General features: G+C 60.4%; 50 protein-coding genes (1 of these 50 running past the window's edge). 29 read left to right on the plus strand and 21 right to left on the minus strand.

What is annotated here, in order from left to right; translation table 11 throughout:
- Positions 1–19 precede the first annotated feature (19 nt).
- A complete protein-coding gene (locus tag CXF97_RS08135; RefSeq protein WP_007949952.1) occupies positions 20–535 on the minus strand; it encodes an Hcp family type VI secretion system effector in 516 nt (171 codons plus the stop codon).
- 442 nt (positions 536–977) lie between these two features.
- On the opposite strand from CXF97_RS08135, the gene CXF97_RS08140 reads away from it, so the two are divergent.
- From CXF97_RS08140 to CXF97_RS08205, 13 genes are all read left to right on the plus strand, one after another.
- On the plus strand, positions 978–2600 hold the full coding sequence (locus CXF97_RS08140; RefSeq protein ID WP_101157779.1) for a methyl-accepting chemotaxis protein: 1623 nt from the start codon (positions 978–980) through the stop codon (positions 2598–2600).
- Positions 2600–3136, plus strand: a complete 537-nt coding sequence (locus CXF97_RS08145; protein WP_101157781.1) for a chemotaxis protein CheW — start codon at positions 2600–2602, stop codon at positions 3134–3136. The genes CXF97_RS08140 and CXF97_RS08145 overlap by 1 nt, the downstream gene beginning before the upstream one ends.
- Positions 3133–4404: a protein-glutamate O-methyltransferase CheR gene (locus tag CXF97_RS08150; protein ID WP_101157783.1), complete on the plus strand. Its 1272-nt coding sequence runs from the start codon at positions 3133–3135 to the stop codon at positions 4402–4404. The genes CXF97_RS08145 and CXF97_RS08150 overlap by 4 nt, the downstream gene beginning before the upstream one ends.
- A complete protein-coding gene (locus CXF97_RS08155; protein ID WP_101157785.1) occupies positions 4401–5084 on the plus strand; it encodes a chemotaxis protein CheW in 684 nt (227 codons plus the stop codon). The genes CXF97_RS08150 and CXF97_RS08155 overlap by 4 nt, the downstream gene beginning before the upstream one ends.
- Complete coding sequence (locus tag CXF97_RS08160) at positions 5081–7351, plus strand: hybrid sensor histidine kinase/response regulator (RefSeq protein ID WP_101157787.1); 2271 nt, start codon at positions 5081–5083, stop codon at positions 7349–7351. Before CXF97_RS08155 ends, CXF97_RS08160 begins: the two co-directional genes overlap by 4 nt.
- Positions 7348–8358 (plus strand): chemotaxis response regulator protein-glutamate methylesterase, encoded by a 1011-nt coding sequence (locus tag CXF97_RS08165; protein WP_101157789.1) that lies wholly within the window; start codon positions 7348–7350, stop codon positions 8356–8358. Before CXF97_RS08160 ends, CXF97_RS08165 begins: the two co-directional genes overlap by 4 nt.
- A gap of 48 nt (positions 8359–8406) precedes the next feature.
- Positions 8407–9408: a PleD family two-component system response regulator gene (locus tag CXF97_RS08170; protein ID WP_101157791.1), complete on the plus strand. Its 1002-nt coding sequence runs from the start codon at positions 8407–8409 to the stop codon at positions 9406–9408.
- Positions 9409–9610: 202 nt separating this feature from the next.
- Positions 9611–10706 (plus strand): peptide chain release factor 2 gene (gene prfB, locus CXF97_RS08175; RefSeq protein ID WP_101157793.1). Its coding sequence is split into 2 segments (ribosomal slippage): positions 9611–9682 and positions 9684–10706, totalling 1095 coding nucleotides; the frame shifts between segments, so codons are not numbered across the junction.
- Positions 10707–10785: 79 nt separating this feature from the next.
- On the plus strand, positions 10786–12288 hold the full coding sequence (gene lysS / locus CXF97_RS08180; protein WP_101157795.1) for a lysine--tRNA ligase: 1503 nt from the start codon (positions 10786–10788) through the stop codon (positions 12286–12288).
- Between the two features lie 105 nt (positions 12289–12393).
- The gene (locus CXF97_RS08185) at positions 12394–13107 is read left to right on the plus strand and encodes a TetR/AcrR family transcriptional regulator (RefSeq protein WP_056783159.1); all 714 of its coding nucleotides are present in this window, start codon (positions 12394–12396) and stop codon (positions 13105–13107) included.
- Between the two features lie 195 nt (positions 13108–13302).
- A complete protein-coding gene (locus CXF97_RS08190; RefSeq protein WP_178081166.1) occupies positions 13303–14553 on the plus strand; it encodes a flavohemoglobin expression-modulating QEGLA motif protein in 1251 nt (416 codons plus the stop codon).
- 153 nt (positions 14554–14706) lie between these two features.
- Positions 14707–15612 carry an alpha/beta hydrolase gene (locus CXF97_RS08200; RefSeq protein WP_101157799.1) on the plus strand — a complete coding sequence of 302 codons (906 nt, stop codon included), beginning with the start codon at positions 14707–14709 and terminating at the stop codon, positions 15610–15612.
- On the plus strand, positions 15609–15938 hold the full coding sequence (locus CXF97_RS08205; protein ID WP_101157801.1) for a hypothetical protein: 330 nt from the start codon (positions 15609–15611) through the stop codon (positions 15936–15938). Before CXF97_RS08200 ends, CXF97_RS08205 begins: the two co-directional genes overlap by 4 nt.
- 138 nt (positions 15939–16076) lie before the next feature.
- On the opposite strand, the gene CXF97_RS08210 is transcribed toward CXF97_RS08205, so the two are convergent.
- From CXF97_RS08210 to CXF97_RS08225, 3 genes are all read right to left on the minus strand, one after another.
- Positions 16077–16865, minus strand: coding sequence for an OmpA family protein (locus CXF97_RS08210; protein ID WP_024011746.1), 789 nt, complete (start codon positions 16863–16865; stop codon positions 16077–16079).
- A gap of 54 nt (positions 16866–16919) precedes the next feature.
- Entirely contained in the window at positions 16920–17324 is a 405-nt protein-coding gene (locus CXF97_RS08215) for a DUF4398 domain-containing protein (protein ID WP_024011747.1), read from the minus strand.
- Positions 17325–17680: 356 nt separating this feature from the next.
- Complete coding sequence (locus CXF97_RS08225; protein ID WP_065615306.1) at positions 17681–18025, minus strand: pilin assembly protein; 345 nt, start codon at positions 18023–18025, stop codon at positions 17681–17683.
- A gap of 212 nt (positions 18026–18237) precedes the next feature.
- On the opposite strand from CXF97_RS08225, the gene ppc reads away from it, so the two are divergent.
- The 7 genes from ppc (at position 18238) to CXF97_RS08260 (ending at position 25542) form a co-directional block, all read left to right on the plus strand.
- Positions 18238–20868, plus strand: coding sequence for a phosphoenolpyruvate carboxylase (gene ppc / locus CXF97_RS08230; RefSeq protein ID WP_101157805.1), 2631 nt, complete (start codon positions 18238–18240; stop codon positions 20866–20868).
- Between the two features lie 300 nt (positions 20869–21168).
- Complete coding sequence (adk, locus tag CXF97_RS08235; protein ID WP_039762420.1) at positions 21169–21819, plus strand: adenylate kinase; 651 nt, start codon at positions 21169–21171, stop codon at positions 21817–21819.
- A 94-nt stretch (positions 21820–21913) separates the two neighbouring features.
- Positions 21914–22588: a tRNA (adenosine(37)-N6)-threonylcarbamoyltransferase complex dimerization subunit type 1 TsaB gene (tsaB, locus tag CXF97_RS08240; protein WP_101157807.1), complete on the plus strand. Its 675-nt coding sequence runs from the start codon at positions 21914–21916 to the stop codon at positions 22586–22588.
- A gap of 223 nt (positions 22589–22811) precedes the next feature.
- Entirely contained in the window at positions 22812–23120 is a 309-nt protein-coding gene (locus CXF97_RS08245) for a hypothetical protein (RefSeq protein WP_101157809.1), read from the plus strand.
- The gene (locus CXF97_RS08250) at positions 23120–23980 is read left to right on the plus strand and encodes a DUF72 domain-containing protein (protein WP_101157811.1); all 861 of its coding nucleotides are present in this window, start codon (positions 23120–23122) and stop codon (positions 23978–23980) included. Before CXF97_RS08245 ends, CXF97_RS08250 begins: the two co-directional genes overlap by 1 nt.
- Positions 23981–24010: 30 nt before the next feature.
- Positions 24011–24847: an oxaloacetate decarboxylase gene (locus CXF97_RS08255; protein WP_101157813.1), complete on the plus strand. Its 837-nt coding sequence runs from the start codon at positions 24011–24013 to the stop codon at positions 24845–24847.
- 2 nt (positions 24848–24849) lie between these two features.
- Complete coding sequence (locus CXF97_RS08260; protein ID WP_101157814.1) at positions 24850–25542, plus strand: extensin family protein; 693 nt, start codon at positions 24850–24852, stop codon at positions 25540–25542.
- Positions 25543–25545: 3 nt separating this feature from the next.
- Here the strand turns inward: CXF97_RS08260 and CXF97_RS08265 are convergent, their stop codons facing one another.
- The gene (locus CXF97_RS08265; RefSeq protein WP_101157816.1) at positions 25546–26166 is read right to left on the minus strand and encodes an energy transducer TonB; all 621 of its coding nucleotides are present in this window, start codon (positions 26164–26166) and stop codon (positions 25546–25548) included.
- 92 nt (positions 26167–26258) lie between these two features.
- Here CXF97_RS08265 and CXF97_RS08270 point away from each other — a divergent pair, with 92 nt between their 5' ends.
- On the plus strand, positions 26259–27041 hold the full coding sequence (locus tag CXF97_RS08270) for a class I SAM-dependent methyltransferase (RefSeq protein ID WP_101157987.1): 783 nt from the start codon (positions 26259–26261) through the stop codon (positions 27039–27041).
- A 186-nt stretch (positions 27042–27227) separates the two neighbouring features.
- Here the strand turns inward: CXF97_RS08270 and CXF97_RS08275 are convergent, their stop codons facing one another.
- The gene (locus tag CXF97_RS08275) at positions 27228–27863 is read right to left on the minus strand and encodes a TetR/AcrR family transcriptional regulator (protein ID WP_101157818.1); all 636 of its coding nucleotides are present in this window, start codon (positions 27861–27863) and stop codon (positions 27228–27230) included.
- A gap of 94 nt (positions 27864–27957) precedes the next feature.
- Between CXF97_RS08275 and CXF97_RS08280 the strand changes: the two genes are divergently transcribed.
- Entirely contained in the window at positions 27958–29058 is a 1101-nt protein-coding gene (locus tag CXF97_RS08280; RefSeq protein WP_101157830.1) for an efflux RND transporter periplasmic adaptor subunit, read from the plus strand.
- Between the two features lie 6 nt (positions 29059–29064).
- Entirely contained in the window at positions 29065–32133 is a 3069-nt protein-coding gene (locus CXF97_RS08285; RefSeq protein ID WP_101157832.1) for an efflux RND transporter permease subunit, read from the plus strand.
- Positions 32134–32935: 802 nt separating this feature from the next.
- Here the strand turns inward: CXF97_RS08285 and CXF97_RS08290 are convergent.
- From CXF97_RS08290 to plsB, 3 genes are all read right to left on the minus strand, one after another.
- A complete protein-coding gene (locus tag CXF97_RS08290; RefSeq protein ID WP_101157834.1) occupies positions 32936–33625 on the minus strand; it encodes a DUF4197 domain-containing protein in 690 nt (229 codons plus the stop codon).
- A gap of 27 nt (positions 33626–33652) precedes the next feature.
- Positions 33653–34051: a YbaY family lipoprotein gene (locus CXF97_RS08295; protein ID WP_101157836.1), complete on the minus strand. Its 399-nt coding sequence runs from the start codon at positions 34049–34051 to the stop codon at positions 33653–33655.
- A gap of 119 nt (positions 34052–34170) precedes the next feature.
- Entirely contained in the window at positions 34171–36672 is a 2502-nt protein-coding gene (gene plsB / locus CXF97_RS08300; RefSeq protein WP_101157838.1) for a glycerol-3-phosphate 1-O-acyltransferase PlsB, read from the minus strand.
- A 238-nt stretch (positions 36673–36910) separates the two neighbouring features.
- Here plsB and CXF97_RS08305 point away from each other — a divergent pair, with 238 nt between their 5' ends.
- Complete coding sequence (locus CXF97_RS08305; RefSeq protein ID WP_101157840.1) at positions 36911–37120, plus strand: cold shock domain-containing protein; 210 nt, start codon at positions 36911–36913, stop codon at positions 37118–37120.
- Between the two features lie 133 nt (positions 37121–37253).
- Here the strand turns inward: CXF97_RS08305 and CXF97_RS08310 are convergent, their stop codons facing one another.
- From CXF97_RS08310 to CXF97_RS08325, 4 genes are all read right to left on the minus strand, one after another.
- Positions 37254–37631 carry a hypothetical protein gene (locus CXF97_RS08310; protein WP_101157842.1) on the minus strand — a complete coding sequence of 126 codons (378 nt, stop codon included), beginning with the start codon at positions 37629–37631 and terminating at the stop codon, positions 37254–37256.
- Positions 37632–37706: 75 nt separating this feature from the next.
- Positions 37707–38516 (minus strand): putative RNA methyltransferase, encoded by an 810-nt coding sequence (locus CXF97_RS08315; protein WP_101157844.1) that lies wholly within the window; start codon positions 38514–38516, stop codon positions 37707–37709.
- Positions 38516–39667, minus strand: a complete 1152-nt coding sequence (gene dapE / locus CXF97_RS08320; protein WP_101157846.1) for a succinyl-diaminopimelate desuccinylase — start codon at positions 39665–39667, stop codon at positions 38516–38518. Before dapE ends, CXF97_RS08315 begins: the two co-directional genes overlap by 1 nt.
- Positions 39668–39871: 204 nt before the next feature.
- The gene (locus CXF97_RS08325) at positions 39872–42460 is read right to left on the minus strand and encodes a glycosyltransferase (protein ID WP_101157848.1); all 2589 of its coding nucleotides are present in this window, start codon (positions 42458–42460) and stop codon (positions 39872–39874) included.
- Between the two features lie 214 nt (positions 42461–42674).
- Here CXF97_RS08325 and tcdA point away from each other — a divergent pair, with 214 nt between their 5' ends.
- Positions 42675–43493 carry a tRNA cyclic N6-threonylcarbamoyladenosine(37) synthase TcdA gene (tcdA, locus tag CXF97_RS08330; RefSeq protein ID WP_071174533.1) on the plus strand — a complete coding sequence of 273 codons (819 nt, stop codon included), beginning with the start codon at positions 42675–42677 and terminating at the stop codon, positions 43491–43493.
- A gap of 99 nt (positions 43494–43592) precedes the next feature.
- Here tcdA and CXF97_RS08335 read toward each other — a convergent pair whose 3' ends face one another.
- From CXF97_RS08335 to CXF97_RS08350, 4 genes are all read right to left on the minus strand, one after another.
- Positions 43593–43997 (minus strand): SufE family protein, encoded by a 405-nt coding sequence (locus CXF97_RS08335; protein ID WP_101157850.1) that lies wholly within the window; start codon positions 43995–43997, stop codon positions 43593–43595.
- Positions 43994–45199, minus strand: a complete 1206-nt coding sequence (locus CXF97_RS08340; RefSeq protein WP_101157852.1) for an aminotransferase class V-fold PLP-dependent enzyme — start codon at positions 45197–45199, stop codon at positions 43994–43996. Before CXF97_RS08340 ends, CXF97_RS08335 begins: the two co-directional genes overlap by 4 nt.
- 141 nt (positions 45200–45340) lie before the next feature.
- Positions 45341–46375: a 2,3,4,5-tetrahydropyridine-2,6-dicarboxylate N-succinyltransferase gene (gene dapD / locus CXF97_RS08345; RefSeq protein WP_101157854.1), complete on the minus strand. Its 1035-nt coding sequence runs from the start codon at positions 46373–46375 to the stop codon at positions 45341–45343.
- A 31-nt stretch (positions 46376–46406) separates the two neighbouring features.
- Positions 46407–46769 carry an ArsC family reductase gene (locus CXF97_RS08350; RefSeq protein ID WP_093104271.1) on the minus strand — a complete coding sequence of 121 codons (363 nt, stop codon included), beginning with the start codon at positions 46767–46769 and terminating at the stop codon, positions 46407–46409.
- Positions 46770–47061: 292 nt separating this feature from the next.
- Between CXF97_RS08350 and CXF97_RS08355 the strand changes: the two genes are divergently transcribed.
- Complete coding sequence (locus tag CXF97_RS08355) at positions 47062–48693, plus strand: Na+/H+ antiporter (protein ID WP_101157856.1); 1632 nt, start codon at positions 47062–47064, stop codon at positions 48691–48693.
- An 8-nt stretch (positions 48694–48701) separates the two neighbouring features.
- Here CXF97_RS08355 and CXF97_RS08360 read toward each other — a convergent pair whose 3' ends face one another.
- The 4 genes from CXF97_RS08360 to map form a co-directional block, all read right to left on the minus strand.
- Positions 48702–49436: a M12 family metallopeptidase gene (locus CXF97_RS08360; protein WP_101157858.1), complete on the minus strand. Its 735-nt coding sequence runs from the start codon at positions 49434–49436 to the stop codon at positions 48702–48704.
- 149 nt (positions 49437–49585) lie between these two features.
- The gene (gene dapC, locus CXF97_RS08365) at positions 49586–50785 is read right to left on the minus strand and encodes a succinyldiaminopimelate transaminase (RefSeq protein WP_101157860.1); all 1200 of its coding nucleotides are present in this window, start codon (positions 50783–50785) and stop codon (positions 49586–49588) included.
- Between the two features lie 43 nt (positions 50786–50828).
- The gene (locus tag CXF97_RS08370) at positions 50829–53531 is read right to left on the minus strand and encodes a [protein-PII] uridylyltransferase (RefSeq protein WP_101157862.1); all 2703 of its coding nucleotides are present in this window, start codon (positions 53529–53531) and stop codon (positions 50829–50831) included.
- A 40-nt stretch (positions 53532–53571) separates the two neighbouring features.
- Positions 53572–54354: a type I methionyl aminopeptidase gene (gene map / locus CXF97_RS08375; protein ID WP_101157864.1), complete on the minus strand. Its 783-nt coding sequence runs from the start codon at positions 54352–54354 to the stop codon at positions 53572–53574.
- 373 nt (positions 54355–54727) lie between these two features.
- Here map and rpsB point away from each other — a divergent pair, with 373 nt between their 5' ends.
- The 3 genes from rpsB to pyrH form a co-directional block, all read left to right on the plus strand.
- On the plus strand, positions 54728–55465 hold the full coding sequence (gene rpsB, locus CXF97_RS08380; protein WP_003222119.1) for a 30S ribosomal protein S2: 738 nt from the start codon (positions 54728–54730) through the stop codon (positions 55463–55465).
- Between the two features lie 191 nt (positions 55466–55656).
- Positions 55657–56520, plus strand: a complete 864-nt coding sequence (tsf, locus tag CXF97_RS08385; RefSeq protein WP_016771476.1) for a translation elongation factor Ts — start codon at positions 55657–55659, stop codon at positions 56518–56520.
- A gap of 210 nt (positions 56521–56730) precedes the next feature.
- On the plus strand, positions 56731–57242 hold the 5' portion of the coding sequence (pyrH, locus tag CXF97_RS08390; protein WP_003222124.1) for a UMP kinase. It continues 232 nt past the right edge of the window; only the first 512 of its 744 coding nucleotides appear in the window; the start codon lies at positions 56731–56733; its stop codon lies off the right edge, out of view.

Raw genomic sequence — 57242 nt, forward strand, 5'->3', positions numbered from 1 at the left:
TTGTAACGGTCAGCCGTAATTAAACGACTGGAGCACGCCAGTCATCGGAACCCGAAGTACCGGATACTTCGTGGGTCCAGGTGATTTTGCGGTAGGTGAACTGCACTTCTTCCAGGTGGGTGAAGTGCGCGTTGCCTGGATCCTGGCAGTTGTGCATTTTGTTGTTGATGGCGACGATGATCGCGTCTTCCAGTTTGGTGGTGTAGTAGTGCTCTTGGGTGCCTTGGGCCGAAGTGCGGTACCACTGGATAACGATTTCGCTCATGCGCTCGCCGGAAGTCAGTGCTGCTTGCAGCAGTGGCGAAGCCTTGTCGTAGACCTTGGTGATCACAACTGGCTTGTGAACGCGCTGACCGGTTGGCTGACCGGATTGCGGGTCACGCGGGATGATCACGTCGTGGGTGAAAGCCTGAACCATGACCTGGTCTTCGTGGCCTTCCTGGTAGGTGTTGCCAACGGAGTCGGCGGTGAAGGCGCCGGCAGTGATCAGGCCTTGTTTTTCGCCGGTAACCGACATGTACGCTGGTGTTGCCATGGGGTGCTCTCCTTGCGGATAAAGTTAGGGTGCCCGGAGGCGAAATCGCCCGGTGGGTGGCTGAGGGATATCAAGGAGCGTGCCAGGTTTTGCGCGGTGCCCGGATGGCGGGGGCTTGAGGGCGGCGGATTCAGAAACGGCCGATTTTTTACCGCGATAACCGGAAGAAAGTGCGCAAGAAGTTGCGCAGTACTGCGCAACTTCTTGCGCACTTGGCTGCAGGGCTTGAGCGGTGTGGGCTGCAGAGGATTTACCCGCTGAAATATTACAACCAACTGCGCAACTTCTTGCGCAGTTGGGCATTTGCCAGCGCCGAGGTGTCTGCTTCGCGAGCAGGCTCCTTCCTGCAGAGGCGCAAAACACGGGTTGGAAAGCGTCTTATAAATGAAACACCGCGCTCGGCTATACTCCCCGCATTTCGATCAGGCACCGAGGAATCACTGTGAAGAACTGGACGTTGCGCCAACGAATTTTGGCGAGCTTTGCGGTGATTATCGCGATCATGCTGTTGATGGTGGTGCTGTCCTACTCACGGCTGCTGAAGATCGAGGCCAGTGAGAACAGCGTGCGTGACGATGCCATTCCAGGCGTCTATTACAGCTCGATGATTCGTGGCGCATGGGTCGACAGTTATTTGCAGACCCAGGAGCTGCTCGGCCTCAAGGAAGGCCAGGGCATTTCCAATGAAGATGCGGCGGACTACAAGGCGTTCGAAGCGCGTCTGCAGGAACAGATGGCCAACTATCGCAAGACCATGGCCACCGATGAGGACCGATCCGAATTCGCCTTGTTCGAGAAGTATCACGACACCTACATCCAGATTCAGGATGCTGTCCTGGACTTGCACTCGCGCAATCTGGAAGCCGATGCAATCAAGCTCTTTAACGAAAAGCTGACCCCAGCCTGGTACACCGGGCGCATGAAACTCAACGACATCATTGGCGAGAACAAAGTCGTCGCCGATAACGCAATGGCCAACATCGACGACGCGGTGGCAACGGCCAAAGTCAGCATGGTCATTTCCCTGCTGGTTGCGGTGCTGGCCGCCGGCCTCTGCGGTCTGCTGTTGATGCGCGCGATCATGGCGCCGATGAACCGCATCGTGACCATCCTCGACATCATGCGCACCGGTGATCTGAGCTCGCGCCTGAACCTCGATCGCAAGGACGAATTCGGCGCGGTCGAAACCGGCTTCAACGATATGATGACCGAACTGACGTCGCTGGTGTCCCAGGCCCAGCGCTCTTCGGTGCAGGTGACCACTTCGGTCACCGAGATCGCCGCCACCTCCAAGCAGCAACAGGCCACCGCCACCGAAACCGCAGCGACCACCACCGAAATTGGCGCCACCTCCCGCGAGATCGCGGCGACCTCGCGGGATCTGGTGCGCACCATGACCGAAGTCTCCACCGCTGCCGATCAGGCTTCGGTGCTCGCCGGCTCCGGCCAGCAAGGCCTGGCGCGCATGGAAGACACCATGCATTCGGTCATGGGCGCGGCGGATCTGGTCAACGCCAAACTGGCGATCCTCAACGAGAAGGCCGGCAACATCAATCAGGTGGTGGTGACCATCGTCAAGGTCGCCGACCAGACCAACCTGCTGTCGCTCAACGCGGCGATCGAAGCCGAGAAGGCGGGCGAGTACGGTCGCGGTTTTGCGGTGGTCGCCACCGAAGTCCGACGTCTGGCCGATCAGACTGCCGTGGCCACGTACGACATCGAGCAAATGGTTCGCGAGATCCAGTCGGCGGTGTCGGCCGGGGTGATGGGCATGGACAAGTTTTCCGAAGAAGTACGTCGGGGCATGTCCGAAGTGCAGCAGGTCGGCGAGCAGCTGTCGCAGATCATCCATCAGGTGCAGGCATTGGCGCCGCGCGTGTTGATGGTCAACGAAGGCATGCAGGCCCAGGCCACCGGCGCCGAGCAGATCAACCATGCGCTGGTGCAGTTGGGCGATGCCAGCAGCCAGACCGTCGAATCGCTGCGTCAGGCCAGTTTCGCCATTGATGAGCTGAGCCAGGTGGCCGTCGGCCTGCGCAGCGGCGTTTCGCGATTCAAAGTCTGATGAGCGAAATCGTCGCCAAGCGTAGCGCCGCGCCAGTTGCGAAGCAGGCGCTGTTCCTGCTGTTTCGCATCGGCAGCGAACGCTACGCCCTGCGCGCCACTGAAGTGGCGGAAGTGCTGCCGCGCCTGCCGCTGAAGCCGATTGCCCGGGCGCCGCAGTGGGTGGCCGGGGTGTTCGCCTATCGCGGTGCGGTGGTGCCGGTGATTGATCTCAGCGCGCTGACTTTTGGCCAGCCCGCGAAGGAGCGCACCAGCACGCGGCTGGTGTTGGTCAATTATCAGCCGGAGCAATCGCAACCAGCGCAATGGCTCGGGCTGATACTCGAGCAGGCCACCGACACGCTGCGCTGTCATCCGGACGATTTCCAGCCCTACGGCCTCGACAACCGCGAGGCGCCGTACCTCGGCCCGGTGCGCGAAGATGCGCAGGGATTGCTGCAATGGGTGCGGGTCAAAGACTTGCTCGATGATGCCGTGCGCAGTTTGTTGTTCCCCGATCCGCCGCGTGATCCGGCGCAGTCAGAGGCGCAGCCATGAGTGGTGATCAGCGCTTTTTCGATTTCCTCAAAGAACGCATCGGCCTCGATGTCGCTTCGGTGGGCGCGGCGATCATCGAGCGTGCCGTGCGCCAGCGCACCACGCTGTCCCAGGCCGCCCACGCCGACGAATATTGGCAGCTGTTGCAAGGCTCGCGGGACGAACAGCAAGCACTGATCGAAGCGGTGATCGTTCCGGAAACGTGGTTTTTCCGTTACCCGGAATCCTTTGCCACCTTGGGCAAACTGGCCCGTCAGCGTCTCGCCGAGCTCAACAACATGCGCGCGTTGCGCATCCTCAGCCTGCCGTGCTCGACCGGTGAAGAACCCTATTCGATCGCCATGGCCCTGCTTGATGCCGGGATCAAGCCGCATCAGTTCAAGGTCGATGGCATGGACATCAGCCCGCTATCGGTGGACAAGGCGCGCCGTGCTGTTTACGGCAAGAACTCGTTTCGCGGGCAGGATCTGCAATTTCGCGATCGGCATTTCATGCCTGAGCAGGACGGCCACCGGGTCAACGAATACGTTCGCGAACAGGTGCGCTGGCAGGTCGGCAATGTCCTCGATCCGACACTGTTGGCGAGCGAGCCAGCCTTCGATTTCGTGTTCTGCCGCAACCTGCTGATCTACTTCGACCAGCCGACGCAGAAGCAGGTGTTCGAAGTGCTCAAGCGTCTGACCCATGTCGACGGCGTGCTGTTTATCGGCCCGGCGGAGGGCAGTCTGCTCGGGCGCTTGGGCATGCGCTCGATCGGCATCGCGCAGTCGTTCGCTTTCAGCCGTCACAGCGAGCCGCACCCCGAACCGCTGCCGACGCCCAAACCGGTTGCCGTGCCAGTCAGCCAGTCGCCCCGCAGCACGCCGCCCGCGCCAGTGCGCAACCGGCCGTTCGCTGCCGTGACGCCTTTGCCGGTGACGAAAAAAGCCTCCGACCCGGACGCCGCAACACTGCTGGCCAACATCGCCGCGTTGGCCAACGAAGGCAAAAGCGCCGAGGCTCGTGCCGCGTGCGAACATTATCTGCGCCGGCATGAACCTGTGGCGCAGGTGTTCTACTGGCTCGGCCTGCTCAGCGATGTCGCCGGCCTGAGCCTCGAAGCCCAGGGTTTCTATCGCAAGGCCTTGTACCTTGAGCCGCAACACCCCGAAGCGCTGATGCACCTGGCCGCGTTGCTGCAGGCCCAGGGCGACACGGCGGGTGCCCGACGATTGCAGGAGCGCGCCGCCCGCAGCGGGCGCACCGCCGACAGTGAGCGTAAACGATGAGCGCGTCCGACACTTTGAACGTTACCCACGAAGACGCCCGAGCCATCGATGATTGCTGGAACCGTATCGGCATTCATGGCGACAAGACCTGCCCGCTGCTGGACGAGCACATCCATTGCCGCAACTGTTCGGTGTATTCCGCCGCCGCCACGCGGCTGCTCGACCGCTATTCGCTGCAGCAGGACCAGCGCGAAGCGGTGGTCGGCAAGGTCGAAATCGATGTCAAAACCCGCTCGCTGTTGATGTTTCGCCTCGGCGAGGAATGGCTCGGACTGGCGACGCGCAGTCTCGTCGAAGTGGCGCCACTGCAGGCGATTCACTCGTTGCCGCATCAGCGCTCGCGCGCCCTGCTCGGGGTAGCCAATGTCCGTGGTGCGCTGGTCGCGTGTCTGTCGCTGGTGGAGTTGCTCGACCTCGACGGCAGCGCTGCGCCGGTCAGCGGCGGCCGAGTCATGCCGCGCATGCTGATCATCGGCGCCCACGGCGGGCCAGTGGTGGTGCCGGTGGATGAGGTCGACGGCATTCATGCCATCGACGAACGCATCCTCGACGCGGCGTCGCAGTCCGGTGTGCAGGCCAGTGCCAAGTACACTCGAGGCGTTCTGCAATATCGCGGTCGCAGCCTGCGCTGGCTGGATGAAGAACAGCTGTTGTCCGCCGTGACCCGGAGCCTGACATGACCCCCGAGCAAATGCGCGACGCCTCACTGCTCGAACTGTTCAGCCTCGAAGCCGAAGCCCAGACTCAAGTCCTCAGCGCCGGGCTGCTGGCGCTGGAGCGCAATCCGACCCAGGCCGATCAACTGGAGTCGTGCATGCGCGCGGCGCATTCGCTCAAAGGCGCGGCGCGCATCGTTGGTATCGACAGTGGCGTCAGCGTCGCCCACGTTATGGAAGATTGCCTGGTCAGCGCGCAGGAAGGGCGTTTGTTGCTGCGCCCCGAGCACATCGACGCGTTGCTGCAGGGCACCGACCTGCTGATGCGCATCGCCACGCCGACCAATGCGCCGCAACCTGCGGACATTGACGCCTACGTGACGCTGATGGGGCGTTTGCTCGATCCCTCGACCCCAGCCGCTGTGGTTGCCGCGCCGCCGATGGCCGAATTGCAGATCGAGCCAGCGCCAGTAGCGTCAATACCGATCATGGACGAGCCCGCCGAGCCGCCCCCGCGCAAAAACAAACGCACCACCGAAGGCGGCGAACGCGTCTTGCGCGTCACCGCCGAACGCCTGAACAGCCTGCTCGATCTGTCGAGCAAATCGCTGGTGGAAACCCAGCGTCTCAAGCCGCATCTGGCGACCATGCAGCGCCTCAAACGCATGCAGAACAACGGTCTGCGCGCGCTGGAAAACCTCAATGTGCACCTGAAGGAACATGCTCTGAGTCTGGAAGCACTCGAGTCGCTGGAGGATGCGCGGCGCTTGCTCGCCGAGTCGCAGCAACTGCTCAGCGAGAAAAACGCTGAACTCGACGAATTCGCCTGGCAGGCCAGCCAGCGCGCACAAGTGCTTTACGACACTGCGCTGGCCTGCCGCATGCGCCCGTTCGCCGATGTGTTGAGCGGGCAGGCGCGCATGGTTCGCGACCTCGGCCGCAGCCTCGGCAAACAAGTGCGCCTGGAGATCGAAGGCGAGAAAACCCAGGTCGATCGCGACGTGCTGGAGAAGCTCGAAGCGCCGCTGACTCACCTGCTGCGCAACGCCGTTGATCACGGCATCGAAACCCCGGAACAACGCCTGCTCAAGGGTAAGTCCGAAGAAGGCCTGATCCGCCTGCGCGCCTCCCATCAGGCCGGTCTGCTGGTGCTGGAGTTGAGCGATGACGGCAATGGCGTCGATCTGGAAAAAGTCCGCCGCAGCATCGTCGAACGCCAGTTATCCCCAGCCGAAACCGCAGCGCAATTGAGCGAAGAGGAGTTGCTGACGTTCCTGTTTCTGCCGGGATTCAGCCTGCGCGACAAAGTCACCGAAGTGTCCGGCCGTGGCGTCGGCCTCGATGCGGTTCAGCACATGGTTCGCCAACTACGCGGGGCCGTGGTGCTCGAACAGGCGGCGGGCGAGGGCAGTCGTTTTCATCTGGAAGTGCCGCTGACCTTGTCGGTGGTGCGCAGTCTGGTGGTGGAAGTCGGCGAGGAGGCTTACGCATTCCCGTTAGCGCATATCGAACGTATGTGCGATCTGGCCCCCGAAGACATCGTGCAGATCGAAGGGCGTCAGCATTTCTGGCACGAAGGCCAGCATGTTGGCCTGGTGGCGGCCAGTCAGTTGCTCAACCGCCCGGCCAGTCAGAACGATGGCGCTACCCTCAAAGTCGTGGTGATCCGCGAGCGCGAAGCAATTTATGGGGTGGCGGTCGAGCGCTTCGTCGGCGAGCGCACGCTGGTGGTGTTGCCGCTGGATGAGCGTCTGGGCAAGGTTCAGGACATTTCCGCCGGGGCCTTGCTCGATGATGGCTCGGTGGTGCTGATCGTCGATGTCGAAGACATGCTGCGTTCGGTGGACAAGTTGCTCAATACCGGGCGTCTGGAACGCATTGCCCGCCACGGTAACCAGGCCGCCGAAGCAGCGCGCAAACGGGTGTTGGTGGTCGACGATTCGCTGACGGTGCGCGAGCTGCAGCGCAAATTGCTACTCAATCGCGGCTACGACGTCGCGGTAGCGGTGGACGGCATGGACGGGTGGAACGCGCTGCGTTCGGAGAACTTCGACCTGCTGATCACGGACATCGACATGCCGCGCATGGACGGCATCGAGCTGGTCACCCTGTTGCGCCGCGACAACCGTCTGCAATCGCTGCCGGTGATGGTGGTGTCGTACAAGGATCGCGAAGAAGACCGCCGCCGTGGACTGGACGCCGGCGCCGACTATTATCTAGCCAAAGCCAGTTTTCATGACGACGCCCTGCTCGATGCAGTGGTCGAGCTCATTGGGGGAGCGCGGGCATGAGGATCGCAATCGTCAACGACATGCCCCTGGCGGTGGAGGCGCTGCGCCGAGCGCTGGCCTTCGAGCCGGCGCATCAGGTGATCTGGGTCGCCAGCAACGGCGCCGAGGCGGTGCAACGCTGCGCCGAATACACTCCGGACCTGATTCTGATGGATCTGATCATGCCGATCATGGACGGCGTCGAAGCCACGCGGCGGATCATGGCCGAGACGCCGTGCGCCATTGTCATCGTCACCGTCGACCGTCAGCAGAACGTGCATCGTGTGTTCGAGGCCATGGGCCACGGCGCGCTGGATGTGGTCGACACCCCGGCGATCGGCGCTGGCAATGCTCAGGAAGCCGCCGCGCCGTTGCTGCGCAAGATCCTCAACATCGGCTGGCTGATCGGCGACAAGGCGCCGCGTGCGCGCCCGACGCCGAGTTCGCCGCGCAGTTCTCCGTCACGGCAGCGGCTGGTGGCGATCGGTTCGTCCGCCGGCGGGCCGGCGGCGCTGGAAATGTTGCTCAAAGGCCTGCCGAGGGATTTTTCTGCGGCGATCGTGCTGGTGCAGCATGTCGACCAGGTATTCGCCGCAGGCATGGCCGAATGGCTGGCCAGCGCCAGCGGTCTCGATGTGCGTCTGGCCCGCGAAGGCGAGCCGCCGCAGAGCGGCGCGGTATTGCTGGCCGGCACCAATCACCATATTCGCCTGCTCAAGAACGGCACGCTGGCCTACACCGCCGAACCGGTCAACGAGATCTATCGCCCCTCGATCGACGTTTTTTTCGAGAGCGTTGCCAGTTACTGGAACGGTGACGCGGCCGGGGTTTTATTGACCGGGATGGGGCGCGATGGCGCGCAAGGGCTTAAGCTCATGCGCCAACAGGGTTATTTGACCATCGCCCAGGATCAGCACAGCAGTGCGGTGTACGGCATGCCCAAGGCTGCCGCGGCGATCGATGCTGCGGTGGAAATCCGCCCGCTGGAAAAGATAGCGCCACGATTGCTGGAGATTTTCCCCAAATGAACAGGTTGATCCGCAATCCAGGCCCCCGCAGTACTCAGGTGACCGCCCATGAATGATTTACAGATCGACGACATTAAAACCGACGAGAACGCCGCCATGGTGTTGTTGGTGGATGATCAGGCGATGATCGGCGAAGCGGTGCGCCGTGGGCTGTCGAATCAGGAAAACATCGACTTCCACTTCTGCTCTGACCCGCAGCAGGCCATCGCCCAGGCGGTGCGGATCAAGCCGACGGTAATCCTTCAGGATCTGGTGATGCCCGGCCTCGATGGCCTGAGCCTGGTGCGCGAATACCGCAATCATCCGGCGACCAGGGACATCCCGATCATCGTTCTGTCGACCAAGGAAGACCCGCTGATCAAGAGCGCGGCGTTCTCAGCTGGCGCCAACGATTATCTGGTGAAGCTGCCGGACACCATCGAACTGGTCGCGCGCATCCGTTATCACTCGCGCTCCTACATGACCTTGCTGCAGCGCGACGCGGCGTACCGGGCGTTGCGGGTCAGCCAGCAGCAATTGCTCGACACCAATCTGGTGCTGCAACGGTTGATGAACTCCGATGGCCTGACCGGGCTGTCCAACCGCCGCCACTTCGACGAGTACCTGGAACTGGAGTGGCGCCGTTCGCTGCGCGATCAGACGCAGCTGTCGTTGCTCATGATCGACGTGGATTACTTCAAATCGTACAACGACAGTTTCGGCCACGTCGAAGGCGACGAAGCCTTGCGCAAGGTTGCCGCAGCCATCCGTGATGCCAGTGCACGACCGTCGGATCTGCCGGCGCGTTACGGCGGCGAGGAGTTTGTGCTCGTCCTGCCGAACACCTCGCCGGGCGGTGCGCGGCTGTTGGCCGAGAAGCTGCGCCAGACCGTCGCGGCGCTGAAGATCCCACATAACACGCCGACCGAAGGCTCCAGTCTGACCATCAGCATTGGTCTGGCGACCATGGTGCCGCAGTCCGGAAGCGATTGCCGGCTGCTGATTTCGGCGGCGGATCGCGGGTTGTATCTGGCCAAGAACAACGGGCGTAATCAGGTCGGGATTGAATAGGCCCGCGATCCTGGTAGGAGCTGCCGAAGGCTGCGATCTTTTGATCTTGAAAGCAAAATCAAAAGATCGCAGCCTTCGGCAGCTCCTACAGTGAGAATGCGTCAAGTGAATCACCCCCACACCCGCCAGACGGGCTGCCGCAGCAGCCTGTTTACGTTATACTCGCCGGCTTTCAAAAGTTCGCCAACGAGTGCTGCCCGTCATGGAAATCAACCCGATCCTGAACACCATCAAGGACCTGTCCGAGCGCTCCGAAACTATTCGGGGGTATCTTTGACTACGATCAAAAGCATGAGCGTCTGACCGAGGTCAATCGCGAGCTTGAAGATCCGAGTGTCTGGAACAAACCTGAATACGCCCAGGAGCTGGGCCGCGAGCGTGCCGCGCTGGCGCAGATCGTCGACACCCTCGACGAACTGAACGGCGGTCTGGCCGATTGCCGCGACCTGCTGGAAATGGCCGTCGAAGAGAACGACGAAGGCGCAGTGGGCGATGTCGTCGCCGAGCTGGCCCGTCTCGAGGAAAATCTGGCCAAGCTGGAATTCCGCCGCATGTTCAGCCATGAAATGGACCCGAACAACGCCTACCTGGACATCCAGGCCGGTTCCGGCGGTACCGAAGCGCAGGACTGGGCCAACATCCTGCTGCGCATGTACCTGCGCTGGGCCGACAAACGCGGTTTCGAAGCGACCATCATGGAACTGTCCGCCGGTGAAGTCGCCGGTATCAAGGGCGCGACCGTGCATATCAAGGGCGAATACGCCTTTGGCTGGCTGCGTACCGAGATCGGCGTGCACCGTCTGGTGCGCAAGAGCCCGTTCGACTCCGGCAACCGCCGCCACACGTCGTTCTCCGCCGTTTTCGTCTCGCCAGAGATCGATGACAAGGTGGAAATCGAAATCAACCCGGCAGACCTGCGGATCGACACCTATCGCTCCTCCGGTGCCGGTGGTCAGCACGTAAACACCACCGACTCGGCGGTACGTATCACTCACGTACCGACCAACACCGTGGTCAGCTGCCAGAACGAACGTTCCCAGCACGCCAACAAGGACACCGCCATGAAAATGCTGCGGGCCAAGTTGTACGAGCAGGAAATGCAGAAGCGCAACGCCGCCTCGCAAGCGCTGGAAGACACCAAGTCGGACATCGGCTGGGGTCACCAGATCCGCTCTTACGTGCTCGATGCGTCGCGGATCAAGGATCTGCGCACCAATATCGAACGCAGCGATTGCGACAAGGTGCTCGACGGCGACATCGACGAATACCTGGAAGCCAGCCTGAAATCCGGCCTGTAACACCCTCTGTGGGAGCGGGCTCGCCCGCGATCCCCAGCCGAAGGCTGGGGGCAACGAACCTGATGGAATACTTAAAGACATGAGCGACCTACAACTCGACCCGCAAGCCCTGCAACAGGAAGAAAACTCCCTGATCGCCCTGCGCAAGGAAAAGCTTGCTGCCGAGCGCGCCAAGGGCAATGCCTTCCCCAACGACTTCCGCCGCGAAAACTACTGCGATGCCTTGCAGAAACAGTACGCGGACAAGACCAAGGAAGAGCTGGCAGAGGCTGCAATCCCGGTCAAGGTCGCCGGTCGCATCATGCTCAACCGTGGCTCGTTCATGGTGATCCAGGACATGACCGGGCGCATTCAGGTCTACGTCAATCGCAAGACCTTGCCTGAAGAAACCCTGGCCGCGGTGAAAACCTGGGACATGGGCGACATCATTGCTGCCGAAGGCACCCTGGCGCGTTCCGGCAAGGGTGACCTCTACGTAGAAATGACCAATGTCCGGCTGCTGACCAAGTCGCTGCGCCCGCTGCCGGACAAGCACCACGGCCTGACCGACACCGAGCAGCGCTATCGTCAGCGTTACGTTGACCTGATCGTCAACGAAGACGTGCGCCAGACGTTCCGCGTACGTTCGCAAGTGATCGCGCACATCCGCAGCTTCCTGATGAAGCGCGACTTCCTCGAAGTCGAAACGCCGATGCTGCAGACCATTCCCGGCGGCGCTGCGGCCAAGCCGTTCGAAACCCACCACAATGCGCTGGACCTGCCAATGTTCCTGCGTATTGCCCCTGAGCTTTATCTGAAGCGTCTGGTGGTTGGCGGTTTCGAGAAGGTCTTCGAGATCAACCGCAACTTCCGTAACGAAGGCGTTTCGACCCGCCACAACCCTGAATTCACCATGTTGGAGTTCTATCAGGCGTACGCCGATTACGAAGACAACATGGACCTCACCGAAGAACTGTTCCGCGAACTGGCGCAGCTGGTTCTGGGCAGCACCGACGTCCCGTATGGCGACAAGGTGTTCCACTTCGGTGAGCCGTTCGTGCGTCTGTCGGTGTTCGACTCGATTCTCAAGTACAACCCTGAGCTGACCGCCGATGATCTGAATGACATCGACAAGGCTCGCGCCATCGCCAAGAAGGCCGGCGCCAAGGTGCTTGGCTTCGAAGGTCTGGGCAAGCTGCAAGTGATGATTTTCGAAGAGCTGGTGGAGCACAAGCTGGAGCAGCCGCACTTCATCACGCAGTACCCGTTCGAAGTGTCGCCGCTGGCCCGTCGCAACGATGAGAACCCGAACGTCACCGACCGTTTCGAGCTGTTCATCGGTGGTCGTGAAATCGCCAACGCCTATTCCGAGTTGAACGACGCGGAAGACCAGGCCGAACGCTTCATGGCGCAGGTGGCCGACAAGGACGCCGGTGACGACGAAGCCATGCACTATGACGCCGACTTCGTTCGGGCGCTGGAGTACGGCATGCCGCCAACGGCCGGTGAAGGCATCGGCATTGATCGTCTGGTGATGTTGCTGACCAACTCGCCATCGATCCGCGATGTGATCCTGTTCCCGCACATGCGACCGCAAGCGTAAACGTTTCAGTTAAAAAGCCGCCTAAAACAGGCGGCTTTTTATTGCCTGTCTGGTACAAATGTATCAGTTGGTTACTTTGGAATTAGTAGAGGAAGTGCTGTCGTGATGGGTGCAATAGCTCAAGAAGGCGCAGCGGGTATCGCCACTGCGGTCGCTGAAAGTGTTCAGTACCAGGGCCGCAAGGCCAGCCGACAGGGCAGTGAGCAGCGTCGCCAGGACATTCTCGACGCGGCGATGCGCATTGTCGTGCGCGACGGCGTGCGTGCCGTGCGCCATCGTGCGGTGGCGGCCGAGGCCGGTGTGCCGTTGTCGGCGACCACGTATTACTTCAAGGACATCGACGACCTGCTCACCGATACCTTCGCCCAGTACGTGGAACGCAGCGCGGCGTACATGGCCAAGTTGTGGATCAACAACGAAGGCCTGCTGCGCGAAATGGTGGTCAGTGCCGACGGTAGTCCGGAGTCGCGTTCGCAACTGGCCGACGACATTGCGCGGTTGATGGCCGATTACGTGCATCGGCAACTGATCAATCGCCGTGAGCATCTGATGGCCGAACAGGCGTTCCGCCAGGAAGCGCTGCTCAACCCGCGTCTGGCCATTCTGGTGCGCTCGCATCAGCAGATTCTGTTGCAGGGCACTTGCCAGTTGTTCCAGGTGCTGGGCTCGCGTGAACCGCAGCAGGATGCCAAGGTGTTGACGGCGATTATCGGACGGATGGAATATCAGGGCCTGCTCAACGACGCCGAGCCCTTGGCTGAAGAGGACATGCTCGGGATCCTGACGCGCTATATGCACCTTGTATTGGCGTCGGTGTAACACAATGCCGTCCGTCTGACGCCGATCCCCCTGTGGGAGCTGCCGAAGGCTGCGATCTTTTGATCTGCTTTTAGAAGGCCAGGGTCAAAAGATCGCAGCCTTCGGCAGCTCCTACAGGGGGCCCGCGCCCAGTCATTCAAAGCGTCACGTTTTCTACAGGAGTTTCGGGTGGACGATTACCAGCAGACGATACGCATGTTGTCCGATCGCATTGTGCTGGCGCAGACGCCGATCCGCGTGCTCGATGCGGTCAAGTGGGACGACAACGTGCGCAAGGGCTTCCTCAAGGCCAAAGGCAAGGAAATGCCGGCGGTGGATCGCGACTACTACCTCAACCGCCCGCTGTCGTTTGATTCAAGCCAGGTCAAACTGGAATTCCAGAACATCGAACGCGACATCACCCGCCAGCTCGGCCAGTTCAATCCGGTCGGGCAGATCATGCGCCGCATGTGCAAGGAATACCGCATGGTGGTGCGCATGCTGGAGGCGCGCGGCACCGAGGACTTCGGCCTGATTTCGCAGGAGCTTTACGGCGCAGCGTCCGATGCCTTCCACGCCGGCGACCCGACGTTGGCCGACCTCGGCCTGATGATGTCCGATTACCTGAATAACATCGATGGGCGCGGCGACCTCAAGGACGAACCGAAAATTCTTACCGCCAAGGACGCGGTGCACCTGCTGCAAACCCGCTTGAACAAGGTGTTTGGCGAGGCCGAAGAAACCATTCGCGTGTTCGAGTCCGATGGCATTGTTGCCGACGCCGCAGCGGGCGCCGACTACATCAAGATCCGCACCGACGCGCTGTTCAACGACCGCGACGTGCGTGCGCTGGAAGTTCACGAAGGCCTGGTGCATGTCGGCACCACGCTCAACGGTTTGAACCAGCCGATCTGTACCTTCCTGTCGAAAGGCCCGCCCTCGTCGACGGTGACCCAGGAAGGGCTGGCGATCCTGATGGAGATCATTACTTTCGCCTCCTACCCGAGTCGCTTGCGCAAACTGACCAACCGCACCCGTGCGATTCATATGGTCGAGGAGGGCGCGGACTTCTTGCAGATCTACGAATTCTTCCGCGAGCAGGGTTTCGAAATGGCCGAAAGCTACGGTAACGCCAGCCGGGTCTTCCGTGGCTCGACACCGACCGGTCTGCCATTCACCAAAGACTTGTCCTACCTCAAGGGCTTCATCATGATTTACAACTACATTCAGTTGGCCGTGCGCAAGGGCAAGCTTGAGCAGATTCCGCTGTTGTTCTGTGGCAAGACTACGCTGGAAGACATGCGGACTTTGCGTCAGCTGGTGGATGAAGGGCTGGTGGTGCCACCCAAATATCTGCCGGATCAGTTCCGTGACATGAATGCGTTGTCGGCGTGGATGTGTTTCTCCAACTTCCTCAACCATTTGAGCCTGGACCGGATTGAGGCGGACTATTCCAATATCCTCTAACCCCAACCCGTCTATCCCCTGTGGGAGCGGGCTTGCTCGCGAAAGCGGTCTGATATTCAAAAAAGGTGTCGACTGACACACCGCCTTCGCGAGCAAGCCCGCTCCCACCGGTTTGATTTGTGTTCAGCTCTTTTCTCTGCGAGGTTTCACCGGATGAGAATCCTCGGCATTCTTTGCCTGCTCTTGACCCTCGGCGGTTGCAGTTCGCTGCTGTTCTACCCGGAGCCGGGTCAGGTCTTCACCCCGGACAAAGCCAAACTCGAATACCGCACCGTCACTCTGGTCACCGCTGATGGCTTGAAGCTCAACGCCTGGTGGCTGCCGGCCAAATCCGGCGTCGAGGTCAAAGGCACGGTCCTGCATTTGCACGGCAACGGCGGCAATCTGCCGATGCACCTGGGCGGCAGTTGGTGGTTGCCGAAGCATGGCTATCAGGTGCTGCTGGTCGACTATCGTGGCTACGGTTTGTCCGAGGGCAAACCGAGCCTGCCGGCGATTTATCAGGACATCGACGCGGCGTTCGCCTGGCTCGACAACGCGCCCGAGGTCAAGGGCAAACCGCTGGTGCTGCTCGGGCAGAGCCTCGGTGGCGCCATGGCTGTGCATTGGCTGGTGCAACATCCTGAGCGTCAAAAACAGCTCAAGGCGCTGGTGCTGGATGGCGTGCCGGCCAGTTATCGCAGCGTCGGCCAGTTTGCCCTCAGCACTTCCTGGCTGACCTGGCCGTTGCAGGTGCCGCTGTCGTGGCTGGTGCCCGACGGCGACAGCGCAATCAACTCGATGGCGCAGCTGACGGGCGTGCCCAAGCTGATCTTCCACAGCATCGACGATCCGCTGGTGCCGATGGCCAACGGCATTCGCCTGTATCAGGCAGCGCCCCCGCCGCGCGTGTTGCAGCTGACCCGTGGCGGTCATGTGCAAACCTTTGGCGACCCGGTGTGGCGCCAGGTCATGCTGCGCTATCTCGACGATCCCGAACACTTCGACGGCCTGCGCCGCCTCGGCGAAATCCCCAACTATCCGCCGCCCCCGAATTCCGAAGATGAGACCCCGCAATGACTGAAGAACGTAATGCCATCCCGCTGATCATCACCGGTATCTGCAGCATCCTCGGCACCGTCGGGGCGCTGTGGTACTACGGCTACCTGCATTTTGCCAAGCCGGAGGATGCGTTGCTGCTCAGCGAATTCACCATGCTCAAGACCGTGCCGGGCGAAGACTACAAAGTTTCTGTGACCCCCGCGCCACAAGTGGCGCAGTGCATTGATGGCGTGCTGGTGCTGTTTGATACCGAGCAGAAAGGCCTGACCGGGGTGTTGGTCAATGCGCAGAAGAAAGCGGTGCGTTGCATGGGTGAAGAGACCCCACAAAAACTACAGCCTTAAAAGCAAAGATCGCAGCCTTCGGCAGCGCCTACAGGAGATGGATTCCCATGTAGAAGCTGCCGAAGGCTGCGATCTTTTAATCTTCAAAAACCCCCGCCTGATCACTGAGGCGGGGGTTTTTGCGTTACGACGTAAAGCTTAGTTCGAGCTCACCGAAGAACGCGGTGCAACCGGTTGGTTGTCGTTGGAAATGGTCACTTCCACACGACGGTTCATCGCACGGCCCGAGACGCTGCCGTTATCCGCTACCGGGTATTCCTTGCCATAACCCTGAGCGACGATGCGCGAAGGATCGACGCCCATTTTGATCAGGGCCATCTGCACGGAAGTCGCGCGACGCTCGGACAGCGACTGGTTGTAGCTCGCGGTGCCGGTGCTGTCGGTGTAACCCTCGACGATCACTTTGCGATCCGGGTTTTCCTGAAGGAATTGCGCCAGTTTGTTGATGTTCACCAGACCGCTGGATTTCAGATCAGCCTTGTTGGTGGCGAACAGCACGTCACCGAACGTCACCAGCGTACCGCGATCGGTCTGCTTGGCGTTGAGGCTGTCCTGCAGTTGTTTGATCTGCTGGTCACGGGCATCCAGACGGGCCTGGGCGCGTTGGGCAGCGGCGTTCTTCAGGTTGTTTTCAGCGGTGCGCAGGGCGATGGTCTGCTTGGCCACTTCCACGCGCTGGTTGGTCAGATAAGCCAGTTGGTCAACCTTGGCCGCGTCTTCCTTGTCCAGATAAGCCTTGTCGGCCTTGTCCAGATAATCGCTGGCGTCTTTGGTTTCCAGTGCCGCGACTTTGCTCGCCTGTGGGTTGGCCTGCAGGCCGGCGTAGTTGGTGCGCGCCTGTTCCAGGTTCGGGTTAGGCGGGGTGGAGCAGGCAGCCAGTGCAACGCTTGCGGCCAGAAGAGCGGGAATCATCAGTTGCTTACGCATAATTTGTCGTCCTTTCTATCGATAAGAGTTTCAGCTTTGCGGTCGGATGCGCGCTTACTGCACAGTGCGCTGGCTTTCCTGACGCAGTTCCTGAACACCTTTCTGGGAATCCTTCACAGCCTGTTCGGCCTTGGCGGCCTGAGCCTTGCGTTCGGCGACGCGAGCGTCCCATTCAGCCTGTTCGGACAGGCGACGAGCCTCGTCATACTTCTTGTCATGCATGGCGATTTCAGCTTGTTTCAGTTTGTCCTGAGCCTGCTTCATTTCCACTGCAGCGAACTCGGTACCGCCAGCGCTGACGGCGCTGTTGACGGCCGACTGGGTCACGGCGTACTGCTCGGTCGGTGGGTTACCCGCGCAACCCGCGAGCACGAAGCTGGTGCCGATGGCCAGAGCGGCCAGTTTCAGACCGCGCAGGTGGGAAAACGAGGTTTGGGTTTTCATGGTCTTCAACTCCATTAGGCATCTCCTGAAAATACAACTGAATCCATCCTGGCAGAGGAGCCGAAAGCATCGCTTGTTGACGCGAATTGAAACGCTCGTTCCAGGCGTGGTTACCTGTTCCGACCGGCGGCATTTTTGAAAAGTTCAGAAAAGATGGCCTATCGCCAAAAATTAAATTGACCGTTTGGACAAGGCTCTGGGACGGGAACTTTGGCGGTTTGAAGCGGTACGCGCGGGGCGTTAAACAAGCGTAAAAAGATCAAATGTGGGAGCGAGCCTGCTCGCGAATACGGTTTATCAGGCACTGCAGATGTTGGCTTACAAACCGCATTCGCGAGCAAGCTCGCTCCCACAGGTTGAGGTGTTCCAGGTCAGTGCTTCTGCTTGTTCTCAGTCGAGGACAGATCATGCAAATGCCGCCGCGACAACGCCAGAAAACGCGGGGTCGGACCGACATCCTCATACAACGGATCACCTTCCTCATCCGTCGCCACCACCGTCGAGCCCTTCACATACGGCAGGCTTGCTTCGAATTCCTCAAGCGCGGCACCGATCAGCTCGCCGAGCAGCTCCTCGGGATGACGTTTGGGATACATCTCGGCTATTGCCGCCAGGCGCGCGGCGGATTCCACATCCAGATGAATCGTGTAGCCGGTGTCGGTCAGGCGACCTTTGGCGTTTTCTTCCCAATGCTGGGCGAGTTCACGAATTTTCATGATGACCTCATTTCGCGCCTGCGCAGAGCAGGCTTGGGTGAGTGTCCGGCAGCGCCGGCGGCGAGCCGTCGTACGGCTTACTGTTGAGACTGGCTTTGGCGTGCAAGGTTTAAGTCGGTTCGTCGCCTGCTTGTAAGAAGCGGCGCAGAGCGGCACTCTCTGGCAAAGCATTCGTTTCTGCGCTGTCCCCGATTACCGCTGGAGAACTGCTGATGACCGATATTGATGCACGCTTGCGCGAAGATGTTCACCTGCTCGGAGAGCTGTTGGGCAACACCATTCGAGACCAGTACGGCGAGCAATTCCTCGCCAAGATCGAGCAGATCCGCAAGGGCGCCAAGGCCGACCGGCGCGGCTCGATGGATGCCGAACTGAGCGCCAGCCTCAATCAATTGAGCGAAGACGAATTGCTCCCGGTCGCGCGGGCGTTCAACCAGTTTCTCAACCTGGCCAATATTGCCGAGCAATATCAGTTGATCCATCGCCGCGAGGAGTCGCAACCGGCGCCGTTCGAGTCGCGGGTATTGCCGGAACTGCTCGCGCGCCTGCGCAACGAAGGTCACAGCGGCGAATCCCTGGCCCGGCAACTGGCACGGCTGGAAATCGAACTGGTGCTGACCGCTCACCCGACCGAAGTGGCCCGGCGCACGTTGATCCAGAAGTACGACGCGATTGCTGCGCAACTCGCTGCGCAGGACCATCGCGACCTCACCAGCGCCGAGCGCGAGCAGATCCAGACCAAACTGCAGCGGCTCATCGCCGAAGCCTGGCACACCGAAGAAATCCGCCGAACCCGCCCGACGCCGGTCGATGAAGCCAAATGGGGCTTTGCGGTGATCGAGCATTCGTTGTGGCAGGCGATCCCCAATCACATGCGCAAGGCCGATCAGGCGCTGTTCGCCGCGACGGGCCTGCGCTTGCCGCTGGAAGCCGCGCCGATTCGCTTTGCCTCGTGGATGGGCGGCGACCGTGACGGCAACCCCAATGTCACCGCAGCAGTGACCCGCGAAGTTTTACTCCTGGCGCGCTGGATGGCCGCTGACTTGTACCTGCGCGACGTCGATCATCTCGCTGGCGAACTGTCGATGCAGCAGGCCAGCGCCGCGCTGAAAGCCAAGGCCGGCGACAGCGCCGAACCGTATCGTGCGGTGCTCAAGCAATTGCGCGAGCGTCTGCGCGCTACACGCAACTGGGCGCACGCTGCATTGACCGCGCCGACCCCGGCAACCGCCGATGTACTGCACGATAATCGCGACCTGCTGGAGCCTCTGCAGCTGTGCTTTGACTCGCTGCACGAGTGCGGCATGGGTGTGATCGCCGACGGGCCGTTGCTCGATTGCCTGCGCCGCGCGGTGACGTTCGGCCTGTTCCTGGTGCGCCTCGATGTGCGTCAGGACTCGACGCGGCACAGCTCGGCAATGACGGAAATCACCGATTACCTCGGCCTCGGCCGCTATGAGGACTGGGACGAAGAACAGCGCATCAACTTCCTCACCGAGGAGCTGAGCAACCGTCGACCGTTGCTGCCCGCGCATTTCAAACCATCGGCCGACACCGCCGAAGTGCTCAACACCTGCAAGGAAATCGCCGCCGCGCCCGCCGCTTCGCTGGGCTCCTACGTGATCTCCATGGCCGGCGCGGCTTCCGACGTGCTCGCGGTGCAACTGCTGCTCAAGGAATCCGGCGTGCTGCGGCCGATGCGCGTGGTGCCGCTGTTCGAAACCCTCGCCGACCTCGACAACGCCGGGCCGGTGATGGAGCGTCTGCTGCTGTTGCCAGGCTATCGCGCGCGCCTGCACGGCCCGCAGGAAGTGATGATCGGTTATTCCGACTCGGCCAAGGACGCCGGCACCACTGCTGCGGCGTGGGCGCAATACCGCGCGCAGGAACGATTGGTTGAAATCTGCCGCGAACAGCAAGTCGAACTGCTGCTGTTCCATGGTCGCGGCGGCACCGTAGGCCGTGGCGGCGGCCCGGCGCACGCAGCGATTCTGTCGCAACCACCTGGGTCAGTGGCCGGGCGTTTCCGTACTACCGAACAGGGCGAAATGATTCGTTTCAAATTTGGCCTGCCGGACATCGCCGAGCAAAACCTCAATCTGTACCTGGCCGCCGTGCTCGAAGCGACCTTGCTGCCACCGCCACCGCCGACCGCTGAATGGCGGCATCTGATGGACGAATTGGCGGCGGACGGTGTCAGCGCTTACCGTCAGGTCGTGCGGGAAAATCCGCAATTCGTCGAATACTTCCGCCAGTCCACGCCGGAGCAGGAGTTGGGTCGCTTGCCGCTCGGCAGTCGTCCGGCCAAGCGTCGCGCCGGCGGTATCGAAAGCTTGCGGGCGATTCCGTGGATCTTCGGCTGGACCCAAACGCGGCTGATGCTCCCGGCCTGGCTGGGCTGGGAGACCGCGCTGAGCAAGGCGCTGGAGCGCGGCGAGGGCGAGTTGCTCGGGCAGATGCGCGAACAGTGGCCGTTCTTCCGCACTCGTATCGACATGCTGGAAATGGTCTTGGCCAAGGCCGACGCGGATATCGCGCAGTCCTATGACGAACGTTTGGTCGAAGCCGATCTGCTGCCGCTGGGTGCGCAGTTACGCGACCTATTGTCGCAGGCGTGCTCGGTGGTGCTCGGTCTGACCGGGCAGTCGCAGCTGCTGGCGCACAGCCCGGACACCCTCGAATTCATCCGCCTGCGCAACACCTACCTCGACCCGCTGCATCTATTGCAGGCCGAACTGTTGGCGCGTTCGCGGCGGCAGGATGCGGAGCAGGGCAGCCCGGTGGAACAGGCGCTGCTGGTGTCTGTGGCGGGGATCGCCGCCGGATTGCGCAACACCGGCTAAGGTTGCTGACCACGCCGGGCGGCATTCGCGATGAGGGTCGGATGCCGCTACTCCAGCTGCAGGAAAGTGCCGCGAGGCGACAGTTAATGTTGGGGTTGCGACTTGGGTTACCGCGTCGCAAGGTCGCGGCGGGCGTCGGTTTCTCCGACTTTTGGCGTCTTGTGTGGGCGCAGCCTGCTGTGTATCTTGATCAGCCTTTGGCCGTTTGTGCGGCCACGACCCGTATTTTCAGGATCCGCCGGTTACGAGCGAATCCTTTGTTTTGTAAAGCTTTTATATAAAAAATTGAGGAGCACATCGATGCGCGTCATTCTGCTGGGAGCTCCCGGGGCCGGTAAAGGTACTCAGGCAAAGTTCATCACCGAGAAATTCGGCATTCCGCAAATCTCCACCGGCGACATGCTGCGTGCTGCGGTCAAGGCTGGCACGCCACTGGGCGTACAAGCCAAGAGCATCATGGATGCCGGCGGCCTGGTGTCGGATGACCTGATCATCGCGCTGGTCAAGGACCGCATCGCTCAACCTGATTGCGCCAACGGTTTCCTGTTCGATGGCTTCCCGCGCACCATTCCGCAGGCTGAAGCACTGGTCACTGCCGGGGTCGAGCTGGATGCTGTTGTCGAGATCGCTGTAGAAGACGAAGAAATCGTTCAGCGCATCGCCGGTCGCCGTGTTCACGAAGCCAGCGGCCGCGTGTACCACATCGTCTACAACCCGCCGAAACTGGCAGGCAAGGACGACATCACCGGCGAAGAGCTGGTGCAGCGCAAGGACGACACCGAAGAAACCGTGCGTCATCGCCTGTCGGTCTACCATTCGCAGACCAAACCGCTGGTGGAGTTCTATCAGAACCTTTCCGCCAAAAACGGTGGCAAGCCAAAGTACAGCCACATTCCAGGCGTAGGTTCGGTTGATGCGATCACCGCCAAGGTGCTGGCCGCGCTGAGCTGAAAAGTCTGAATCGGCGCATCATCCACGGCCCGCTTGCGGGCCGTAGTTGTTTATACTGACGCACTTTTTTCCCACCCCTGTTTTGGAAACATCGATGAGCACCTTGCTGGCCCTGGACACCGCGACTGAAGCTTGCTCCGTTGCCTTGCTGCATGACGGCAAGGTGACGAGCCATTACGAGGTGATCCCGCGCCTGCATGCGCAGAAGCTGCTGCCTATGATTCAGCAATTGCTCGCCGATGCGGGCACCACGCTGCAAGCGGTTGACGCGATTGCCTTTGGTCGTGGCCCTGGCGCGTTTACCGGCGTTCGTATTGCCATCGGCGTGGTGCAGGGTTTGGCGTTTGCGCTGGATCGTCCAGTATTGCCGGTATCCAACCTTGCCGTGCTGGCGCAGCGTGCCTTTCGCGAGCATGGCGCAAGTCAGGTGGCGGCTGCCATCGACGCGCGGATGGATGAAGTGTATTGGGGTTGCTATCGCGAGACGGCGGGGGAGATGCGTCTGGTCGGTACCGAAGCCGTGCTGCCGCCGCAAGTGGCTGCGCTGCCGGTCGATGCCAGTGGCGACTGGTTCGGTGCCGGTACCGGTTGGGGTTATGGTGAGCGCATCGCGGTCAATCTGAGCGGCTCCGACGCTGGCATGCTGCCCCACGCCGAAGACCTGTTGACCCTGGCACGTTTCGCCTGGGAGCGCGGTGAAGCGATCCCGGCGGACGACGCACAACCGGTTTACCTGCGCGATAAGGTCGCCACCCCCAAAGCCCGCTGACACTTCGAAAGATCGCAGCCTTCGGCAGCTCCTACATTTGGAATGCATTTCCCTGTAGGAGCTGCCGAAGGCTGCGATCTTTTGATCTTCCCTTCGCCAATCGTCAGTTTCTCCCCCCTCGCTTAAAACCTTTTGCGCTTTCTGTGTTCTAGTTATCACTCGGCAGTTTGCTAAGTCGGTCAAGTGCCGCTAAATTGCCATCATCGATACCGAGCATGACATTATGCGTATAGACGGCGTTTCCACTCAGTCCTACCCCATCAAGCGCAAGCCGCGCAAAGGCAACGCGGCGCTGGATGAATCCGTCGAGATTATCGATGGCGAGCTGGAATTTCCGAGCGAGGAGCAACTGGCGGCGCGTGCCGCGCAAGCCGCTGCGCAACGCCTGAGCAACCTGCCCGCCCGTCAGCAAGACATGATCTACCACCGCACCATGAAGAAAAGCGTAGCCATGGCGCTGGCCAGCTACCTGAGCACTGCCGGTTTTGTCGATTGGGACGCGGACGTGCTGGGCCTCGATCTGTATATCTGATGGATCTGCCTTACTACCTCGGTTGCCCGTCCTGGAGCGAGAATGCCTGGCGCGAGTATCTGTATCCGGTAGACGCAAAAACCTCCGATTTTCTCGCTCTCTACTGCCAAGTATTCAACGCGGTCGAAGGCAATACCACCTTCTACGCCAGTCCGTCGCCAGCCACTGTGCAGCGCTGGGCCGAGATCATGCCGGCGCACTTTCGCTTCACTGCCAAATTCCCCGGCGACATCAGTCACAGTGGCGACCTGCGCGAGCAACTGACCGCTGCCGAAACCTTCCTGCAATTACTCAAGCCGTTGGGCGACCGCGTTTCGCCGCTGTGGCTGCAATTGTCGAAAAGCTTCACACCGCAGCGTCTTCCGGAACTGGCGGCGTTCATTGACGCTCTGGATCGCCCACTTGCGGTGGAGGTGCGCAATGAACAATTCTTCGCCAAAGGCGAAAGCGAGCGCCTGCTCAATCGTCTGCTGCTGGATCGCGGTGTCGAGCGCATCTGTCTGGATCCGCGTGCACTATTCAGCTGCCTGTCGACCGAGTCCCCGGTGATTCACGCGCAATCGAAAAAACCGCGAGTGCCGACGCGTCCGGCGGCGTTTACCCAGTTCCCGCAGGTGCGCTTCATCGGCCATCCCGAGCTTGAGGCCAATGATCCATTTCTTGCGCCGTGGGTGACGAAAGTTGCTGAATGGATTGAAGAGGGCCGTACCCCGTACGTCTTTCTGCACACCGCCGACAATTTGCTGGCAGCGAAACTGGCGCAACGTTTTCACGCTCAACTGATGCAACGTTTGCCTGGCTTGCCCGCGCTGCCTGAGCTATACAGAGAACCCGCCGCCGAGCAGCTTGGCTTGCTCTGAAGCGGTTTTTTTCTGCGCGGGAGCCGGTCGATGAACGTCCAGGTCAGTCAACAGCAACTTCTTAAAGCCCAAGCCTTCAAGGCCCTGCATGATCGCCAGGGGACTTTCGTGATTCCCAATCCATGGGATGCCGGCTCGGCGAAGATGCTCGCCAGTCTCGGTTATCAAGCCTTGGCAACCACCAGCGCCGGTTACGCGTTTTCCCAGGGCAAGGCTGATGGCGCACTGAGTCTCGACGAGACCCTGGCCAATGTTCGCGCGATCGTTGCAGCGACGGATCTGCCAGTGGCGGTGGATCTGGAAAACGGCTTTGCCGATGACCCGCTCGAATCGGCGCAGAGTCTTCTACGCGCAGCCGAGGCGGGCGCGGTGGGCGGCTCGATCGAAGACGCCACGGGGCGTCCGGACGCACCGATCTATTGCTTCGAACACGCCGTGGCACGGATCGAGGCCGCCGTCGCGGCGGTGCGCACGCTAGCGTTTCCCTTCATCCTCACCGCTCGCGCGGAAAACTACCTGCACGGTAATCCCGACCTCGATGACACCATTCGCCGCTTGCAGGCATTCGCCGAAGCGGGTGCCGACGTGCTCTATGCACCGGGTTTGCGCACCGTCGAAGAAGTGCGCGCAGTGGTGCAGGCCGTGGCGCCGAAACCGGTCAACGTATTGATGTCCGGCGGTCTGAAATTGACCGTGCAGCAGCTTGAAGAAATGGGTGTACGCCGCATCAGCACCGGGTCAGCGTTGGCGCTGGCGGCGTTCGGCGAGTTCTTTCGCGCAGCAGAAGAAATCCAGCAGTCCGGCACGTTTGGCTTTACGTCGCAGTCGATGCCGTACGCCAGGGCCAATCAATTTTTCAAGGACTGAGCATGGGGCGTTGGCTGTTCTGGTTGGTGGTGCTGGCGCTGGCGGGTGCGGCGTTGAGCGTCTGGCGCGGCTGGCTGGACGTGCCGCCGCAATGGAACCCATGGGCACCCCTTGACGTGAAAACCGCGCCCAACTGGCTGACCGGTTACAAATTCATGCGCCTGCGCAGCGACCCCGAGCTGTGCAAACAGGCGCTGAGCAGTTCGGATTTACGCGTCAGCCGCCAGGCTGACAGCCCCGGCGCCAAGTGTCCGCTGATCGACGCTCTGCGTGTGCAAGGCGGTGAGGTGGCGCTGAGCAGCAGTTTCATCGCCAGTTGCCCGCTGGCGGTGGCCTACGCGATGTTCGAACACCACACCCTGCAACCGGCCGCGCAATCGGTCTACGGCCAGAAGATCGCGCGGGTCGATCACCTTGGCAGCTTCGCCTGCCGCAATGTCTACAACCGAGAGAACGGTGCCCTCAGTCGACACGCCAGTGCCGACGCGCTCGATATTGCTGGTTTCCGCCTGGCTGACGGACGTGTGATCAGCGTGCTCAAGGACTGGCCCAGGCAAAATCGAGACGCAGAATTTTTGCGCCAGGTACGCGATGGCGCCTGCGAGTCATTCAGTGTGGTGTTGAGTCCGGACTACAACGCCGCTCATCGCAATCACTTTCATGTCGATGTCGGGCGCTGGAGCGTGTGTCGCTGAGAATCAGGCGGCGAGGCGCAGGTTCTGCAGAACGATTGGGCGAGCCCAGCCGTTATCGAAGTCCAGAGCCTTCTGTTGCTCGACGATTTCTTCCGGCGGGAACGGCGGGTAAGGCTTCTGCAGCAAGTCCAGATCGAACTCGGCGATCGGCAGGTACAGCGCACGTTTCTGCGGAGCAGGGCCCGGCTCCGGCAGTGGCTGGCCATTGTTGATCACAATCGGGCGCACCCAGCTGCTGTCGAAATCCTGTTGCTCTTGCTGGGCTTTGAGTTCTTCTGGCGGGAATGGTGGGAACGGCTTGTCCAGCAGTTCCATTTCGAACTCGGCGATTGGCAGGAACAGCGGCTCTGGCGGGCGAACTTCGGTTTCGACCACGTCGCACTCGCGCTGGCTGACAATGTGCGCGTGCAGCTCGCTGCCAACGGTCGGTTCTTGCGGGCTGTTCAGGTCAACCGGTGGAAATGTGCCACAGGCCGGCACCACGTCACTCGTCTGTTCGGCCAGTGCCTGGGCAAAGAAATCCTGCCACAGGTGACTGACGCCGCTCAGTGCTTGAGTGTTATGACGGCTGAAGTCGCCATGAGGCGAAACGTAGCCAATCGATGTGGGAAGAATGCCTGACATTTTTTTCGGTTGACGCTCAGCTCTGGCAAAATGCGCGTTGAATGGTTTATCGGCGGTTTTTGTCGATCCTTAACTTTTTTGAGCGTTTTTTCATGATCGAGTCACCTGCGGCCTGCCGCATCCATGTCCAGGCCCTCGCCCCGACGTTTCAAGCGCAAGCCGAGCAATGGGCCGAACGTCTCGGCCTGCCGCTGGGCGAGGCGGACGGCGAGTTCGCCTTGCAGGTTGGCGAGCAGGGTTTGCAATTGCAGCAGCTCGGCCCGGATGCCCCGGGGCCGGTGCGGGTCGACTTTGTCGAGGGCGGCGCGGCGCATCGTCGTCTGTATGGCGGCGGCAGCGGCCAGATGATCGCCAAGGCCGTCGGCATCGCCCAAGGTGTGCGCCCGCGCGTGCTGGATGCCACCGCCGGGCTGGGCAAGGATGCGTTCGTCCTCGCCAGCCTCGGCTGTGAAATGAGCCTGATCGAGCGCCAGCCGTTGATCGGCGCATTACTTGAGGACGGTCTGGCGCGGGCGGCGGAAGATTTCGACGTGGCGCCGATCGTGGCGCGGATGAAATTGCTCAAGGGCAATTCCATCCAGGTCATGCGCGACTGGGAAGGGGAGCCGCCGCAAGTGATCTATCTCGACCCGATGTTCCCGCATCGTGAGAAAACCGCGCTGGTGAAAAAGGAAATGCGCCTGTTCCGCCCGCTGGTAGGCGATGATCCGGACGCTCCGGCCTTGCTTGAAGCCGCGCTGGCCCTGGCCACGCACCGGGTGGTGGTCAAGCGTCCGCGCAAGGCACCGTGCATCGACGGGCCGAAGCCGAGCCATGCGCTGGATGGCAAATCGAGCCGGTATGACATTTATCCGAAGAAAGCCCTCAAACCCTGAGAGCGAGTCGCGCCCTTCGCGAGCAAGCCCGCTCTCACAATGGAATGCATTTCAAACGTGGGAGCAAGCCCGCTCTCACAATGGAATGCATTTCAAATGTGGGAGCAAGCCCGCTCTTACAATGGAATGCATTTCAAATGTGGGAGCGGGCTTGCTCGCGAAAGCATCCGTTCAGACACCGCATGATCAGGGCCTATACGCCTTCATAAACAACCCCACCACCTCGCGCACATGGCACTCCGCCGCGTCGCCAGTCAGCGGCTCGCCGCAGCCATACAACAAACGAAAATTCCCCGCACCCTTGATCAGGCAGAAAAAATGCTCGGCGGCATTGCGTGGCTGGTCGATGTTCAACGCGCCGGTCGCATGGATTTTCGCCAGCAGACCTTCCATGCCATTGACCACGCGCTCAGGCCCGGCCTCGAAGAAGATCAGCGATAGCTTCGGATCCTGACTGCCCAGCGCCATGATCAGCCGGTGCAGGTTAACTGACTCATTACTATTGATCAGTTGATGGAAGCCACGGGCAATGTTCAACAACACATTTTCGACCGGGATGTTTTCCGGCAACTCGAAGAACAACGGCGGCAGTTGCTCCTCGCATTTGGCGACGACGGCGGCGGAAAACAGCGTCTCCTTGTCATTGAAATGACTGTAAACCGTCAACTTCGATACGCCGGCCTCGCTGGCCACCGCGTCCATGCTGGTGTTGGCGTAACCATGAGTAAGAAAGAGGATTTTCGCCGCATCAAGGATTGCCTGGCGCTTGGCCAGATCCTTGGGGCGGCCCGGGCCATTTGGAGCTGAAAGATTGTTCGACATTCTTCGCTTTTAATACTGGACTGGTGAGTTTGCTATTAATACCATACCCGCCAGTATAAATATTCCAAGCCTCATTCGCGAAAGGTCCGTCACCATGTACCGCCATGCGTTGTCTTTTGCCGTGCCAGTCAGTCTGGCGTTCCTGTTATCGGCGTGTGGTCAGGAAGAGGTGACGAAAGTCACCGTGCGCCCGGCCATGGTGGTGCAACCCGAGCCTTCGGCGCAGGCGATGGAAAGTTATCCGGGCGAAGTTCGCGCTCGCTATGAGCCGGATCTGGCGTTCCGCATCGGCGGCAAAGTCAGCCGGCGATTGGTCGACGAAGGCCAGCGCGTCAAGGCCGATCAGCCCTTGGCCGAACTCGATCCGCAGGATGTGCGCCTGCAACTGGAGGCCACTCGCGCTCAGGTCGCCGCCGCCGAAGCCAATCTGAACCTGGTGCGCGCCGAGCGCGATCGCTACAAAACCTTGATGGAGCGGCAGATGGTCAGCCGCTCAGCCTACGACAACGCGGAAAACCTGTACCGCTCCGGCGAAGCCCGCCTGAAACAAATCAAAGCCGAATTCAACGTCTCGACCAATCAGGCCAGTTACGCGGTGCTGCGTGCGCCACAGAATGGCGTCGTGGCCAAGCGTTCGGTCGAAGTTGGCCAGGTGGTCGCCGCCGGGCAAACCGTATTCACCCTCGCCACCGATGGCGAACGCGAAGTGCTGATCAGCTTGCCGGAGCAGAGCTTCGGCCGTTTCAAGGTCGGTCAACCAGTGACCGTGGAACTGTGGGCACAGCAGAACCAGCGCTTCGCCGGGCAGATCCGCGAGTTGTCGCCGTCCGCCGACCCGCGCTCGCGCACTTTCGCCGCGCGCATCTCGTTCACCAGCGGCAAGGTTCCGGCCGAACTGGGGCAGAGCGCCCGGGTGTTCGTGCAATCGGCCGACAGTGTCTCGCTGTCGATACCGCTTTCGGCGCTGACCGCTGAGAACGGCGCGACCTACGTCTGGGTGGTCAACGGCAACAACACATTGAAGAAAACCCCGGTGCGGGTCGGCCCGTTCGGCGAGAAAACCGTGGCAGTGCTCGAAGGCTTGAATGCCAGCGATTGGGTAGTAGCTGCTGGCGTTCACGTGCTACTCGAAGGCCAGCAGGTGCGGCCGGTGGATCGCTCCAACCGTGTAGTCAATCTGGCGAACAAGGAGTAAGCCCCGATGCGCTTCAACCTTTCCGAATGGGCGTTGCGTAATCGCCAGATCGTACTGTTTTTGATGCTCTTGCTCGCCGTTGTTGGCGCGTTGTCCTACACCAAGCTCGGCCAGAGCGAAGACCCGCCGTTCACCTTCAAGGCCATGGTCATCCAGACCCGCTGGCCCGGCGCGACCGCAGAGGAAGTCTCGCGTCAGGTCACCGAACGCATCGAGAAGAAGTTGATGGAAACCGGCGAGTACGAACGCATCATGTCGTTCTCCCGCCCCGGTGAATCCCAAGTCACCTTCATTGCCCGCGATTCGATGCACTCCAAGGACATTCCCGACCTCTGGTACCAGTTGCGCAAGAAGGTCGGCGACATCCGCCAGACCCTTCCGCCGGGAATTCAGGGGCCGTTTTTCAACGATGAGTTCGGCACCACCTTCGGCAATATTTACGCGCTGACCGGCGATGGCTTCGACTACGCCGTGCTCAAGGATTACGCCGATCGCATCCAGATCCAGCTGCAACGGGTCAAGGACGTCGGCAAGGTCGAACTGCTCGGCCTGCAGGACGAGAAAATCTGGGTCGAGCTGTCCAACGTCAAACTCGCCACCCTCGGCTTGCCGCTGGCAGCAGTGCAGCAGGCGCTGGAAGAACAGAACGCGGTGTCCACGGCGGGGTTCTTCGAAACCGGCAGCGAGCGCTTGCAGCTACGCGTCTCGGGGAATTTTCAGACCGTCGATGAGATAAAAAACTTTCCGATCCGCGTCGCCGATCGTACGTTCCGCATCTCCGATATCGCCGATGTGCGTCGCGGTTTCAGCGACCCACCGGCGCCGCGCATGCGTTTCATGGGCGACGATGCGATCGGCCTGGCGGTGGCGATGAAGGACGGCGGCGACATTCTGGTACTGGGCAAGGCGCTCGAAGGCGAGTTCTCGCGCATTCAGAAAAACCTCCCGGCCGGCATGCAGCTGCGCAAGGTCTCCGATCAACCGGCTGCGGTGAAAACCGGGGTCGGCGAGTTCGTTCAGGTGTTGGTCGAAGCGCTGGCGATCGTCTTGCTGGTGAGTTTTTTCTCCCTCGGCGTGCGCACCGGCATGGTCGTCGCGCTGACCATTCCGCTGGTGCTGGCGATGACCTTCGCCTGCATGTATTACCTCGGTATCGGCCTGCACAAGATCTCCCTCGGCGCGCTGGTGCTGGCGCTGGGGCTTCTGGTGGACGACGCGATCATTGCTGTGGAAATGATGGCGATCAAAATGGAGCAGGGCTTCGACCGCATTCGCGCGGCGAGTTATGCCTGGACCAGCACCGCGTTCCCGATGCTCACCGGCACGTTGATCACCGCCGCCGGCTTCCTGCCGATTGCCACTGCGCAGTCCGGCACCGGTGAATACACCCGCTCGATTTTCCAGGTCGTGACCATCGCCTTGCTCGCCTCATGGGTGGCGGCGGTGATGTTCGTGCCCTATCTGGGGGAAAAACTTCTGCCCGATCTGGCGAAAATTCACGCGGCAAAACACGGGGCTGGCGATGGCCAGCCGGACCCATATGCCACGCCGTTTTATCAGCGCGTGCGGCGTCTGGTCGAGTGGTGCGTGGCGCATCGCAAGACGGTGATCGTGCTGACCGTCGGGCTGTTCATCGCCTCAGTGATGCTGTTCCGTTTCGTCCCGCAACAGTTCTTTCCGGCTTCGAATCGGCTGGAGTTGATGGTCGATCTGAAACTGGCCGAAGGCGTGTCGTTGGCTAACACCACCAGTGAAGTCAAACGCCTCGAAGCGCTGCTCAAGGAGCACGCCGGTATCGACAATTACGTGGCCTATGTCGGCACCGGTTCACCGCGTTTCTACCTGCCGCTGGATCAGCAACTGCCGGCGGCGAGTTTTGCCCAGTTTGTGGTATTGGCCAAAACCATTGAAGAGCGTGAAACGCTGCGCAGCGGGTTGATTGAGACCCTCAATGAACAATTCCCCACCCTGCGTTCGCGGGTTACTCGCCTGGAAAACGGTCCGCCGGTTGGCTATCCGGTGCAGTTCCGCGTTACCGGTGAACACATCGAAGAGGTTCGAGCGCTGGCGCGCAAAGTGGCGACCAAGGTTCGTGAGAATCCGCATGTGGTCAACGTGCACCTGGATTGGGAAGAGCCGAGCAAAGTTGTTTATCTGAACATCGATCAGGATCGCGCTCGGGCCCTTGGCGTGAGCACCGCCAATCTGGCGAAATTCCTGCAGAGTTCCCTGGTCGGTTCGACGGTCAGCCAGTACCGCGAAGACAACGAATTGATCGAGATTCTACTGCGCGGCACCGTGCATGAACGCACTGAATTGTCGTTGTTGCCGAGTCTCGCGGTGCCGACGGATAACGGCCGCAGCGTGGCGCTGTCGCAGATTGCCACCCTGGAATACGGTTTCGAGGAAGGCATCATCTGGCACCGCAATCGCCTGCCGAACGTGACGGTACGCGCTGACATTTATGGCAAGGAACAGCCGGCGACACTGGTCAAGCAGATCATGCCGACGCTGGACCCGATTCGCGCCGAATTGCCCGATGGTTATCTGCTGGATGTTGGCGGCACGGTGGAAGATTCCGAGCGTGGCCAGAAGTCGGTGAATGCCGGCGTGCCGATGTTCATCGTGGTGGTGCTGACATTGCTGATGGTGCAACTGCGCAGTTTCTCGCGCACGGCGATGGTGTTTCTCACGGCGCCGTTGGGCTTGATCGGGGTGACGTTGTTTCTGATGGTGTTCCGTCAGCCGTTCGGGTTCGTGGCGATGCTGGGGACGATCGCGTTGTCCGGAATGATCATGCGTAACTCGGTGATTCTGGTGGATCAGATCGAGCAGGATATCGCCTCGGGGCTTAAGCCTTGGCAGGCGATTATCGAGGCTACGGTTCGGCGCTTCAGGCCGATTGTGTTGACGGCGCTGGCGGCGGTTTTGGCGATGATTCCGTTGTCGCGCAGTGTGTTTTTCGGGCCGATGGCGGTGGCGATCATGGGTGGATTGATTGTGGCAACGGCGTTGACGCTGCTGTTTTTGCCGGCGTTGTATGCGGCCTGGTTCAGGGTTCGTCGGGAGGGTTGAGCCTTGGCGGCCTTCGGGCCGACCAGACTCTGGTTGTTTTGGGTGAATATCCGTTGCTTCGGGGGTTGCTTCTGGCGGTTCCGCTCTTACAGCGGGTCACTTTGGCAAACGCCCCAAAGTAACCAAAAGGCTTTGCTCCTGCGTTCGGCCCTCGCAGGCTCGGGTTCCTTCGCTCCGGGATCGATCCGGGCGCAGCGGCTACGGTTTGCTTCGCTGCACCTACGTCCGCTGTGTCTGGCTGCGCCAGACGGTCGCTGCGCTCCCACGCCCGGATCAATCCCTGCGCTCAGCCTTCCGATGTCGCTGGTTTGGCAAGATCAAAAGCACTCGAGCTTCGCTCATTGTAATGAGTGGTGAGAAGCGGCGCATGGCTTGGGATTTGTGGTGGATTTTCCCCTCATCGGCACGCCGCCCGCCCAGCCCTCTCCCCCTGGAGAGGGAGCCGATTTGCGAGCCGTTCAAAAGCTGCGTTCAACTCGGTATCGCATTTCGGTGTAAGTTTCGCATTCACCACGGTCAGTCCCCTCTCCCTACGGGCGGTCCGACGTTTCGGGAGGGCTAGGGTGAGGGGCTTTTGATCTTGCTGGTGTGAATCCTGACTCGGTATTCCAAGCCGACGTTGCTCTCACCCATCGAGTGAGGGCTGGCTCTTGTTGTTCATAGAGCATGATCTTTACGGTCATTCCCTTGCTGAGCTGTCGGGGTATGGTGTCTTCGGTCGGGTTCATTCACAAAGCGGATGCCCGCAAAAAAGCCCGTTGAACCGGTGAGGGTCAGCGGGCATTTTGTTGTAGCTCGGAAATTACAACGTACCAAACACCTTCTTCGCCAGACTCGTCGCCGCAGCGGCCGGGTTCTGACGAATTGTTTCTTCCTGCTTGCCGATCATCTCGAACAGGCCATTCAGTGCTTGCTCTGTGACGTAATTCTCGACATTGGCGCTCTTTGCGTCCACCACGCCAAACGCAGCGGCCTGGCCCGCGAAGGTGTTGTATTTCTGTGCGACGCCGACTTTGTCGGTGGCTTGTTTGACGATCGGCAGGAATTTCGCGCGGATTTGTTCGCGGCTGGATTTGTTCAGGTATTGGGTAGCCGAATCATTGCCGCCGCTGAGGATGCCTTTGGCGTCGGCCACGCTCATTTTTTTCACAGCATCGACGAGGATGGGCTGGGCCTGAGTCACGGCGGATTCGGCGGCTTTGTTCATCGCGGTTTCCAGTTCTTCGACCTGGGCGCCCATGCCGAAGGCTTTCATCTTGCTCGCGGCTTTGCCGAGTTTGCCCGGCAGTTCGATTTTCACGTCGGGGTTGTTGCTGAAGCCACCCGGGGTGCCGAGTTGTTTGACGGCGATCTGTGCGCCTTGGGTCAGGGCGTCCTTGAGACCGCCGGTGGCGTCTTGCTGCGACAGGTCATTGAGCGACAGGGCCAGGGCGTTGGCGCAGATCAGCAGGCTGGCGCAGACGGCGGCGAAGCGAAGGGTAGGGCGGCGCATGGCGGCTTCCTTGTGGCGAAGAATAGGTTAACGAACGGCGTCGACGCGAATTTTCAGCGGCTGCGGGTCATTGCCGTCGAGTTGCACGGCGTGGTTTTGGGTGGTGATGAACAGCAGCTCGCCGTTGACTTCAATGCGCGCGCTGACCGAGTAACGGTGGCCGGGTTTGACTTGCGCCGGATCGTAGCTCAAATGAAACGGCAGCGGCACCTGACCTTTGACCGGGCCTTTCTGTTGGTCGAGGACGACGGCTGGGGCATCGGCGAGCGACACGTCCTGAAGGCTGACGCTTAAGGTTGCGCTCGGCGGCAAGGCGATGCGTTGCAGGTAGAAGACTTCTCCGTCGAGGCTGGCCTTGCCGGCGGGGGTGGTTGATTGGCAGGCGCTGAGTAGCGTGGCGGCAGCGAGGGTCAGCAGTTTTTTCATCGGTGGAGCTCCTTTCAATGTGTGAGCGGGCTTGCTCGCGAAGACGGTTTTTCATTCAACATATAAGTTGTTTGATCAGCCGCTTTCGCGAGCAAGCCCGCTCCCACAGGGTATTTGTGTCAGGTCTCAGGTTGAGGTGTGACCTGGTCCGCCGCATCTTCACTGCGATGCAGCGCGACCTGACGGATCGACAAGCGAATCTCCGCCGGAAGCACGCGTTTCGCCGCGCCTTCGGCGAGTTCACCGAGCAGTTCGTGGTAGCTGAGCTTGCCGGCTTCGTCGCGGCGCAGCACATCGAGGTCGAGCAGGGTCTGGATGAAATGGCGGAACAGGCTCTTGTCGAAGAACTCTGGGGCATTCAGGCCGTGGAGGATCGACAGGCGCTGGGCCATGACCGTGCACAGGTCTTCCAACTCTTCGGCGCTGATACTGTTCTGGCCGCTGTTGAGCAGCAGGGACACGGTCATGTAGAAACGCTGCAAGGTCTGCGCGATGCTTTTCGACAGCAGCGTCAGCAGCACGAAATGTCGCGAACTCGGCGCCGGGCGCAGGTACAGGTCCTTCTCGAAACGCAGCAGGCCCTGCTCGACGAACGCTTCCAGCCATTGATCAACCACGCCGTCCAGCTCATCCAGCGTCCAGCGAATGAACAACTCCGATTGCAGGTACGGATACAACGCGCGGGTGTAGCGCAGAATCTGCTCGCGACTCATGCGCGAGGTGCTCTGGAAGAAACTCGCCAGCAAGGATGGCAGGGCGAAAATGTGCAGGACGTTGTTGCGGTAGTAAGTCATCAGGACTGCGTTCTGCTCGTCCAGATACAGAATCTTGCCCAGTGCATCGTTCTGCTCGGCGAGCAGATCCATGTCCTTCACGTGCTCGATCAGCGCACGGCCATCGCCCTCCGGCAAGGTGGTGTGCGGTGAATACGGGACCTTGCGCAGCAGCGCCAGATACAGATCCAGCACCCGCGCCATGGCGCGATCGTCCAGCGCCAGACGCGTGGTCGAGAGCAATGCCAGCGCCACCAGATTGACCGGATTGATCGCCGCCGCTTCGTTGAGGTGCCGGGCGACTTTCTCGCCGAGGCGGTTGGTGGTTTCGTTGAGCCACGCCGGTTTGAACTGCGGGCCGAGTTCCTGCTGGCGCCAGTCCGGTTGCTCGGCGTCGAGGAATTCTGCCAGTTTGATCGGCTCGCCGAAGTTCACCGCGACCTGGCCGAAGCGCTGCTTGAGTGCGCCGATCACTTTGAAAATATCGAAGATCGATTCTTTTTTCTTGCTCGCCCCGCGCAGTTCGCCCAAGTAGGTGCGGCCTTCGAGCACGCGCTCGTAACCGATGTATACCGGCACGAAGACGATCGGCATCCGCGACGAACGCAGGAAACTGCGCAGGGTGATCGCGAGCATGCCGGTTTTCGGTTGCAACATGCGCCCGGTGCGCGAGCGCCCGCCCTCGACGAAATACTCGACCGGGAAACCTTTGGTGAATAGCGTGTGCAGGTATTCGTTGAACACCGAGGTATACAGCGGGTTGCCCTTGAAGGTGCGGCGCATGAAAAACGCGCCGCCGCGCCGCAGCAGGCTGCCGATCACTGGCATGTTCAGGTTGATCCCGGCGGCGATGTGCGGCGGGGTCAGACCGTTGCGGAACAGCAGATACGAGAGCAGCAGGTAATCGATGTGGCTGCGGTGGCACGGCACGTAGATGACTTCGTGACCCTGCGCGACGTTCTGCACGCCCTCGATGTGATTGACCTTGATGCCGTCGTAGATCTTGTTCCAGAACCAGCTCAGCACCACTTCCAGAAAACGGATCGCGGTGTAGGTGTAGTCCGAAGCGATCTCGTTGCCGTAGCGCAGGGCCTGGGCCTTGGCTTTTTCCGGCGAGATTTTTTCGCGCTCGGCTTCGTCGAGGATCGCTTGCCTGACCAGCGGCTGGTTGAGCAGGCCTTTGACCAAGTTGCGCCGGTGGGAAATGTCCGGGCCGATCACTGCGGCTTTCAGATTGCGGAAGTGCACACGCAGGATGCGCTGAGCCATGCGCACGGTGCGCTCGTGGCCCTTGTTGTGATCGATCAGCTCGCGCAGGTGGATCGGCGCGGAAAATTGCACGCGGGTCTTGCGGCCAAGGACGATGATGCTCAGCAAGCGCCGCAGACGGCCGGTGACCGCCCAGCTGTCGGCGAACAACAGTTTCCACGGGCTGTTTTCGCTGTCCGGCGACTGGCCCCAGAACACGCTGACCGGAATGATCTGCGCATCTTCGGCGGCATTTTGCGACAGCGCGCTGACCAGTCGGGTCAGGGTCGGCGGTGCACCGCGTTTGTCCTGGCGACCGAGCCAGTCCGGATCCGGCGTCAGGTAAAAAAACGCCGCCGGTTCGATCAGCGCACCCACCGACACTGCAAGCACCGGACGGGGCAGGCCGGCCTTGGTGCACTCGGTGTCGACTACCGCCAGATCGGTCAGCGAAGGATTTTGCAGGACGTAGAACACCGGACGACTGCGGTCGAGGTTGAGGGTGAACGACGACTGATTGATGGTCTCGGAGCGAACCCAGAGATACAACAGGCGGCGCAGGGTGCCAAACACAAGACGGCGGAACGGGGAACGGGTCATACGGCTTCTGCGTGAGTGGATAAAACCGAGCGGTTGCTCAAGTGGGCGACAGTTTGCCGTATTGGGTGAAAATCGGCAAAAAAGCACCGAAGTAATCTCCTGTTGAGACTTTTTCCACCTGTCATATACTCGGCGCTCTGTTGCCGGTGCCCTTCGATGGACGTCGGACGCAGGCTGACGTTCCTCGAAGGCTTTCCTGCGAAAAGCCCGTTCAATAATAAAAAAGGAGTATGAACAGATGGCAACACGCGAAACCGGCAACGTGAAATGGTTCAACGACGCCAAAGGCTACGGCTTTATCCAGCGCGAAGACGGGGTGGACGTGTTTGTGCACTACCGCGCGATTCGCGGGGAGGGGCATCGTTCGCTGACTGAAGGTCAGCAGGTCGAGTACGCCGTGATCAGCGGTGAGAAGGGCTTGCAGGCTGAGGACGTTGTAGGCCTGTAACACGACGCTACGGAACACCCTTGTGGGAGCGGGCTTGCTCGCGAATGCGGTATTTCAGTCGCCATGTATGTTGACTGACACACCGCATTCGCGAGCAAGCCCGCTCCCACATTTGCATCTGCATTGCCTGTTGTTAAGTGGTTTTCCAGGTGATCTCTTCTTCCCCGTCAGCGCTGATACGAATCCAGCGATCGGCGGTTTCTTCACCTTCTTCTTCAACCCAGGTTCCCGGTGCGCAACGCACTTCGACGTTCAGCGCGGCAAAGGCTGCGCGGGCGCAGGCGATGTCGTCGTCCCATGGGGTCTGGTCGCTTTCCAGGTACAGGCTGTTCCACTTGCCCACCGCTTTCGGTAGCCAGGTCACCGGCACGTTGCCGGCCTTGCACTTGTACGTCTGGCCTTTCTGCACCCAGTCGCTGCACGGGCCTAACGCGGCGCCGAGCCAGGCGGCGATGGCTTTGTGGTCGACGTCGGCGTCTTTCAGGTAAATCTCGATGTCCGGTTGGCGCATGGATGTCCTCACTGCGGGTCTGAAAAATCCATTCGCGGATTTAGCCGGCCCCGGGCCTGTGCCCGAGACCAAAAATTATTGAAGAACGAAATAATCGTAGCGCATCGACACGGTGGTCTCGAACGGCTCGGCCTGGTCGATCACCGCCGCACGACGCTCGGCACTGGCACGCCAGCCGTGGGGCGTCATCGCCAACAGGTTGGCGCGATCCTCGGGCTTGTCCAGGGTCAGTTTGAATTCCAGGGTTTCGCTGTGCGCCAGTGCCATGCCGGCTGGCACCAGAGCCAGATGCTTGTCGTCGGTGTACTCGCGGACCTCGTCGTACAGGCGCTCGCGCAGTTCCATCAGATGGCCGCGAGTCGGGCCGACTTTCATCAGACCACCGCCGATGCTGAGCAGCCGCTTGGCTTCCTCCCAGTCCAGCGGACTGAAAACGCTGGCGAGAAACTGGCAACTGCCTGAAGCCAAGGGCACGCGCGCCATGCTGGCAATCAACCAGGTAATCGCCGGATTGCGTTTGCAGGCGCGTTTGACCGCTTCGCGAGAGATATCCAGTGCGTAGCCGTCAGCGTTGGGCAAAGCCTCGGCGATTTGCGCGGTGTAGTAACCCTCGCCACAACCGATGTCGACCCAGCGATCCGGCGCATAACCGGCGGCCAGTTCGGCCAGGCGCCTGGCCACCGGTGCGTAATGCCCGGCGTTCAAAAAGTCACGCCGCGCCTCGACCATCGCCTGATTGTCGCCCGGGTCGCGGCTGTTCTTGTGCTGCACCGGCAACAGGTTCAGATATCCCTGACGCGCACGGTCGAACCGATGCCCGGCAGGGCAGACTACGCCGTTGTCCACCGCATTGAGCGGTTCACTGCAGATGGGGCATGCGAGCATCAGGCGAGCAACTTGATCAGAGTCTGGTAATAGATTTCGGTCAGCACATCGAGGTCCGCCGCCAGCACGCGCTCGTTGACCTGGTGAATGGTTGCGTTGACCGGGCCCAGTTCAACCACTTGCGTGCCCATGGTCGCGATGAAGCGGCCATCGGATGTGCCGCCACTGGTTGACGCTTTGGTTTCGCGACCGGTGATGTCCTTGATGCTCGACGACACTGCATCGAGCAGCGCGCCCGGTTCGGTGAGGAATGGCAGGCCGGACAGCGCCCAGTCGATGTGCCAGTCCAGGCCGTGCTTGTCGAGGATGTCGGCGACGCGTTTCTGCAGGCCTTCGACGGTCGATTCGGTGGAAAAACGGAAGTTGAACACCGCCACCAGATCACCGGGAATCACGTTGGTCGCGCCGGTGCCGGAATTGAGATTGGAAATCTGGAAACTGGTCGGCGGGAAGAAATCGTTGCCGTGGTCCCAGTGCTCGGCGGCAAGTTCCGCCAGCGCCGGAGCGGCGAGGTGGATCGGGTTTTTCGCCAGATGCGGGTAGGCCACGTGCCCCTGCACGCCTTTGACCGTGAGCCTGGCACCGAGGGAGCCGCGACGGCCGTTTTTCACCACATCGCCGACCAGCGTGGTGCTCGATGGCTCGCCAACGATGCACCAGTCCAGACGCTCGTTGCGCGCCACCAGACGTTCGACCACAGCCTTGGTGCCGTGATGCGCCGGGCCTTCTTCGTCGCTGGTGATCAGGAACGCGACCTTGCCTTTATGGTTCGGGTAATCGGCGACGAAGCGTTCAGCGGCAACGGTCATCGAAGCCAGGCTGCCTTTCATGTCCGCCGCGCCACGGCCGCAGAGCATGCCGTGTTCGTCGATGATGGCGTTGAACGGATCGATCTGCCATGCGGTAACCGGACCGGTAGGCACCACGTCGGTGTGGCCGGCGAAGCACAGCACCGGGCCATCGTTATTGCCGTGAGTGGCCCAGAAATTATCCACATCTTCGATGCGCATCGGCTCCAGGGTGAAACCGGCATCGCCCAGGCGCTGCATCATCTGCTTCTGGCAGTCAGCGTCGACCGGGGTCACGGAAGGACGGCGGATCAGGTCGATGGCCAGTTGAAGGGTCGGCGATAGGTCGGCGTGGGCCGTCATGTAATAACTCCGGGGTGCGCACGGTAAACCTGTAGGAGCTGCCGAAGGCTGCGATCTTTTGATCTTGTTTTTGAAATCAACAGCAAAATCAAAAGATCGCAGCCTTCGGCAGCTCCTACGGGATGTGTTGGCATTGAAAAAGGCGACCATTCTAATGCAAAACGGCGACCCGAAGGCCGCCGTTTGACGTTAAGCAGTAACCGATCAAGCAGCGGCAGGCTCAGCCTTGGCCACAGGTTTGGGCAGCGACGACAGGAACGCCATGATCAATGCCGCCAGATACGGCAGCGACTGCACCAGCAGCATGGTTACCCAGAAGCGCATGTCATTGCTCGGAATGCCCTGCACCAGGAAAATCCCCAGCGCCGCGCCCCACAGCAACAGCATGATGAACAACTCTTCGCGAGCCTCGCTGATCGCCACCCAGAAACCATGGTTGTCGGCATTTTTCGGCGTGCGGAAAAACGGAATGCTGCTGGTGAAGAAACCGTACAGCACCGCTTTGGCGATGGTGTGCGATAACGCCAGCCCGGCCAGCGCCGCGCAGAACGCATCCTTCAGATTCACGCCGACGGCGCGGCGATAGAGGAAGATGATCTTGCCGACCTTGAACACGAACAGCGCCAACGGCGGGATCGCGAAAATCAGCAACGGCGGATCGACCCGTTGCGGCACGATGATCATCGCCGCTGACCACAACAGCGCGCCAACGGTGAAGAAGATGTTCATGCCATCGGCGACCCACGGCAGCCAACCGGCGAGGAAGTGATAACGCTGACCGCGAGTCAGTTCGGTGTCCTTGCCGCGCAGCAGGCTGCGGGTGTGGCGCTTGATGATCTGGATTGCGCCGTAGGCCCAACGGAAACGCTGTTTCTTGAAGTCGATGAAGGTATCCGGCATCAGGCCCTTGCCGTAGCTGTCGTGGTAATACGCCGCCGACAGCCCTTTCTCGAACACGCGCAGACCCAGTTCGGCGTCTTCACAGATGCACCAGTCGGCCCAGCCCAATTCTTCCAGTACCGAGCGGCGGGTCATGGTCATGGTGCCGTGCTGAATGATCGCGTCACGGTCGTTGCGGGTCACCATGCCGATGTGGAAGAAGCCTTTGTATTCGGCATAGCAAAGCTTCTTGAAGGTGCTTTCGTTCTGGTCGCGATAATCCTGCGGCGACTGCACCACGGCGATTTTCGGGTCGGCGAAGTGCGGCACCATGTGCTTGAGCCAGTTGGGGTGCACGCAGTAATCGGAGTCGATCACCGCGATCACTTCGGCATCCTTGGCGGTGTGCGGAATCAGGTAATTCAGCGCGCCCCCCTTGAAACCGGCCAGTGGCGATACGTGGAAGAACTTGAAGCGCGGGCCGAGTGTCGCGCAGTAATCGCGCACCGGCTCCCACACCGCCGGATCCTTGGTGTTGTTGTCGATGATCAGGACTTCAAAGTCCGGATAATCCAGTGCAGCGAGGGCGTCGAGGGTCTGTTTGACCATCTCCGGCGGCTCGTTGTAGCAGGGCACGTGGATCGACACTTTCGGTCGGTAATCGGAATCGCCCAGCACCGGCAGGAATTCCCGCCGGCGTTTGTGAATCCACACCGCTTCGGCCAGTTCATGGGCCTCGGTGAGCAGGACAATGAACACCCCGAGCGCACCGAGCGCCAGGAGGAATCCGACCGTGAGGCTGAACCACGTGCTGTATTGCTGGCTGTAGTCGTAACCGATGTACACCAGCACCGAACCGCACAGGAACGCGATAAACGTCAGGAACGTGCGGCCGCGCTGGCGCAGCGCCGAGCCGTCGATCATCAGCAGGGTCAGCGACAGCAGTGCCAGCACCACCGAGCCGATGGCCAGCACGCGCCACTGCGGAATCGCCACCACCGGGCCTTCGAAATTGAATTTCTGCTGACGCGCGGCGTTGAACACGCCCCAGTAAGCGCCCACAGAACCTTCGTCGCTGGCCTTCCAAGGCTGATCGAACGCTTCGATCACGAAGTAGTTGAAGCCTTGGCGATTGAGCTTGTTGACCAGAGTGCGCAAATAAATCGCCTGATCTGCCGGCGATGCGTCAGCGCCACCGCGCATGCGCCCATTGCTCGGCCAGCCGACTTCAGACAGCAGCAGCGGTTTTTTCGGAAAGAGCTTTTTCAGGTCGCGGGCGCGGTCGAAAACGAACTGGCCAGCCTTGTCCACCGGAATGAATTCCCAGTAGGGCAAGACATGGGCGGCAATCAGGTCAACGTGCTTGGCCAGTTGCGGGTATTTCTCCCAGATGTGCCATTGTTCGGAGGTGGTTACCGGCACTTTGACGGCAGCGCGCACCCGATCCAGCAGAACGATCAAGGCCTCAGGGGTGATCTCTTCGCGAAACAGCGCCTCGTTGCCGACCACCACGCGCACCACGCTGCGCGAGGTATTCGCCAGTTCGATGGCTTTAACGATTTCCCGTTCGTTGCGTTCCTGATCCGGGCTGATCCAGATACCGAGGGTCACACGCAAACCGAACTCTTCAGCCAGTTTCGGGATGTCTCCCAGCGAACCGTCCACCGAATAGATACGGATGTTGTCGGTCAGCTTGCTCATGATTTCCAGGTCACGGCGCATTTCGTCGTCAGACGGATATTGATCCTTCTGTGGGAATTGCCCCTGCTGGAATGGCGAATAAGAGAAGCCGGAGATTTGCTGCGGCCAGTCCGGCGCCGTGACCGGGCGATTGACCAGCGCCCAGAAACCGGTGAACAAGGCAGCGATGGCCAGCACCACCACCAGGTTGAGTCCAAATTTACGCGATGACATAGCTGTTTCGGGTTCCAAAGGCTGTGGAACGGAGGATCGGTAGGCTAATACGCCGAAGGGCGCGCATCCTACACCGACAGTTCGCCGGTCGTACATCAGACAGGGAAATGGCTCACATTGGGCAAGCCTCTTTGACTTAAGTTCTTGCACTTGTCGCTTGCAGCTTAAAACTTGTCGCTGCGTAGCCCTATAATGCGCGCCGGTTTTTGGGGTAATGGTCATGAGTACAGAAGATCCGCGGTTTGCAGGCATCGCCCGTTTGTATGGCATCGAGGGCCTGGAACGCTTGCGCGCCGCCCATGTGGCGATCGTCGGCGTCGGTGGCGTCGGTTCCTGGGCGGCGGAAGCCATGGCCCGGTGCGGGGTTGGCGAGATTTCGCTGTTCGACCTCGACGACGTCTGTGTCAGCAACGCCAACCGCCAGTTGCACGCCCTGGACAGCACCGTGGGCAAACCCAAGGTCGAAGTGATGGCCGAGCGTCTGCGCGGGATCAATCCCGATTGCACGGTGCACGCCGTGGCCGATTTCGTCACTCGCGACACCATGGCCGAATACATCACGCCGAACATCGACTGCGTGATCGACTGCATCGATGCGGTCAATGCCAAAGCGGCGCTGATCGCCTGGTGCAAACGCCGCAAGATCCAGATCATCACCACCGGCGGCGCGGGTGGGCAGATCGACCCGACGCTGATTCAGGTCTGCGATCTGAATCGCACCTTCAACGATCCGCTGGCTTCGAAAGTCCGTTCGACTTTGCGCCGGGACTACGGCTTTTCCCGCACCGTGACCCGCCACTACAGCGTGCCGTGTGTGTTTTCCACGGAACAGCTGCGCTATCCGAAACCGGACGGCAGCATTTGTCTGCAGAAGAGTTTTGTCGGCGACGGCGTAAAACTCGACTGCGCCGGCGGGTTTGGCGCGGTGATGATGGTCACGGCGACGTTCGGCATGGTCGCGGCGACCAAGGCTGTGGACAAGATTGTGGCGGGGGTGCGGCGCCCTTCGGACCGAGTAAAACCTCAGGCTTGATGTTGGGGCTGCTGGCCCCTTCGCGAGCAAGCCCGCTCCCACATTGGATCTGTGGTGTAAAAAAATCCCCTGTGGGAGCTGGCTTGCCAGCGATGGCGATTAACCGGCCAATTCATTCATCCGCTGGAGCACGGCATTCAAGCCATTACTGCGCGAGGGCGATAGCTGGCGCGACAGGCCGAGCTGATTAAACCAGTCAGGCAAGTCGATTTGCTTTAAATCAGCCGCCGACAAGCCGTTGACCCGCAGCAGCAATAAAGCCACCAACCCGCGAATCATCCGCGCATCGCTGCTCGCCCTGAACTGCCAGTGCCCGTCGCGCAAATCCCCGACCAGCCACACCTGACTCTCACAGCCATGCACTCGGTTGGTCTCACTCTTTTGCGCGTCATCCAGCGCTGGCAAGCGATCACCAAACTGCATCAGCAATCGCGCCCGCTGCTCCCAGCCCGCCGCGTTTTGGAAAGTCTGCAGCGCTTCGGCCGCTTCCACCGGCAAACTCATCGCAACAGCTCCAGCGCCTGATCCAGCGCCTCGAAAAAGCGCTCCAGATCTTCCGAATCGTTGTACAGGGCCAGCGACACGCGAATCGCGCCGGCCAGTTCGAAGCTTTTCATCAAAGGCATGGCGCAGTGATGCCCGGCACGCACGGCGATGCCTTGTTCGGTGAGCAGATGCGCGAGATCGGCGTTGTGCACGCCGTCGACGACAAAACTGGCCAGCGCCAGTTGCGGCGTGCCCAGCAGGCGAATGCCATTGCGTGCGGCAAGCCCACGCAGCAGATAGTCGTGCAATGCCGCTTCATGGGCAGATACGGCGTCCTGATCCAAACCGGCCAAGTAGTCGAGGGTCGCTCCGAGGCCGATGACACTGGCGATCGGCGGTGTGCCTGCCTCGAACCCCAACGGCGCGGGGCGGAAGCGCGAATCCTGATAATTGGCATCGAGCACCATTTCGCCGCCGAACTGCCAATGCTGCAATTGCTCCAGCGCAGCGTTGCGCCCGAACAGCACGCCGAGCCCATCGGGGCCATACAGTTTGTGGCTGGAAAATACATAGAAATCGCAACCCAGCGCCTGCACATCATGCCGGCCGTGCACCACACCCTGCGCGCCATCGACCACCGTCAGCGCATTCTGCGCCTTGGCCATGCCGAGCAAAGCGGTCAGTGGCTGCCAGGCGCCGAGCACGTTGGACAACTGGCTGACCGCCAACAAGCGTGTGCGCGGGCCGATCAGATGCACGGCAGCGGCGAGATCGATCAGGCCGTCGGCGTCCAGCGGCAGGATCACCAGTTTCAGCTGACGGCGTTGCGCCAGTTGCTGCCACGGCAGCAGGTTGGCGTGATGCTCCAGTGCGCTGATGACAATCTCATCGCCCGGCTGAAACAGAGGCTCCAGACCATAAGCCAGCAGATTCAGCGCACTGGTGGCGCCGTGCGTGAAAATGATCTGCCCGCTGTCACCGGCATTCAGCCATTGGCCTGCCTTTCGGCGACTGTCTTCGAACGCCTGAGTCGCGTGCGCGCCAGGCAGGTGTTGCGCACGATGCACATTGGCCGCGCCATTGGCGTAGTAATGCGTCAGTGCGTCGAGCAGGGCTTGAGGTTTTTGTGTAGTGGCGGCGCTGTCCAGATAGGTCTGGTCTTGCCGTTGCAGTGCGGCGATAGCCGGGAAATCGGCGCGCCAGGGGGAGGGGATCATCATGTTAGCGGGCCCAGGAGGGTGTACGCCTGACCCTGTGGGCGCGAGCTTGCTCGCGAAGGGGACCTGTCAGCCAACATGGTTGCCGAATGACAGACCGCTTTCGCGAGCAAGCCCGCTCCTACAGGTATTGGGTGGTGCTGCTTAGTTATGAGCGTGCAGCGCTTCGTTCAGTTCGATCGCCGATTTGTGGGTTTTGCATTCCACGGCACCGGTTTCCGAATTGCGACGGAACAGCAGATCAGTCTGGCCAGCCAGCTCACGCGCCTTCACGACCTTGACCAGATTGTTGTGCTCGTCGAGCAGTGCAACCTTGGTGCCGGCGGTGACGTACAGGCCTGACTCGACAGTGTTGCGGTCGCCCAACGGAATGCCGATACCGGCATTGGCGCCGATCAGGCAGCCTTCGCCGACCTTGATCACGATGTTGCCGCCGCCCGACAGGGTGCCCATGGTCGAGCAACCGCCGCCCAGGTCCGAACCCTTGCCGACGAAGACGCCAGCGGAAACGCGGCCTTCGATCATGCCCGGGCCTTCGGTGCCGGCGTTGAAGTTGATGAAACCTTCGTGCATGACGGTGGTGCCTTCGCCGACATAAGCGCCCAGACGCAGACGTGCGGCATCAGCGATACGCACGCCGGCCGGTACCACGTAGTCGGTCATTTTCGGGAATTTATCCACCGAGAACACTTCCAGCAGCTCGCCGCGCAGACGCGCTTCGAGTTGCATTTCCGCCAGTTCGCTCAGGTCGATGGCGCCCAGGCTGGTCCACGCCACGTTCGGCAGCAGTGGGAAAATACCGGCGAGGCTGACGCCGTGCGGCTTGACCAGACGGTGCGAGAGCAGGTGCAGTTTGAGGTAGGCCTCAGGTGTCGAGGTCAGTTGTGCATCTTCAGCCAGCAGCGTGGCGACCAGTGGCTTGTGGCTCTCGGCCAGACGGGTCAGCAACTTGCCCTGGACGGCGTCGATGCCTTTGACCGCTTCAGCCAGTTGCGCGGCCTGGGCAGTGGTGAAGGTGATGGCCTGGTTGCCTTCGGTGTAACCGAGGATCGGCGCAACAGCCGCGACCAGTTCAGCCGAAGGGTTGAGCAGTGGCTGGGCGTAGAACACTTCCAGCCATGCGCCTTGACGGTTCTGGGTGCCGACACCAAAGGCGATGCTGAACAGGGAATTGGACATGTGAATACCTCTACAAAGAGTGACGGGCTGCTTACTTCAGAGCGGCCGCGTAGATGTCTGGCTTGAAGCCAATCAGGGTTCGGTCACCGAGATCGAGCACCGGGCGCTTGATCATCGAGGGTTGTGCGAGCATCAGTTCGATGGCTTTCGACTGGTCGAGATCGGCTTTGCGTTCGTCGTCGAGTTTGCGAAAGGTCGTGCCGGCGCGGTTCAACACGGTTTGCCAACCGTGCTCGTCGCACCATTGGGTCAGGTGCTCACGGTCAATGCCGGCGGTCTTGTAATCGTGGAAGTCATAGCTGACAGCGTGTTCATCGAGCCAGGTGCGCGCCTTTTTCATGGTGTCGCACGCCTTGATGCCGAAAAGGTGCAACGTTTTACTTGAAACGGCCAAGGAATCGCCCCCTTTACAGGTGCTGGAAAAAAATGGTGACGGATTATGCCATGACCGGACGGTTTCGCGGCGCCTCAGGGCAATTTGGCAATGCAAAACCCTGTAGGAGCTGACGAGTGAAACGAGGCTGCGAGCTTTTGATTTTGTTTTTAAATATCAAAAAATCGCAGCGTGCCGCAGCTACCACACGAGAGCCGTGCAGGTGGGCTGCGACATAGGTGCAACGGTCAGCCACAGCCTAAGGCGCTAATATGGCAGTTCAACGCTGTCGACCGTCTGAGATTTTCGTTTTATGCAAACTGCTTACACCGTCCTGATCCTGCTGACGCTGGTCAGCGTCTCGCGCCTGCTCGGGCGAGTCATCCCGTTGCCGTTGCCGCTGGTGCAGATCGCCGCCGGCGCCTTGCTCGCCTGGCCGACTTTGGGCCTGCACGTCGCCCTCGATCCCGAGCTGTTTCTGTTTCTGTTTTTGCCGCCACTGCTGTTTTCCGATGGCTGGCGCATGCCCAAACGCGCGCTCTGGCAATTGCGCGGTCCGATACTGACCCTGGCCGTCGGCCTTGTGTTGTTCACAGTGGTCGGTGCCGGATTTTTCATTCATTGGCTATTGCCGACGATCCCGCTGCCCGTCGCTTTTGCCTTGGCGGCGGTTTTGTCACCGACCGACGCAGTGGCGGTTTCGGCAATTGCACAGAACCGCTTGCCGACACCGCTGATGCACATGCTGCAAGGCGAGGCGCTGATGAACGACGCCTCGGGTCTGGTGACCTTCAAGTTTGCCTTGGCAGCGGCAGTGACAGGCGTGTTCTCGCTGACCAACGCCAGTCTGACCTTCGTCGCCGTGGCGTTCGGTGGCCTGGCGGTCGGCGTGGCACTGAGCTGGCTGGTGGGGCGCCTGCGCGCATGGATGATCAGCCGTGGCTGGGATGACCCGGCCACTCACGTGGTGTTCATGTTGCTGCTGCCGTTCGCCGCGTACGTATTGGCCGAACGTCTGGGCGCTTCCGGGATTCTTTCGGCGGTGGCGGCGGGGATGATGCAGAGCTGGCTCGATCTGCTGCCGCGCCAGACCAGTACGCGATTGCTTAATCGCAGCGTTTGGTCGCTGCTCGAATTCGCTTTCAACGGCTTGATCTTCTTGCTGCTCGGTCTGCAACTGCCGGACATCATCAAAGCTGTCGTCAGCCACGAACCCACCTTGTGGCCGACGCTGTTCTATCGCTGCCTCGATGTACTGGCGATTTTCGTCGCGCTGGTGTTGCTGCGATTCATCTGGGTACAGAGCATCTGGCGCCTGTCGGTGTTGCTGCGCCGGTTGCGCGGCAAGGGCGAGCTGACCCAGGTGCCGACGGCGCGCTCCTGCTGGTTGCTGACGGTCGGCGGTGTACGCGGGGCGGTGACGCTGGCGGGCGTGATGTCGGTGCCGATGCTGATCGGCGCCGAGGCTTTTCCTGAGCGCGACTTGCTGATCTTCATCGCTGCCGGAGTCATTCTGCTGTCGCTGGTCTCGGCCTGTATCGCGCTGCCGTTGTTGCTGCGCGGCATCGACAAAAGTCCCGACGACAAACGTCGTCAGGAAGTGCGCGATGCCTGGCGCAAGACTGCTGAAGCTGCGATCCACTCGCTGGAAACCGAAGAGGTCGTGCCGCAGGATGCCGCTCAAGCGGCGCTGGCAGCGGAGCTCAAAGCGCGGATCATGTCCGAATATCGCCATCAACTGGAGGTGTTCAACGATTCCGCCGAAGCCCAGGCGCTGGCATTCCAGATGGATCTGCTTGAGCGTCGGCTGCGTCTCAAGGCGCTGCGCGCGCAACGCCTCGAGTTGTATCGCCTGAGCCGTCAGCATCAGATCGGTGATGATGTGCTCAGAGAGGTATTGGGGGAGCTGGATCTGAGCGAGGCCAACCTGGGGCAGGTCAAGTAGGCCAAGCGTCACTTGGGATAGAGCAGTCGCATCAGGCGTTTGTCTTTTTTGCTGATCTTGCGATTGATCGGGACGTGCCAGTCGCCCACCGTTAGTGCATTCGCTACAGGGTGATGCATGATCGAACGCTTGTCATAGGCGGTGAAAATGGCATCGAGCGTGTTGAAAGAGGCGAACAGATTGTGGTCGACCTGCTCGCGGGTCAGCGGATTCATTGGCCGATTTTGATAGAACTCATACACCTTGGGTCTATCCCACGGAATGTTGGCCTGAGGGTGCTGGTGCTCGTGCAGTGCTCCGAGAGCATGACCGAATTCGTGGGTCACGATCACCTCGAAGTCGGCATGATCGGGTTTGACTCCCAGATTCATGGTCGCGTGGTCTGGATGAATCAGCAGCGCATCGGTGCCGAGCATCGAGCTGTTGTCATTATTCTTTGTGGCGATACGGATATCGCCTTTCCGATCGTCGACGAATTCAAACTTGAGGTTGACGTACGGTAACCAACGGCTGGCCGCGTCGATGATTCTGCGTTTGTGATCGCGCTCGGGTGCATCCATGAAGGCAATCTTCAAGGTGCGGCCGTTAGCCCACAATTTTGAGTAATCGAGCACAGATCGCTTGCGGCGCGAACGGGTCGCGCTGTCGGTGCCGGCGTTGGCCGGGTTTTCATTGATCGCAGCCAGGTAGGCCGCTTGATTGTCTGGCCACTGAACGAGTTGGCAATCCAGGAGTTCTTGCATTTCACTTCTTCCTTGAAGTTGAGGGCTCTATGGAGACGCGGTTTAAGACTAGCGTCTGGACGGCAAAAAGGCGGGGTACAGGAATAGGCGAACTGTTACGCGATGTTTGAATCGCCTGTGCCGGATTGCCCGGCACAGGCGATCGGGTGTTACCGGCGGCGCTGAATGAAGTCGCGAATGCGTTCAGCCGCTTCGACACACTCGGCCAGCGGCGCAACCAACGCCATGCGCACGCGGCCTGCCCCTGGATTGACGCCATCGACATCGCGCGACAGGTACGAGCCAGGCACCACGGTCACATGTTCGTGCTCGAACAGATCCCGGCAGAACGCCGCGTCATCGCCCTGCACATTCGGCCACAGATAGAAGCTGCCATCCGGACGCTGTACGTCCATGACCGGGCTGAGGATGTTCAGCACTGCATCGAATTTCTCGCGATACAGCGCACGGTTGGCGCGCACGTGCACTTCGTCATTCCACGCGGCCACGCTGGCCAGTTGGGTCTGCACCGGCATCGCGCAGCCGTGGTAGGTGCGATACAGCAGGAAGCCTTTGAGGATGTCGGCATCGCCGGCAACGAAGCCTGAACGCAGGCCCGGCAGGTTGGAGCGCTTGGACAGGCTGTGGAAGACCACGCAGCGCTTGAAATCCTTGCGGCCGAGTTCGACGCAAGCACTCAACAGGCCCGGCGGCGGGGTCTGTTCGTCGAAGTACAGTTCGCTGTAGCACTCGTCGGCGGCAATCACGAAGTCGTACTGATCAGCCAGCGCGATCAGCTTCTTCAGGGTCTCGACCGGAATCAGCGCGCCGGTCGGGTTGCCGGGCGAGCACAGGAACAGGATCTGGCAGCGCTGCCAGATCTCTGGCGCTACAGCATCGAAGTCCGGGTTGAAGCCGTTTTCATCCAGACACGGCAGGTAGTGCGGCTTGGCCCCGGCGAGAAACGCCGCACCTTCGTAGATCTGATAGAACGGGTTGGGGCTGACCACCAACGCATCGTCGCCACGATTGACCACGGTCTGGGTGAAGGCGAACAGCGCTTCACGGGTGCCGTTGACCGGCAGCACGTTGCGCGCCGGATCGATCCAGCCGTTCGGCACGCCAAAGCGACGCTCGCACCAGCCGGCGATGGCTTCGCGCAGGGCCGGGATGCCGAGCGTGGTCGGGTACACCGCCATCTGATCCAGATTGTTCGCCAGCGCTTCGGCGACAAAACTCGGCGAGCGGTGTTTCGGTTCGCCGATCGACAGGGCGATCGGGCGCTTGTCCGGGTTCGGCGTGACGCTGCCGAGCAGGGCGCGGAGCTTTTCGAACGGGTACGGCTGGAGCTGGTTCAGAGCGTTGTTCATCGGGGCTGGGTCTCTCGCAAAGCCATTTGAATCCGAGGCGCCATCAAATACTGAGGCGCGACAATTTGATATCCGGTTCCTGATTGACGCTCAGCTGTTCGACGATCGCATCCTGCAAACGGCTGCACAGCAGCGGGTCGGACAGCGGCTGATTGTGCGCGTCAGTGATGAAGAACACGTCTTCCACACGCTCGCCCAAGGTCGCAATCTTGGCGTTCTGCAGCGACAGGTCGAACTCGAGGAAAATCCCCCCGACACGCGCCAGCAGGCCCGGCCGGTCGGGCGCAGTCAGTTCCAGCACGGTCACCGGACGCTGCGCGTCGTTGTGAATCGTCACTTGCGGGGCAAAGGCAAAATGCTTGAGCTGACGCGGCACCCGGCGCTGGATGATCGTCGGGTAGTCGTCCGGGTTACGCAGGGCTTCGGTGAGGCCCTCGCGGATCTGCTTGATCCGCGCCGGGTTATCGCCGATCGATTCGCCTTCGTTGTCGAGCACGATGTAGGTGTCGAGGGTGAACTGGCTGCTCGAGGTGATGACCCGCGCGTCGTGAATGTTCAGGTTGAGCTGGTCCATCGCCGCCACGGTCACAGCGAAGAAGTCGTGCTGATCCGGCGCATAAATGAAGATCTGCGTGCCGCCCTCGAACTCGCGCTGGGTGGTTTCCTTGATCAGCACCAGCGGCCCGCCATCGACCGGCTGCTGCAGGATCGCGTCGCTGTGCCAGGCCACGTCGCCGGCGGTATGACGCAGGAAATAGTCATCGCCCAATTGCGCCCACAGCTGCTCGACGTCATCCGGGTCGGTGCCACCGCGCACCAGAATATCCAGCGCCGCACTTTGCGTCTGGCGAATCTGTTCTTCGCGATCCACTGGATTTTCCAGGCCCCGGCGCAGGGCCCGTTTGGTTTCGGTGTAGAGCTGGCGCAGCAGGCTGGCGCGCCATGAATTCCACAGCGTCGGATTGGTCGCGTTGATATCCGCCACGGTCAGCACGTAGAGGTAGTCGAGGCGCGTTTCATCGCCGACCGCCTGGGCGAAATCGTGGATCACCTGCGGATCGGACAGATCCTTGCGCTGGGCAGTGGTGGACATCACCAGGTGGTTCTGCACCAGCCAGACGATCAGGCGGCTGTCCCACACCGGCAACTGGTGGCGCTGGCAGAACGCCTCGGCATCGACCGCGCCGATCTCCGAGTGATCGCCGTGCCGACCCTTGCCGATGTCGTGGTACAGGCCGGCCATGTAAATCAGTTCAGGCTTGGGCAGCTTGGCCATGAGCTTGGCCGCCAGCGGAAATTTCTCCGAAACCTGGGTGTACTGCAGTTTGCGCAGGTGCTTGATCAGATTCAGCGTGTGCGCGTCGACCGTATAAATGTGGAACAGGTCGTGCTGCATCTGCCCGACTATAAAGCCGAACTCCGGCAAGTAGCGCCCAAGAATGCCGTAACGGTTCATCCGCCGCAGATTGCGGTGGATGCCGATCTTGCACTTGAACAGCTCGATGAACAGGCTGGTGTTGCGGATGTCGTTGCGGAAATTGTCGTCGATCAGATGACGATGTTCGCGCAGCAGACGAATGGTGTCGGCGCGCACGCCTTTGATTTCCGGCTGCTGGGCCATCAGCACGAAAATTTCCAGCATGGCGAACGGCGTGCGGCGGAAGACATTGTCGTTGCGCGCCTCAATGTAGCCGTCATGCAATTGGAAGCGCGAGTTGATCGGCTGCGGCGGCGCTTCGTCTTCCGGAGCGAGGATGACTTCCTCGAAGTGCTGGATGATCAGATCGCTCAGTTGGGCAATGCTCATCACCGTACGGAAGTACTGCTGCATGAAGTTTTCGACCGCCTGTTTGGCGTCGTCTCCTTCAAAGCCGAGCAGGCCGGCAATGGTGCGCTGGTGATCGAACAGCAAGCGGTCCTCGGAACGACCGGCGAGCATGTGCAGGGCGTAGCGCACTTTCCACAGAAATTCCTGCGAGGAAGCGAGCAGGGCGTTTTCGCTTTCGACCAAAAAGCCTTCGCCAGCGAGGGCGCGCAGGTTCAGGGTGCCGTACTGACGTCGGGCCACCCAGAGAATCGTCTGGATATCGCGCAGGCCACCGGGCGAGCCTTTGACGTTGGGTTCGAGGTTGTATTCGGTGTCGTTGTATTTGTGGTGACGAGCCTTTTGTTCGGCACGCTTGGCCAGGAAGAACTCCTTGGCCGGCCACATGTGCGCGGTGCTGGTGACTTCGAGCATGCGCTGGCGCAGACGCTCGGGGCCGCAGATGGTGCGACTTTCCATCAGATTGGTGACCACGGTCAGATCGGCGCGGGCCTCTTCGGCGCATTCGTCGACCGAGCGCACGCTCTGGCCGACTTCCAGGCCAATGTCCCACAACAGCGTCAGAAAACGCTCGATGGAATCGCGGAAAACTTCGTGGTCGGCACTGTCGAGCAGGATCAGCAGATCGATATCGGAGTAGGGGTGCAGTTCGCCGCGGCCGTAGCCGCCGACCGCCACCAGAGCGATATCGGCGTCTTCGCTCCAGTTGAACTGCTCCCAGGCCTTTTGCAGGATGTTGTCGACAAACCAGGCACGGTCTTCGATCAGGCGGCGGATGTCGCGGCCATTGCGAAAGCGCGTGTCGAGGACCTCGCGGGCCTGGCGGATCGCCTTCTTGAACGCCGCGATAGGACTCGCTTTGAGGGCCAGTTCAGCCTGGAACTGGCCGCGGTCGAAGAGTTCGGGATCCACCTGCGGCATCGATTGGCTTTCCTTCTATAGGCTGGGAGCGTTCTGAGTGTCAGGCCGAGATGCGCGCGATGGTGTCATCGCTGCGCAAAGTGAAGATCTCATAGCCAGTGTCGGTGACCAGCAGGGTATGTTCCCACTGGGCCGAGAGCTTGCGGTCCTTGGTGATTGCAGTCCAGCCGTCGCCGAGTACCTTGGTGTCGGCCTTGCCCTGGTTGATCATCGGCTCGATGGTGAAGGTCATGCCCGCCTTCAGTTCCATGCCGGTGCCGGCGCGACCGTAGTGCAGGATTTGCGGTTCTTCGTGGAAGACCTTACCGATACCGTGACCGCAGAACTCGCGCACCACCGAGAAACCATTTTTTTCCGCATGCTTCTGGATCACTTCACCGATGTCGCCGAGGCGGCAACCGGGCTTGACGATCTCGATGGCCTTGTACATGCATTCCTGGGTGACCTGCGACAGACGCTCGGCCCAGACCGGCACTTCGCCGACGTGGAACATGCGGCTGGTATCACCGTGGTAGCCGTCCTTGATCACGGTGACGTCGATGTTCAGCGTGTCGCCGTTTTTCAGCGGCTTGTCGTTCGGGATGCCGTGGCAGACCACGTGGTTGATCGAGGTGCAGATCGACTTCGGGTAGCCCTTGTAGTTGAGCGGGGCGGGGATGGCTTCCTGCACATTGACGATGTAGTCGTGGCAGATCTGGTTGAGCTGATCGGTGGTCACGCCCGGTTTGACATGTTCGGCAATCATTTCCAGCACATCGGCGGCCAGTTTGCCGGCGACACGCATGCCAGCGATGTCCTCGGGGGTTTTGAGGTTGACGGTCATACAGGCTCTCTCTGCGCTCGGCGGCGCTTACGGATACGAATTGGGTGGCAGGTGTGGATTTTGCGACCCTGAAAAACGCGATTCTATCAGACGGGAGGCGCAAAACTGCGCCTGCCTGTCTGGCTTGTGTCTATACAATGGTGCCCATCGAACCGATTCCAAGGGGGCTGCGTCCATGTGGCCGGAGGGAATACAGATTCCGGTTTCCGTTTCTGCGCACCCTGTGGTATAAAATGCGCCGCTTTCCGGGGATGCCCCGAAAAGCTTAAATCCACACACGTGTCGACACGATGACCTGGGTGCCTTGGGCTTTATGCCTCTGGTTGGTCATTGGGATACGTGGAGGCCAAACCCGACTTATCAAGGAACTATCATGTCCCAAGTCAACATGCGCGATATGCTGAAGGCCGGTGTGCACTTCGGTCACCAAACCCGTTACTGGAATCCGAAAATGGGCAAGTACATTTTCGGCGCGCGTAACAAGATTCACATCATCAACCTTGAAAAAACCCTGCCAATGTTCAACGAAGCTCTGACTTTCGTAGAGCGTCTGGCCCAGGGCAAAAACAAGATTCTGTTCGTCGGCACCAAGCGTTCCGCTGGCAAGATCGTTGCTGAAGAAGCAGCACGTTGCGGTTCGCCGTACGTCGATCACCGCTGGTTGGGCGGCATGCTGACCAACTTCAAGACCATTCGTGCTTCCATCAAGCGTCTGCGTGACCTTGAAGTTCAAGCCGAAGATGGTACTTTCGCCAAGCTGACCAAGAAAGAAGCGCTGATGCGCTCCCGTGATCTTGAGAAGCTGGATCGTTCGCTGGGCGGCATCAAGGACATGGGCGGTCTGCCTGACGCACTGTTCGTGATCGACGTTGACCACGAGCGCATCGCGATCACCGAAGCCAACAAGCTGGGCATCCCGGTTATCGGTGTTGTCGATACCAACAGCAGCCCGGAAGGCGTTGACTACATCATCCCAGGCAACGATGACGCAATCCGCGCTATCCAGCTGTACATGGGTTCGATGGCTGACGCAGTTATCCGTGGTCGCAACAATGTTGCTGGCGGTACTGTTGAATTCGCAGCCGAAGAAACTCAGGCTGCAGCTGAGTAATCGACGCCCCTGGCGTTGACTCAGTAAGCAAAAAGGGGGCTTGGCCCCCTTTTTGCCACCTCGAAAACCATTTGTCGGCAGCGCAGCTACAGCGTCTGTAACGTGCAGCAGCTACAAGTTGGTTCGGGAAGAATTGATCGCCCGTTCGATCGGGTGGAATGGTTGAAAACCTATCCAAGAGGAATTTGAAAATGGCAGCAATTACTGCGGCGTTGGTCAAAGAACTGCGCGAGCGTACCGGCGAAGGCATGATGGATTGCAAGAAAGCCCTGGAAAAGGCTGACGGCGACATCGAAAAAGCCATTGATGACATGCGTGCTTCGGGCGCGATCAAGGCTGCGAAAAAAGCCGGCAACGTTGCCGCTGAAGGCGCAATCGCCATCAAATCGAATGACAAGGCAGCCGTGCTGCTGGAAGTCAACTCGCAGACCGACTTCCTGGCCCTGCAAGACGACTTCAAGAACTTCGTTGCTGCCAGCGTAGAAAAAGCTTTCGACGAAAAACTGACCGACGCAGCTCCGCTGATCGCCGCTCAGGAATCGGCTCGTGAAGCTCTGGTTGCCAAAGTCGGCGAGAACGTCAACATCCGTCGTCTGGTCCGCGTAGAGGGTGACGTTGTCGGCACTTACCTGCACGGTAACAAGATCGGTGTTGCGGTTGTCCTGAAAGGCGGTGACGTCGAGCTGGCCAAAGACATCGCCATGCACGTTGCGGCAAGCAACCCTGAGTTCCTGCTGCCTTCGCAAGTCTCCGACGAAGCGATCGAGCGTGAGAAAGCTGTGTTCCTGCAGTTGAACGAAGAAAAGATCAAAGGCAAGCCAGAAAACATTGTTGAAAACATGGTCAAGGGCCGTATCAGCAAGTTCTTGGCAGAAGCAAGCCTGGTCGAGCAGGCGTTCGTCAAGAACCCTGAAGTCAAGGTTGGCGAGCTGGCCAAGAAAGCCGGCGCAGAAATCGTTTCCTTCACTTACTTCAAAGTAGGCGAAGGCATCGAGAAGCCGGTCGACAACTTCGCTGAAGAAGTTGCTGCCCAGCTGGCTGCCGCCAAGCAATAAGACGGTTTTTCAACTGTCGCCCAAAAGAGGCTGCCCGCTAACGCGCGCAGCCTCTTTTCAGATGAGGTACCAAATTTTTTATTTGGTTTCCGTCCGGAACTGACTTACAAAGCCATGTTCCGATGGCGCTGCAGCAGCGCCAAGCTAGAGTGAACGCCAGCTGTAAACAGCTCGCAAAGAATTTTAAATACGCCGCAGGAGAGATTCGCAATGGCTCAGCAGGGCAGTGGTTATCAGGCTCGCTATAAACGCATTCTACTCAAGCTTAGCGGCGAGGCCCTGATGGGCTCGGAAGAGTTCGGGATCGATCCAAAGGTTCTGGATCGCATGGCGCTGGAAGTCGGTCAACTGGTTGGCATCGGCGTCCAGGTCGGTCTGGTAATCGGCGGTGGCAACCTGTTCCGTGGCGAAGCCCTGAGTAAGGCCGGTATGGATCGTGTCACCGGCGACCACATGGGCATGCTGGCCACCGTAATGAACGCACTGGCCATGCGCGATGCTCTGGAGCGTGCCAATATCTCCGCCATCGTCATGTCGGCCATTTCAATGGTTGGCGTAACCGATCACTACGATCGCCGCAAAGCCATGCGCCACCTGAACTCCAAAGACGTCGTGATCTTCGCGGCCGGTACCGGCAATCCGTTCTTCACCACGGATTCGGCTGCCTGCCTGCGTGCGATCGAAATCGACGCCGACGTTGTGCTCAAGGCGACCAAGGTTGA

This window comes from Pseudomonas sp. Choline-02u-1 (genome assembly GCF_002836515.1).
Classification (GTDB): Bacteria; Pseudomonadota; Gammaproteobacteria; order Pseudomonadales; family Pseudomonadaceae; genus Aquipseudomonas.

Excerpts from the sequence above, each read along its gene's own strand:
- rpsB (WP_003222119.1), top strand. The coding sequence starts at position 54,728 with ATGTCCCAAGTCAACATGCGCGATATGCTGAAGGCCGGTGTGCACTTC.
- plsB (WP_101157838.1), bottom strand. The coding sequence starts at position 36,672 with ATGACCCGTTCCCCGTTCCGCCGTCTTGTGTTTGGCACCCTGCGCCGC.
- CXF97_RS08355 (WP_101157856.1), top strand. The coding sequence starts at position 47,062 with ATGCAAACTGCTTACACCGTCCTGATCCTGCTGACGCTGGTCAGCGTC.
- tsaB (WP_101157807.1), top strand. The coding sequence starts at position 21,914 with ATGAGCACCTTGCTGGCCCTGGACACCGCGACTGAAGCTTGCTCCGTT.
- dapE (WP_101157846.1), bottom strand. The coding sequence starts at position 39,667 with ATGACGGCCCACGCCGACCTATCGCCGACCCTTCAACTGGCCATCGAC.
- CXF97_RS08295 (WP_101157836.1), bottom strand. The coding sequence starts at position 34,051 with ATGAAAAAACTGCTGACCCTCGCTGCCGCCACGCTACTCAGCGCCTGC.
- adk (WP_039762420.1), top strand. The coding sequence starts at position 21,169 with ATGCGCGTCATTCTGCTGGGAGCTCCCGGGGCCGGTAAAGGTACTCAG.
- CXF97_RS08260 (WP_101157814.1), top strand. The coding sequence starts at position 24,850 with ATGGGGCGTTGGCTGTTCTGGTTGGTGGTGCTGGCGCTGGCGGGTGCG.
- CXF97_RS08205 (WP_101157801.1), top strand. The coding sequence starts at position 15,609 with ATGACTGAAGAACGTAATGCCATCCCGCTGATCATCACCGGTATCTGC.
- CXF97_RS08190 (WP_178081166.1), top strand. The coding sequence starts at position 13,303 with ATGTTGTCCGATCGCATTGTGCTGGCGCAGACGCCGATCCGCGTGCTC.
- CXF97_RS08160 (WP_101157787.1), top strand. The coding sequence starts at position 5,081 with ATGACCCCCGAGCAAATGCGCGACGCCTCACTGCTCGAACTGTTCAGC.
- map (WP_101157864.1), bottom strand. The coding sequence starts at position 54,354 with ATGACCGTCAACCTCAAAACCCCCGAGGACATCGCTGGCATGCGTGTC.
- CXF97_RS08275 (WP_101157818.1), bottom strand. The coding sequence starts at position 27,863 with ATGTCGAACAATCTTTCAGCTCCAAATGGCCCGGGCCGCCCCAAGGAT.
- CXF97_RS08305 (WP_101157840.1), top strand. The coding sequence starts at position 36,911 with ATGGCAACACGCGAAACCGGCAACGTGAAATGGTTCAACGACGCCAAA.
- CXF97_RS08270 (WP_101157987.1), top strand. The coding sequence starts at position 26,259 with ATGATCGAGTCACCTGCGGCCTGCCGCATCCATGTCCAGGCCCTCGCC.
- CXF97_RS08265 (WP_101157816.1), bottom strand. The coding sequence starts at position 26,166 with ATGTCAGGCATTCTTCCCACATCGATTGGCTACGTTTCGCCTCATGGC.
- CXF97_RS08340 (WP_101157852.1), bottom strand. The coding sequence starts at position 45,199 with ATGATGATCCCCTCCCCCTGGCGCGCCGATTTCCCGGCTATCGCCGCA.
- CXF97_RS08335 (WP_101157850.1), bottom strand. The coding sequence starts at position 43,997 with ATGAGTTTGCCGGTGGAAGCGGCCGAAGCGCTGCAGACTTTCCAAAAC.
- CXF97_RS08245 (WP_101157809.1), top strand. The coding sequence starts at position 22,812 with ATGCGTATAGACGGCGTTTCCACTCAGTCCTACCCCATCAAGCGCAAG.
- CXF97_RS08325 (WP_101157848.1), bottom strand. The coding sequence starts at position 42,460 with ATGTCATCGCGTAAATTTGGACTCAACCTGGTGGTGGTGCTGGCCATC.
- dapC (WP_101157860.1), bottom strand. The coding sequence starts at position 50,785 with ATGAACAACGCTCTGAACCAGCTCCAGCCGTACCCGTTCGAAAAGCTC.
- CXF97_RS08215 (WP_024011747.1), bottom strand. The coding sequence starts at position 17,324 with ATGGAGTTGAAGACCATGAAAACCCAAACCTCGTTTTCCCACCTGCGC.
- tcdA (WP_071174533.1), top strand. The coding sequence starts at position 42,675 with ATGGTCATGAGTACAGAAGATCCGCGGTTTGCAGGCATCGCCCGTTTG.
- CXF97_RS08370 (WP_101157862.1), bottom strand. The coding sequence starts at position 53,531 with ATGCCGCAGGTGGATCCCGAACTCTTCGACCGCGGCCAGTTCCAGGCT.
- CXF97_RS08150 (WP_101157783.1), top strand. The coding sequence starts at position 3,133 with ATGAGTGGTGATCAGCGCTTTTTCGATTTCCTCAAAGAACGCATCGGC.
- CXF97_RS08210 (WP_024011746.1), bottom strand. The coding sequence starts at position 16,865 with ATGCGTAAGCAACTGATGATTCCCGCTCTTCTGGCCGCAAGCGTTGCA.
- CXF97_RS08255 (WP_101157813.1), top strand. The coding sequence starts at position 24,011 with ATGAACGTCCAGGTCAGTCAACAGCAACTTCTTAAAGCCCAAGCCTTC.
- CXF97_RS08315 (WP_101157844.1), bottom strand. The coding sequence starts at position 38,516 with ATGCTCGCATGCCCCATCTGCAGTGAACCGCTCAATGCGGTGGACAAC.
- tsf (WP_016771476.1), top strand. The coding sequence starts at position 55,657 with ATGGCAGCAATTACTGCGGCGTTGGTCAAAGAACTGCGCGAGCGTACC.
- CXF97_RS08280 (WP_101157830.1), top strand. The coding sequence starts at position 27,958 with ATGTACCGCCATGCGTTGTCTTTTGCCGTGCCAGTCAGTCTGGCGTTC.
- CXF97_RS08225 (WP_065615306.1), bottom strand. The coding sequence starts at position 18,025 with ATGAAAATTCGTGAACTCGCCCAGCATTGGGAAGAAAACGCCAAAGGT.
- CXF97_RS08135 (WP_007949952.1), bottom strand. The coding sequence starts at position 535 with ATGGCAACACCAGCGTACATGTCGGTTACCGGCGAAAAACAAGGCCTG.
- CXF97_RS08145 (WP_101157781.1), top strand. The coding sequence starts at position 2,600 with ATGAGCGAAATCGTCGCCAAGCGTAGCGCCGCGCCAGTTGCGAAGCAG.
- CXF97_RS08170 (WP_101157791.1), top strand. The coding sequence starts at position 8,407 with ATGAATGATTTACAGATCGACGACATTAAAACCGACGAGAACGCCGCC.
- CXF97_RS08250 (WP_101157811.1), top strand. The coding sequence starts at position 23,120 with ATGGATCTGCCTTACTACCTCGGTTGCCCGTCCTGGAGCGAGAATGCC.
- lysS (WP_101157795.1), top strand. The coding sequence starts at position 10,786 with ATGAGCGACCTACAACTCGACCCGCAAGCCCTGCAACAGGAAGAAAAC.
- CXF97_RS08360 (WP_101157858.1), bottom strand. The coding sequence starts at position 49,436 with ATGCAAGAACTCCTGGATTGCCAACTCGTTCAGTGGCCAGACAATCAA.
- CXF97_RS08285 (WP_101157832.1), top strand. The coding sequence starts at position 29,065 with ATGCGCTTCAACCTTTCCGAATGGGCGTTGCGTAATCGCCAGATCGTA.
- CXF97_RS08290 (WP_101157834.1), bottom strand. The coding sequence starts at position 33,625 with ATGCGCCGCCCTACCCTTCGCTTCGCCGCCGTCTGCGCCAGCCTGCTG.
- CXF97_RS08185 (WP_056783159.1), top strand. The coding sequence starts at position 12,394 with ATGGGTGCAATAGCTCAAGAAGGCGCAGCGGGTATCGCCACTGCGGTC.
- ppc (WP_101157805.1), top strand. The coding sequence starts at position 18,238 with ATGACCGATATTGATGCACGCTTGCGCGAAGATGTTCACCTGCTCGGA.
- CXF97_RS08165 (WP_101157789.1), top strand. The coding sequence starts at position 7,348 with ATGAGGATCGCAATCGTCAACGACATGCCCCTGGCGGTGGAGGCGCTG.
- CXF97_RS08155 (WP_101157785.1), top strand. The coding sequence starts at position 4,401 with ATGAGCGCGTCCGACACTTTGAACGTTACCCACGAAGACGCCCGAGCC.
- CXF97_RS08310 (WP_101157842.1), bottom strand. The coding sequence starts at position 37,631 with ATGCGCCAACCGGACATCGAGATTTACCTGAAAGACGCCGACGTCGAC.
- CXF97_RS08200 (WP_101157799.1), top strand. The coding sequence starts at position 14,707 with ATGAGAATCCTCGGCATTCTTTGCCTGCTCTTGACCCTCGGCGGTTGC.
- dapD (WP_101157854.1), bottom strand. The coding sequence starts at position 46,375 with ATGTCCAATTCCCTGTTCAGCATCGCCTTTGGTGTCGGCACCCAGAAC.